This window comes from Agromyces cerinus subsp. cerinus (assembly GCF_900142065.1).
Classification (GTDB): Bacteria; Actinomycetota; Actinomycetes; order Actinomycetales; family Microbacteriaceae; genus Agromyces; species Agromyces cerinus.
In genome coordinates this window covers 223,634-279,753 of the sequence record NZ_FSRJ01000002.1, presented here as the reverse complement: position 1 = coordinate 279,753, position 56,120 = coordinate 223,634, and the positions used below count along the sequence as shown (strand labels likewise).

Here is a 56,120-nt window from a genome sequence, read left to right as displayed (position 1 = left end):
CGATGAGGTGCCGCTTGATGTTCTCGATGACGACGATGGAGTCGTCGACGACGCGGCCGATGGCGATGGTGAGCGCACCGAGCGTCAGGATGTTCAGCGTGTAGTCGGCGGCCTGCAGCCCGATGAAGGTGATGAGCACCGACGTCGGGATCGAGATCGCGGTGACGAGTGTCGCACGCACCGACATCAGGAAGACGAGGATCACGATGACCGCGAACAGGAGCCCGAGCAGGCCCTCGGTCGCGAGCGACTCGATCGACTGCTCGATGTAGGGCGCCTGGTCGAAGACGACCGTGAAGGTCGCGCCCGGGTTCGTCGTGTCGAGCGAGGACTCGAGGTCGGGCAGCAGCGCCGTCACGGCGTTCGACACCTCGACGGTGTTCGCGGCCGGGAGCTTCGTGACCGAGATGGTGAGGGCGGGCTCGCCGTTCACGCGCGAGATGCTCGAGACGGGGTTGTCGGTCAGTTCGACGGATGCCACGTCGGCGATCGTGATCGCCGCAGGCGCGCTCGTCGTGGCGCCGGCACCCTCGGGCAGTTCGGTTCCGTCGGGCAGGGTCGCGCCGTCGGGCGGCGTGGCGGCGTCGGTCGGCGTCTCCTCCGAGGCATCCGGCACCTGTTCGGTGGCACCGAGCACGGGGAGCTCGGCGATCTCGTCGACGCTGCCGATGCGGGTGCCCGTCTGCACGGCGAACGTCGAGTCGCCCTCGGTGATCGTGCCTGCGGGCACCAGCAGGCCGTTCTGCTGCAGCGCGTCGCGGATGGCCTGCTGGGTGATGCCGTACGCCGCGAGCTTCGCGGGGTCGGGCGTGATGGTGACGCGCTGGCCGATCTCGCCGACGAGGCTCGCCTCGCGCACGCCGTCGACATCGGTGATCTCGGGCAGGGTCGTGCGCTCGAGCTCGTCGGAGAGGGCGCTGATGTCGTCGGCGCCGGTCACCGCGATCTGCAGCACGGGGAAGTCGTCGAGGCTGAGGGCGATGACCTGCGGGTCGACGTCGTCGGGCAGCTGGCCGGCGATGCGATTCACGGCCGAGAGCATCTTCTGCTCGGCGAAGGCGAGGTCGGTGCCGTAGGTGAAGCTCGCGGTGACGCGCGACAGGCCCGTCGAGCTCGTCGTCGAGGTCGACTCGAGACCCGTGATGCCCTGGATCGCGGTCTCGATCGGGGTCGAGACGTCGGTGTTGACGATGTCGGGCGACGCACCCGGGTAGCTCGTCACGATCGACAGCTGCGGGAACTCGATCGACGGCGCCAGCTCCTGCTTCAGGCTCGTCAACGAGATGCCGCCGAAGATCGCGACGACGACGGTGATGAGCGCGATGAGGGCACGGTTCTTCATGCTGAGCGCGGCGAGCAGGTGCATTGCTCGATTCTCGCAGGCGCGGTCGCCTCGGATATCACATGCCGGTGAAATTCACGCGACATCTGCGTTCGGCATTTGGCGACCCGGTCCCAACTGTCCCCCATCCGGGGGGTATCTTCGCGAGAAGGACCCCCCGTAGGGTGGCCAGCAGGGGAACGAAGAGGGGTGGCGATGAGCTCCGCGGATGCTGCACGGCAGGTGCCGTGGCTCCGCTACGTCCTGCTCGCGGCGTCGCTGACCGCCGTCTGGCTCGTCATCTCGCTCTTCTCCAGCGCCCCGGGCGCCTCGGCCGACGAACGCGACTCCGGCAGCGGCCTGCTCGGCACGGTCGGCTCGCTGCTCGGCGGCGTGACCGAGGTCACGGGAGCCGTCGGCGGCGTCGTGGACGACGTCGTCGAGACGGTCGTCGCCCCGGTCGACCAGATCGTCGAACCCGTCGTCGAGGTGCTGCCCGAACCCGTGGCCGAACCCGTCGAAGCGGTCGTGCCCGATGCAGTCGACACCGTCACCGAGACCGCGAACACCGTGATCGGCGGCGGCAACACGGCCGTCGGCACCATCGTCAACGGCGTCACCGGCACCGTTTCGGGCATCGCCGGAGGCGACACCGTCAGCGGCATCACGACCCCGGTCGCGGGACTCGTCGACGGCATCGTCGATGAACTGCCGATCGTCGGAGCACTGCTCCCGAACGGAACGGTCGGCGGGGTGCTCGGCCCCGTGGCCGGCCTCGTCGACGACACGCTCGGCACCGTCGTCGGTACCGCGCCGGCCCTGCCCACCGACGGCAGCGGCGTGCTCCCCCAGCTTCCGTCGATCCCGCTGCTTCCGGGCGGAACCGACGGCACCGACCCCGGCGAGCCCGTCGGTCCCGGGGGCCAGGTTCCCGGCGAACCGGCGCCGCCCGGCCGCACCGGCGCACCGCCCGGCACCGCAGCAGGCGGGCAGAACGCCGTGCTCTCGAGCACCTCCGGAAGCACGGGCACCACGAACCTCGCACCGGCCATCGACTCCGCGATCGGCGCCATTGCGCCGTCGGACGGCGGCTCGCCGGGTGGCGACGGCTCGCCCGCCCTCGGGGCACCGGCGCTCGGCCTCGGCGGTTCGGGCACGGGCGCCGCGGGCAGCGGCGGCGGCGCGGCATCCGGAACTTCAGACGCGGCGTACGCCGCCCTCGAACTCGACGCGCTCGCGTCGCTGGCACTCCACTCGGTCGACGACGCGCTGCCGTCGTCGCCGGTCTACGACACCGACTCCACCCCTGACTGACGGGGGCCGTTCCGCCTGCACGTGAGGCGGAAGACGGTCATCGCTCCCTGCCCTGGGAGCGAGCTCACCCATCAGTTCAGGAGGACTGGATCATGAAGAAACTGCTCTTGAGGGCGCTGTACGCGACCCTGTTCGCGGGGGGCCTCTCGCTCCTCGGCGCCGGAGTCGCCCATGCGTCGGAGACGACGGGCGACGACGGCATCCTGTCGGGAACCCAGGCGGGCATCTCGATCGACCTGCCGATCACGCTCGGCGGCAACGCGATCTCGCTCATCGGGGACTCGTCGTCGCAGGACGCGGCGACCGAGGTCACCGGCGGCGACGCGGCCGAACCGGCCGCCGTCACCTCGGGTGACGACGGGATCGGCTCCGGAAGCCAGGCGCTCATCGACGTGTCGGTGCCGGTGACGATCGGCGGAAACGCCATCTCCGTCATCGGCGACTCGTCGACGGAGGACCCGGCGACCGAGGTCGCTCCGGCACCCTCGCCCGCTGCGGACGAGGGCGCAACGGCGCCGGTTGCGGCCGAGACGAGCGGGGTCGACTCCCTGCTCGGCGGCACGCAGGCACTCGTCGACGTGTCGATCCCCATCACCCTCGGCGGCAACGCCATCTCGCTCATCGGCGACAGCAGCAGCGCCGATGCCGGGACGGCGGTCGAGTCGGGAACCGGCTCGGAGTCCGGCTCGGGCACGGACGCCGCAACCAGCGGCGACGACGGGGTCCTGGGCGGCACGCAGGCGATCATCGGCGCAGCGGTGCCGATCACCGTCGGCGGCAACGCCGTCTCGCTCATCGGCGACTCGACGAGCGAGGGCGCGGCCACGAGCGTCGGTTCGGGCTCCGGCTCGAACGGCGGATCAGCCGAGACCAGCGGCGACGGCTCGATCCTCGGCGGCACGCAGGTGCTGCCGAGCCTCGGGCTGCCGGTGACGGTCGGAGGCAATGCGATCTCGGGCGTCGGCGACAGCACGTCGACCGGCGCCGAGACGGTCGTGACGCCAGGAACCGGGGGCGGTTCGGCGACGACGGATGGGAACGGCGGGCTGCTCGGGGGAACACAGCTGCTGCCGAACCTGTCCCTGCCCGTGACGATCGGCGGCAATGCCGTCTCGGTGATCGGCGACAGCGAGACCGACGGGTCGACGACCATCGTCGACCCCGTCGACCCGGTGGACCCGGTGGACCCGGTCGACCCGACGGATCCCACCGACCCGACGGATCCGACCGACCCGACGGATCCGACCGACCCGACGACGCCCACCACTCCGGGTGACGGCGGCGGCTCGACGGTCGCCTCGGGAAGCGGTTCGGGCGGATCGGGCGACGGCGCGGACGCGTCGACGCTCGCATCCACGGGCGCCGACGTGTCGGGCCTCGGGCTCGCGGCACTCGCGATGCTCGCGGGCCTCGTGCTCGTCGGGTTCCGCCGGTTCGCGCTGAAGCGCTAGCAACGGGATGGGCCCGGCGCCGCCCTACCGGCGCCGGGCTCGCACCCCTGGCAGATCACTGCCCCACAGACTCCGTGCCGCAGACCCGTGCGGCACGGCAGGCCGCGGTGTGCCCGTGCCGCGACCGGTCGGGGCGGCCCGACGAGCGCACTCGTCGAGCCGCCCCGCACTCCGCTACGCCGCGCGGCGCCGAGCGATCAGCACGGATGCCGCACCCGCGAGCAGCACGAGCACGGCCACCACGATCGCGGCGGTCGGGTCGATGCCGGTGCTCGCGAGATCGGCACCGCTCTCGGAACCTTCGGCGCCGTCGACGCCACCGGGCGCAGCGGTCACGGTGATCGCCGCCGTCACCGTGGTGCCGTCGGCCAGCACGGCGACGATCGTGTGCGCACCGGGCGCCGTCGCGGCGGGGATGCGCGCCGTGAAGGCGAGCGCACCGTCGGCCGAGGCCGTCGCCTCGCCGAGCACGACGGGGTCGGAGTGCAGTTCGAGCCGCACCGCGGAGCCGGCCGCGAAGTCCGCACCGCGTACCTCGAGGGAGCCGCCCGCGACGACCGATCCGGCGCCGAGCACGAGGCTCGGCGCATCGGGTCCGCCGGGCTCTCCCGGTCCTCCGTCGCCGCCGGGGAAGACCTCGTCGGCGGCGCCGAGGCGCAGGAACACGGTCTCGCCCGTGGCATCCTTCAACCCGTCGTTGTCGGTGACGCCGTAGAGCGCGCCATCGGCGGCGACCGCGAAGCCCTCGAGCTTCTCCTGCGTCCAGCCGCCGCTCGCGCGGAGCGCCGGGAGCACGTCGATCGCCGTGGTCTTCTCGAGCACCGGCAGCGTGCCCGGCGCCGGCACGGTCGCCGGGATCTCGACGCGGCTCACGCGCTTGACCGCGGCGGCGGGGCCGTTGAGCTTGTCGCGCTCGATCACGGCGAGGGTGTCGTCGTCGATCGCGGTGATCTCGGAGAGCCCCATCCAGTCGCCGGCGACCGCGGTGGTCTCGAGCGGGTAGCCGAACCACGACCAGGCACCGGATGCCACGTCGTAGCGGCCGAGCCGGGCGAGGTTCGCACCGTCGACGGTCGCGGCATCGGCGCCCGTGACCGCGGGGTCGCTCCACAGCGGGCGCTGCAGCGCCACCCAGAGCTGCTCGTCGGCACCGCTGCCGGTGGAGGTCACGCCCTCGAGACCCCACTTCGCGAGGTGCGCCGTGACGTCGGCCGGCAGCGCGACGGTCTCGACGACGGCTCCGGAGGCATCCGTTCGCAGCACGCGGTTCTCGGCGCCGGTGGCTCCCTCGATCGCGAGCCAGAACCCGCCGTCGGCGCGTGCCTGCAGTCCCTCGATGTCGAGCGCCACGGGCACTCCGCCATCGGTCACGGGCAGGGCGGAGGTGATGCGCGCCGGAGTCTGCGTGACATCGACGGTGTAGACGGTGCTGGGCGAGACGGCGACATCGCTCGCGGCGTAGACGACGCCGGCATCGCTCGGGTGACCGCTCAGCGCACCGAGCGCCGCCCAGCCGATCGGCGCGCCGCCGACGACGTCGGAGACGATGCTCGGCTGCGCGGGCTGCGACGACGTCTCGGCGCCGAAGGCGTACAGGTTCACCGCGGCGCGCACGCCGGTCGACGCGTCGTCGGTCTCGCTCGAGACGACGAGCAGGTCGCTGCCCGGCACCGGCAGGATGCCCTCGGGCCCGTTGGTCGCGAACAGCAGCTGACGGAACTCCGGGGATGCCGCGTCGCTCACGTCGTAGACGGCGACGAAGTTCGATCGCTCGCTCGCGACGAACACGTACGGCACGCCGTCGAACTCGGCGACGGCGAGGCCCTCGGGCTCGCTGCCCTTCTTGGCGGCGCGGTCGTCGTTGTACAGGCCGTGCTGCACGGCGAGGTGCTCGAACGAGTTGCCGGCGTCCCACACGACGTCGCCGGTTCCCGCATCGAAGACGGTCCAGCCGCGGGTGCCGCCCTTCCAGTCGCCCTCGTTCGCGGTCGCCAGCCGGTCGTCGCCGATCCACGCGATCGAGTCGGGTTCGCGCGGGGTCTGCCCGATCGATCCGGTCAGGTCGATGCGCTTGTCCTTCTTCGTGTCGATGCCGGTGACGGAGACCGATCCGGCCGAGAAGGCCCGCACGACCTCGCGCGTCGGCAGGTCGACGATCACGATGCCGTTGTTCTCCTGCAGCGTCACCGCGAGCTGGTTCTTCGCGTTGATCGTGACGTACTCGGGTTCGGGGTCGGTCGGGGTGTCGAGACCTGCCGCGGCGATCACCGCGATCGGCGAGCCGTCCTCCTCGAGGAACGGCACCGCGTCGATCGACCAGGCGGCGGGGTCGGCGCCGAGCCCGAGCACTTGCACGAAGCCCCCGGGCAGCTGCGGCAGGTCGCCCTTCTTGCCGCCGGGCGGCGTGGCATCCTCGTCGCGCTGGTTCTCGATCGCGATCGCCGCGTAGGCGCCGTCCTTCGAGATGGCGATCGAGTCGGGCTGCCCGTCGAGGTCGATGCTGCGGACCACGCTGCGGTCGTCGGCCCGGATCACGTCGAGCCGGCCGGCGGGCTCGGTGAACGCGCCGCCCGTCTCGTCGATGACGACGAGGAGGTACTCGCCGTAGGCCGCGACCGAGGTCGGCTGGTCGTCGGCGTGGCCGAGCGATGCGAGTTCGATGGTGCCGTCGCCGACCGGGTTCGACGGATCCGTCACGTCGAGGAACCCGATGCGCTTGCCGAGCGCGTCGGTGTAGACCACGGTCGAGCCGTCGGGAGTGATCGCCGAGATCTCGGCGACGGTCTCCGCCGCGGGGTCGACGCCCTCGGGCAGGTTCTGGAACACGGGGTACGTCGCCGTGCGATGGAAGGCGGAGGCGCCGGGCACGGCCACGGCGGGCACCGCGACTGCGGACCCGGCGAGCGCGCCGCCCGCGATGACGGATGCCACGGCGAGCGCGGCGACGGACAGGGGGCGTACGGACATGTCGGGCACACTCCAGCGGGTCGAGGCAGGGGAACGCCGTCAGGCTCGCCCAGCCGGGCGACCGGCCGGTGGGAGCGAGGTGGACGGCGGGTGCCCGGCACGTGAACAACCGGATGCGAGCGCCCGGCGCGTCAGACACTCGACGCCCGGCGCGTCAGTCGCCCGCCCGCCCCGCGGCTCAGATCACCGAGGCGAGCAGGCTCTGGTCGGGCACCGGGGCCGCCCCCGAGAGCGAGTGCCAGGCGCGGGCGAGCGCCTGCACCGCGGCATCCGTCGTCTCGGCCGGATAGCAGATGGGCAGCCGCAGGAAGCGCTCGAACGCCCCGTCGATGCCGAACCGCGGCCCCGCGGCGATGATGAGCCCCTGCGAGCGCGCGGCGAGCGCGAGCTGCGAGCTCACCGCCGCGCCGAGGCCGACCCAGGTCACGATGCCGCCGTCGACGTGCGGCACCTGCCACTCGGGGAAGGCCTGCGCGAGCAGCCCCTCGAGCCGGTCGCGCCCGGCGCGAAGCTGTTCGCGGCGGAGGTCGAGGATGTCGTCCATGTGCGGCAGCGCACGCGTCACCAGGAGCTGCTCGATGATGGGCGTGCCGAGGTCGCCCGGCGACCGCACGGCGAGCAGTCGGCGGATGAGCGGCCGATCGGCGCGGATCCAGCCGACGCGCACGCCGCCCCAGACGGTCTTGCCGACCGAGCCCACCATGATCGCCGGACCGTAGGCGGCCATCGGCAGCAGCGACTCGGGTCGATCGATGTCGAGTTCGCCCGTCGTCTCGTCGGCGACGATGACCGTGCCCTGCCGCGCGGCCGCGTCGAGCACGCGCGCTCGCGTCTCGGCGCTCATGGAACGGCCGGTGGGGTTCTGGAAGTCGGGCATCAGGTAAGCGGCGACGGGGTTCGAGTGCCCGATCGCGCGCACGAGGGCCTCGGACTCGGCACGGCCGTGCTGGTCGGCACCATCACGCGGCGCCACTCCGACAGGCACGAGCCGGGCGCCCGCCGCACGGAGCGCCTCATAGGCGTGCGGATAGGTCGGCGCCTCGATGATCGCCCGGTCGCCGCGACCGATGAGCGCCCGCGAGAGCAGGGCGATCGCGTGCTGCGCGCCGATCGTGACCATGATCTGCTCGGGCGTCGTCGGCAGCCCGCGCGCCGTGTAGCGATCGGCGATCGCCGCGCGCAGTGCCGGCGTGCCGATCGGGTCGAACCCCGCGTCGCCGAGATGCTCGGGCAGGTCCTCCACGGCCTGCCGTGCGAGGTCGGGCAGCCACGGCAGGGCGGTCGGGGCCGCCTTCGAGAAGTCGATGTAGTCGGCGGCCGGAGCGGGGGGCAGCACGGTCGGTGCGCCGGGCAGTCGTGCGACGCTGCCCGAGCCTCGCACGCTCAGCACGAGACCCTGTTCGCGCAGGTGCCGATAGGCGGCGGTCACGGTGGTGCGGCTCAGTCCGAGTCGCTCGGCGAGGTCGCGTTCGGCGGGCAGCCGGGTGTCGACGGGGATGCGCCCGTCGAGCACGAGCAGGCGGATGCGTTCGGCGAGCGCGTGGTACGCGCTGCCGGCGCCGCTGCGCCAGTCGCCGAGCAGGTTGTCGAGCGCTCGTGCGCTCAGGGTGGACTCCGCCATTCGAGCCACTTTAGACGAATTGGCTCTTTGCGAACAGGCCAATCATGCAATTGGATTGCAGAATGCCCCGCTCCATCCGCTTCGCCACCGCCGATTCGACGCCCGTGCTCGTGCGCCGCTTCGTCCAGCTCTTCGTCGGCCTCCTCCTCTACGGCATCGGCATCGCACTCATCGTGCGCGGCGAACTCGGCGTCGCCCCGTGGGACGTGCTGACCCAGGGCATCGCGAAGCAGACCGGCCTGCAGTTCGGGCTCATCACCGTCATCATCAGCGGGTTCGTGCTGCTGCTCTGGATCCCGCTCCGACAACGGCTCGGCTTCGGCACCATCATGAACGCGCTGCTCGTCGGGCCGTCCGCCGATCTCGGCCTCTGGCTCATCCCGCCGGGCCTCGACCTCTGGGTGCGCGTGCTGCTGCTGCCGGCCGGCATCGTCGTGCTCGCCATCGCCACGGGCCTCTACATCGGCGCGCATTTCGGGCCCGGCCCGCGCGACGGACTCATGACGGGCCTGCACCGCGTCACGGGCTGGAAGATCTGGATCGTGCGCACCGGCATCGAACTCGTCGTGCTCGCCGCCGGATGGCTGCTCGGCGGCAACGTCGGCATCGGCACCGTCGCGTTCGCGCTGCTCGTCGGCCCGCTGTGCGGGATCACCATCCCGATGTTCGCGATCAAGCGCCCCGCCACCACCACACCGGCGACCGAGCCGGACGTCGAGCCGGCGGATGCCGCGGCGCCCGCGAGGTCCGACGCGCCTGCGTCCGTGCCCGCACCCGCGTCCCTGCCATCCGCCGAGCCCGCGGCCTGACCGCGCCGAGACGGCAGTCGCCCCCGAGGTCGGGACACCTCGGGGGCCACTGCACCTCCGCGCCGAAGGCGACGAAGCGCTCGAGCTAGAGCTCGCGCTCCGCGTATGCGATCATCGCGTCGCGCACGAACTCGGCGCCCTCCCGGCCGCCGTAGTTCGCGCCGAAGCGCTCATCGGCCACGTACATCTCGGCGAGGCCGAGGAAGTACTCCTTGCTCGGGCCCGCGCCGCCGCCGCCGGGCGTGCCAGGAATGCCGCGCAGCCAGTCGAACTGCCGTTGCGCGAGCGCCTGACCCTCGTCGCCCGCGGGGTCGATGCCCCGCTCGAACGCCGAGATCCAGTCACGGCCCAGCTGCGACATCCGCTGCTGCCAGGCCGCCTTCTCGTCGGCGCTCATCGAGCGCCACCACGCGTCGCTCTTCGCGTACGCGTCCGTGCCCCACCGTTCCTCGACCTCCTCCCTGTACCGGGTGTGGTCGAAGCCGTCGAACATGTTCTCCGCCATGAGTCGTTCACCTCCTTCCAATGCATCGATGGTGTGCTCGACCGACGCGATCTGCCGCGCCAGCCGTAGCTGCTCGCCGCGCAGCCACTCGAGGTGGCTGCGCAGGGCGTGCGGGGCGCTCGCCTCACGGTCGAGCACCTCGCCGATCGCGGGGAGTCCGAGCCCGAGCTCCCGCAGCAGCAGGATGCGCTGCAGGCGCACGAGCGCGGCGTCGTCGTAGTGGCGATACCCGTTCGAGCCGATGCGCGTCGGGGCGAGCAGCCCGATGTCGTCGTAGTGACGCAACGTGCGGCTCGTCGTGCCGGCGAGCTTCGCGATCTCCTGGATCGACCAGTCCACGGCGTGCTCCTCTCTCGTGATCGGGGCGCCTCGCCCCACAACGACCACGGTAGATCTTGACGCTGCGTCAATGTCAAGCACGCGAGGTATCCGCTCACCCCGTCATTCCGGCGGATATACGATCCGCCACCCCGCGCCGATCGAGCCGCTCTCGGCGCGCCGGATCGTATATCCGCCGGAATGGTCGACTTGCGTCGAGCGCAAACGCGATATATCGTGTTCACATCACACACGCGATATATCGCGTCACAGGCTTCGAGGGCAGCGGATGCCGCGGCATCCGCACCTCGCACGCAGAACGCAACCGCGACAGAAGGAGCACCGCATGTCCATCGAGAAGTGGGTCATCAACCCCGGAGAGACCCGGGTCATCGACCTCGAACTGGTTCGCAAGCTCAAGGTCAGCCTCATCGGCGGCAAGGTCGACGTGATCGCCCACGACGAGCCCGGCGCCCGCATCGAGGTCTCCAACGTCACCGGCAAAGACCTGAAGATCGAGATCGACGGCGACTCCCTCGAGATCGACCACCCGCAACTGCGGTGGGACAACTTCATCGACGTCTTCAAGGGCTGGGCCGGCAATGCGAAGGCCGAGGTGTCCATCCTCGCGCCGCGGCACGTCGTCATGAAGCTCGGCATGGTCTCGGGCGACGCGCTCGTCTCGGGCTTCACGACCGATGCGAAACTCAGCACGGTCTCGGGCGACCTCGTGCTCGACAACCACGAGGGCGACGTCGAGCTCTCGACCGTCTCCGGCGAGGTCTCGGCCGGCAACCACACCGGCCGCATCACCGCGCACTCGGTGTCGGGCGAGGTCGTCGCAACTGGAGACATCCGCTCGTTCAACGCCGACACGGTCTCGGGCAACATGATCCTCGACGCGTTCGGCACACCCGACCGCATCGACACCAACACCGTCGCGGGCGACCTCACGGTGCGCTTCGCCCCCGGGTCCGGCGCCCGCTACCGCATCAACACGGTCGGCGGCACGGTGCTCATCGACGACACGACCATCAGGGGCATGCTCGGCAAGGGCTTCGAGCGCGTCACCGGCGAGCTCTCGGGCAAGTGGCTCGACCTCGGCGCGAACAGCGTCTCGGGATCGATCTCGGTCATGCGCCGCGAGAAGGCGAGCACGACAGCGGATGCCGCGGGCACGAGCCACGGCGACACCGCAACCGGTTCGGGCTCGAGCGGCGACGAGGCATCCGCATGACCCCGCCCGTCTTCGCCCACGGCAGTCTGCGCCTCTATCTGCTCGCACTGCTCGACGAGCAGCCGCGACACGGATACGAGCTGATCCAGGCGCTCTCCGACCGTTTCGGCGGCACCTACAGCCCGAGCGCCGGCACGATCTACCCGCGACTCTCGAAGCTCGAGGAAGAAGGCCTCGTCTCGAAGTCCGCCGACGGCCGCAAGACCGTCTACGAGATCACGGATGCCGGCCGCGCCGAACTCGAATCTCGCCGCGACGAGCTCGACGGCATCGAGAACGAGGTCACCGACTCGGTGCGCCGTCTCGCCGACGGCGTGCGGGCCGAGGTCAACGACGCGATGCGCTCGCTTCGCGCCGAACTCGCGAGCGCTGCCCGCGAGGCCAAGCGCTCATCGACGAAGACCTCGGCATCCGCCGCGAGCACGGCCGGTGGCGCCGGCGAATCGACGTCGTGGGGCGGCGACGCCCGAGCCGAGACGAGCCGCGCGGTGCACGAGGCCGACCTCGTGCTGAGCGAGTTCCGCCAGCAGTTGCGCACCGACCTGCGCACGCGGGCGAGCCGCGGACGGGTCACGCCCGAGACCGTCACCCTGCTGCGGGCGCGCCTCGCACAGGTGCGTGCCGACGTGCTCGCCACGCTCGGCGACCACTAGTCGCGAACTCCCCCCTGAACCGGGCGGCGCCTCCCCCGGGGCGCCGCCCTTCTGCATCGCATCGCACCCCCCTGGCACCACTCACCCCTCGCCCCTCACCACTCACCCCTCACCACTCACCACTCACCACTCACCACTCACCCCGTCTCCTCGCGCCTCGAGATGACGCGTGTTGTCGGAATACGCCGAGCGGATCCGACAACACGCGTCATCTCGACGGGCCGTGGCGCTCAGTATGAGCAGCTCGCGGGGTGGCGCGAGCGCGGCGGCGGTGCCGGCGAGGCGGCGGCGGTGCCGGCGGGTGGCTGCGCGAGCGCGGCGGCGGTGTCGGCGGGCGGTGGTGTGATGAGGGCATGCCCGATATCGAGCTGCGTCCGTGGTCGAACGACGACCTCGCGCTGCTGCACCGCGCGAACACGCACGAGCTCATGGACCAGCTCGGCGGCCCCGAGAACGACGAGCAGGTGCTCGCTCGGCACGAGCGCTACCTCCGCCTGCAGCGCGAGGGCACGGCGCACCAGTTCCGCATCGTGGTCCCGGGGCATCCCGAGGGCGTCGGCATCGTCGGGTACTGGCAGCACGACTGGCACGGCGAGCCCGCCCTCGAGGCGGGCTGGTCGGTCGAGGCCGAGTACCGCGGCCAGAGCATCGCCCCCGCCGCGGTCATCGCGATGCTCGACGCCGCGCGAGCCGCCGGCGAGGTGCTGCCGGTGCATGCCTACCCGCGGGTCGACAACCCGCCGTCGAACGCCGTCTGCCGCAAGGCGGGCTTCCGCCTGCTCGGCGAGGAGGCGTTCGAGGTGAGACCCGGTCTCGTGCTGCACACGAACGACTGGGTCGTCGACCTCGCACCGCCTCCTCGCCCCTAGCGAGACGAGCGAGCAGGCTCACACGAGCGTGTCGCCGATGTAGCCTCCCTCGGCGCAGCCCGGCGGAATCGCGAACACCGCCGACCCGACCGGGGTCGTCCACTCGTTCAGCAGGTCGAGCTCGTCGAGCCGCCGCTGGATCGGCACGAACTGCCGGTCGACGTCGGCCTGGAACGAGGCGAACAGCAGCCCCGCATCCGAGACGGATGCCCCGGCCGGCGCCTCGTCGTAGTTGTACCCGCGCCGGAAGATGCGCTCCCCCGGCACGTCGCTCCGCGATCGCCGCAGGTGCGAGAAGTCGGGGATCACCGGGAAGCCCACCGGGCCCAGTGCCTCGAAGTCGGGCTCGTCGTGCTCGCGCTTCCCCGTGAGCGGGGCGCCCGAGGCGAGCTTCCGCCCGACGGATGCCTCGCGCCCGGGTCGATCGACCCGATCCCACCCGTCGAGGTCCATCGCGATGCGCCGCAGCACCATCGAGGTGCCGCCGGCCATCCACGCGGGCTCCCCTGCTGACCAGACGAGCTCGTCGAAGTCCGCCGTGCCCGGCTTCGGGTTGACCGTGCCGTCGAGCTGGCCGAAGAGGTTCCGCATCGTGCGACCGTCGGGCTCCGAGCCCGCCGCGCGGCGGAACCCGCGCTGCGTCCAACGGACGGTCGCGAAGCTGCGCGCATCCTTCAGCAGCATGCGTGCCGCGTGCGAGACCGTGACCGCGTCGTCGGCGCCGATCTGCAGGAGCAGGTCGCCGTCGTTCCATCGCGGGTCGAGTCGGTCGATGCCGAACGGCGGCAGCGGACGCAACCAGCTCGGAGCCTCGGCACCGGCTCGGGCGACGAGCCCGGGGCCGAAGCCGAACGTCACGGTCAGCCGCGCCGGCACCTCGGCGAGCTCGGGCTCCGTGTCGGCGAGGGGCGCCCGCCCCTGCGTCACGCGAGCGACGTCGTCGCTCAGCACCCGCAGCATGCGACGCAGCGCCGCGGCATCGACCTCGGGCAGCAGGTCGAGCGCGATGAAGACCGCGTGCGACTGCGGCGGCGTCTCGATGCCGGCCTGGTGCACGCCGTGGAACGGCAAGATCGCCTCGCCGACGGCGGTCGCCGAGACGGCAGCGCCGGTCCCGTCGGCTGCAGACCCGCCGGCCGCGTCGACGCCCGCCCGGATCGCGGCCGACGCACCGAGCGCGACCGCAGCACCGGCTCCGGCCGCGGCGGCACCTCCGAACAGGAGATGCCGCCGCGAGAACCCGGAGCCGCCGGGTTCGCCGGTCATCAGTGCGCCTCGTGACCTTCGTCGTACTGTTCGTTCGCGCCCTGGTAGTCCTTCACCGGCGCGACCACGTCGAGCGTGGAGCCGTCGGAGAACGAGAGCGTGACGGTGACCTCGTCACCGGCCTGCAGCGGGCCGGTCAGGCCCATGAGCATGACGTGGTTCGCGCCGGGCTCGAGCATGAGGTGCCCGCCCGCGGCGATCTCGAAGCCGCCCTCCTTCTCGCGCATCGTCATGGCGCCGTCGGTCTCGACGGTCTCGTGCAGCTCGGCCGTCTCGGCTGCGTCGGTCTCGGCGCCCGAGAGCGTGATCGAGGCGGCTCCGCCGTTGTCGAGCATGCCGAAGAGCGCGGTCATGCCGTCGTCGCCGGCCTTCACCCAGGCATCGGTGACGGTGACGGATGCCGCGGCCTCGGCCTGGACCGACGCGGCGGGGGTCTCTGCGGGCTGGCCGCCGCCGGCGCACCCGGCGAGGGCGAGCACGGCCGCGAGCGCGGCGCCGAGGGCAGGGGTCATCGCAATGGAACGCATGTGTTCTGCTCCCCCGGGCTCAGGCGTCGTCGCCGGACGTGCCGGACGTGTCGCTGCCCGAGCCGTCGCCCGGACCCGCGCCGGGGCCCGCGCTCTTGCGCTTCGCGTTCACGATGACCGCGGCGATGAGCGCGAGGATGCCCAGTCCGCCGACGATGAAGCCGGCGACGGCCCATCCGTCGGGGCCGCTCTGCGCAGACTCGTCCGCCGATTCGTGGTCGCCCTCGGCGTGGTCGCCGTCAGCGGCATCCTCTTCGGTCGCCGCGTCGTCGTGGGCCGGCTCCTCGGTCCAGGTGCCGGTGGCGTCGGCGCCGACTCCGAAGTCGATCGTGCCCTCGATCGGGTGCCCGTCGCTCGAGACGGCGCGCCAGCGCACCTGGTAGTCGCCCTCGAGGTCTGCCGGAAGTGCGGCCGTGACGTGCGCGCCCGCGATCACGGGGTCGCCCACTTCGACGTCGCCGCCGTGGTGGTCGACCACGACGACCGCCGTGCCGACCTCGATGATGTCGTCCGAGAAGTCGAGCGCGACCTCGGTCGGGGCGACGTCGAAGACCTGGCCGGGCTCGGGGCTCGAGCCCACGAGCTCGTCGTGCGCGAAGGCGGGCGAGGCGCCGGCCAGGGTGATGCCTGCGGCGAAGGTGAGCGCCGTGGCGGCGAGCACGATGGCGCGGAGGTGAGTGGTGCGGTCGCCCGCGCCGGCGGTGGCTGCGGTCGTCTGGGTGTTCATTGCGATGGGAGTCTCTCTCCTCGGTCCGGGATCCGGCGGCGCAGGTGTGATGTGCACGGCCGCAGGGGCATCCGGAATCTCTGGTTTCCGCCGGTCGGCGGGATTACGCGGAGGCGAGGAGGAGCGGCGGGCCGCGCGAGCCCAGGGCGGTGAAGCGGAGTCGTGAACGCAGTCGCGGCACGCACGTCGCAAGGGCGCGGCGGACGACCGGAACGAGCAGCGCGAGTGGCGGCACCGGTGCGGTGAGCCGCAGCACGAACCGGCGCGCCGCCGCGGTGAGGGTTCGCCACGCGACCTGCTCGACGGCGAGCAGGTAGACGATGGTCGCGACCGCGGCGAGCGCGTGGCCGATGAGCATGGCGGTGTCGGCGTGCACATGGCCGACCGGTGCAGCAGCCCCGCCGTCGACGAACGCCACCGTCTGCTGGTGGTGGCCGCCGCCGTTGACGACGAACGATCCGCTCGACGCGCCCGCGCCGACGCCGAACAGCAGGTGGAACGCACCCTGGCTGACGATCACCGCGAGCGTCGTGCGCACCGCCGTCGTGCGGCGGCCGACGAGGGCGACGGATGCCCCGAGCGCCACGATGCCCGCGAGCACGAGCCCGACGCCGCCGGGCGCCTCGCCTGCGGCGACACCGTGCGAGAAAGCCGCGAGGAACAGGGCGACGAGCGCGGTGGCCGAGCCACGCGCGAGCTGCGCCGCACGGTTCACAACTGCCCCCGGAAATCGATGTATCGAAGAATCGCCACAACTCTACAATGCGCACTTGACACCGACCTCCGCGGGTGTAGTCTCAACCGCCGTGACGAATGAGGCGGACACACCACCGGCCGAGCTGAAGTCGCCGAAGCACTGGATCATCGGCGACCCACTCCCGACCGAGCATCTCGAGGGCCAGCTCCTTCCGAAGCGTTTCGCTCTGCCGATCTTCGCGAGCGACCCGCTCTCGTCGGTGGCGTACGCACCGCAGGAACTCCTGATGATCCTCATGGTCGGCGGGCTCGCCTTCCTGAGCTTCGCGCCGTGGGTCGCGCTCGCGGTCGTCGTGCTGCTCGTGACCGTCGTCGCGAGCTACCGGCAGCTCATCCGCGCCTACCCCTCGGGCGGCGGCGACTACGAGGTCGCGCACCGCAATCTCGGCGAGAAGGCGGGCCTCGTCGTCGCGTCGGCCCTGCTCGTCGACTACGTCATGACCGTCGTCGTGTCGGTCGCGTCGGGCGTCGACAACATCATCTCGGCGATCCCCGAACTGGACCCGTTCCGGGTCGAGCTCGCCATCGTGTTCGTCATCATCCTCGCGGCCATCAACCTGCGCGGGGTCTCGGAGTCGTCGAAGGCGTTCGCCGTGCCGACGTACCTCTTCATCGGCAGCGTCTTCGTGATGGTCGTCGTCGGCCTGACCCGCACCGTCATGGGCGATCCGCCGGTGGCGGAGTCGGCGGCCTTCGGCGTCGAGGCGGAGTCGCTGACGCAGGCGGGCATCATCCTGCTGCTGCTGCGCTCCTTCGCGAGCGGATGCTCCGCCCTCACGGGTGTCGAGGCGATCTCGAACGGCGTGCCGGCCTTCCGCCTCCCCAAGGTGAAGAACGCGCAGATGACGCTCGTGCTCATGGGCGGCATCGCGATCGTGCTCTTCGCGGGCCTCACCGCCGTCGCGCTCATCTCGCAGGTGCACTACGCCGAGAATCCATGCAGTCTGATCGGCTGGACGGAGTGCGCGACCGAGCCGCAACGCAGCCTCATCGCGCAGGTCGCCGCCGCCACCTTCGGCGACGCGACCATCGCCTTCTACGTGATCCAGGCCACCACGGCGCTCGTGCTGCTGCTCGCGGCGAACACCGCGTTCAACGGCTTCCCCCTGCTCGGCTCGGTGCTCGCCCGCGACGGCTACGCGCCGAAGTCGCTGTCGACCCGCGGCGACCGCCTGATCTACTCGAACGGCGTCGTGATCCTCGCGCTCGCGGCATCCCTGATCCTGCTGATCTTCCAGGCGAACCTGACCGTCTTGATCCAGCTCTACATCATCGGCGTCTTCGTCTCGTTCACGCTCGGCCAGACGGGCATGGTGCGGCACTGGCTGCGAGAGCTCTCACGCCTGCGGCATCCGGCCAAGGGCGCCCCGAAGCGCGCAGCGAAGGGCGCCGACGAGACCGCGCCGCTCACCCGCGGTGCGATCCTGCGCGCGCTCGTGATCAACGCGATCGGCGCCGCGATGACCGCGGTCGTGCTCATCGTGGTCACGGTCACGAAGTTCACCCATGGCGCGTGGATCGTGTTCCTGCTGATGCCGATCCTGTTCTTCCTGATGATGGGCGTGAACCGCTACTACCGCGACGTCGAGCGGGAGATCGAGGTCGACCCGACCACGACCTTCGGCGCCACCGGCGACCACGCGATCGTGCTCGTCGGCCGCATGCAGAAGCCCACCCTCAAGGCGCTCGACTACGCGATCGCTGCCCGCCATGACTCGCTCGAGGCCATTCACGTCTCCCTCGACGAGGAGCAGACGAAGCAGCTGAAGAAGGACTGGGTCAAGCAGAACATCCACGTGAAGCTGCGCATCCTGAACTCGCCCTACCGCGACCTCAGCTACCCGCTCATCACGTACATCAAGTCGCGTCGCGAGGAGCACGGCTCGGAGGTCGTGACCGTGTACATGCCGCAGTACATCGTGGGCCACTGGTGGGAGAACATCCTGCACAACCACAAGGCCCGGCGCATCCGCCAGAAGCTGCTGCTCGTGCACGGCGTCACGGTCGCGCTCGTGCCGTGGCTGCTCGACTCCTCCGACCTGCTCTACGGTCGTCGCTCGCGGCCGCTCCCCGGCCAGGACCGCCGCGGCGAGCCCGTGCGCCCCGTGCCGCGTCGCCCCCTCGCCGAGTCGAACCAGAAGCGCCCGCGTTAGGCCGCCGGCGTCCGGGCTGCGCGTAGGCTGCCGACATGGCCACTGAGTTCACGGATGCCTCGGTGCACGAGTTCATCGACCGGGTCGAGCACCCCGTGCGGCGCCGAGACGCCGAGACGCTGCTCGAGCTCTTCTCCCGCGTGACGGGTCAGCAGCCGCGCATGTGGGGACCGACGATCATCGGGTTCGGCGAGTACCACTACACCTACGACAGCGGTCGCGAGGGCGATGCCCCGGCCGCGGCGTTCTCGCCGCGCAAGGCCGCCACGACGGTCTACCTCGTCCCGGGACTCACCCGCGACCCCGAGCTGCTCGAACGGCTCGGCCCGCACACGACCGGCCTGACCTGCCTCTACCTCAAGGACCTCACGAAGGTCGACCTCGACGCGCTCACCGAACTCGTGCGCGAGTCGTACACGTCGGTCACCGAGGGGCCCGAGCAGCCCGACGCCGGCGAGGTCGGTTCGTGAGCAGGATGCGCCCCTCCTGAGCATGATGCAGGGCTCCGGCCGCCCGCGGGCGCGCAGCCTGAGCCCCGGTCAGCGGAGTGTCCCGCCGTCCGCCCAGACGTAGGGTTCGCGCGAGGCGACGCCTCCGACTGCAGCGCGGCCGGCGAGGCGCAGGGCACCGTCGAGCGGATCGCCGAGCGGCGCCACCGTCTCGACGTCGGGACGGAGCACCGCGACGGTCTCGGCGAATGTGCTCACGAGCAGGCCGCCGGCGCTGACGACGCCGCCGGTCAGGGCGAGCCTCGGCTCGAGCCCGGATGCGAGCGCGGCGAGACCGCTTCGAGCCGCCTCCGCGCCGGCTGCCGCGACGATCGTCGTCGCAGCTGCGTCGCCGTCGCTCGCGAGCGCGAACACGTCAGGGGCGAACCCGGCGAGCACTCCCGCGCGATCATCACGGGTGTACAACTGCGCCGGCCAGCCGAGCGGATCGCCGAAGCGGGCACGAGCGGCGGCGAGCAGCGCCGAGCCCGACGCGTCCACACCGTCGTGCGCACGGATCGCGGCCCGGAGCCCGCGGTTGCCGATCCACGCGCCGCTGCCGCGATCCCCCAGCAGGTGACCCCAGCCGTCGACGCGGCGCCAGATCTCGTGCCCGTCGGTGCCGAGCGCGACCGCGCCGGTGCCGAGGGCGACGATCGCACCCGATCCGCCGCCGAGCGCACCGAGGTGGGCCGTGACGGCGTCGATCGCGACCGCCGCGGGCGGGCGTCGATCGGACGGCGCCCGGCCGACCGCGAGTTCGGCCCCCATCGCCTGGAGGAGCGCCTCGGGCCGGGCGACGAGCGTGGCGAGCCCCGTCGCGCCGAGTGCCACGCCGTCGACCCCGGCGAACTCCTCGGGCCAGAGGTCGCGCGCCCGGCGCAGCAGGGCGATCGCCGTCTGGGGCACCGAGCTCCCGGCCGCGGTCACCCCGATGCGCTCGCCGGCGAATTCACGCCGCGGACCGGCCCCGGCGCGGATCGCGACCCGGCTGCCGGAACCGCCGATGTCGATGCCGAGCAGCAGGCTCACTTGCTCATGCCGGCCGTGAGTCCCGAGACGATCTGCTTCGTCGCGAGCAGGAAGAGCACGACGAGCGGGATCGTCGCGAGGGTGAGTCCGGCGAAGAGCGTCGCCCAGTCGGTCTGGTACTCGCCGAAGAACCGGGTGATCCCGACCGGCAGCGTGTAGGAGTCCTGATCGCGGATGAGGATGAGCGGGTAGAAGAAGTCGTTCCAGACCGGCACGAAGCGGAACACCACGACCGTCGCGATCGCGGGCTTCACGAGCGGCAGGTGCACCCGCCAGAAGGTCTGGAATGGGCCGGCGCCGTCGAGCCGTGCCGCTTCGTCGAGTTCGATCGGCAGCTGGCGGAAGAAGCTCGACAGCACGAAGGTCGAGAACGGGATTCCGAGTGCACCGTAGACGAGGATCAGGCCCCAGAGGTTCGAGATCATGCCGGCCGCGTCGAGCAGGAAGAACAGCGGCAGGATGGCGAGGTAGACCGGCAGCATGAGCCCCGACAGGAAGAGTCCCTCGAGCGCCGTGAACAGCTTCGACTTCGTCCGGGCGAAGGCGTAGGCCGCGAGCAGCGACACCACGGTCGACAACAGCACCGAGGCGACGGTGACGAAGATCGAGTTGAAGAAGTAGGTGTCGAACGAGGCCGTGATCCAGGCCTTCTGGTAGCTCGTGAAGTCGGGCGGCAGCGGCAGGCCGAGGGGCTTCGTCGCCATGTCCTGCGTGGTGCGCAACGAGTTCGAGACCATGAGCAGCAGCGGTGCGATCGAGATCGCGGCGTACAGCCAGAGGAAGACGCTCGAGGCCATGCCGCCGGCGGTCACCTTCGGGCGGCGGCGCGGTGCTCCGCCGTTCGGGCGACCGGTCTTGCGGCCGTCGCGGCCGTCGGATTGCGCGTCGGCGGTGCTGGGGGTGATCGTCGCGGTCATCAGAAGAGCTTCCGTTCGGCCCGGCGCAGGAGCATGGTGATCAGCATCGAGATGCCGAAGATGAAGATGAACAGCAGGGTGGCGATCGCCGAGCTCGTGCCTATCGCGTTCGAGGAGCCCGACTCGAAGGCGGTGCGGTAGAAGAGGAGGCTCAGCACGTCGGTGGCGCCGGCCGGATTGCCCTGGGAGCCGCCCAGCGCGTACGGGATCGGGAACGCCTCCATCGCGCCGATGAACGTGAGCACGCTCACCGTGCCGATCGCCGGCACGAGCATCGGCAGGGTGATCGAGCGGAAGCGCTGCCACGCACTCGCCCCATCGAGCGAAGCGGCCTCGTCGATCTCCTCGGGGATGCCGCCGAGGGCGGCGCCGTAGAGCAGCACCGGGAAGCCGATCCACTGCCAGGCCGTGACGAGCACGACGACCCAGATGGCCGTCTGCGGGTTGCCGAGCCAGGGCTGGGCGAGCTCGCCCAGCCCGATGCCGCGCAGGACGGCGTTCACCGGGCCGAAGAGCGGCGAGAGCATCAGGGACCACAGGTAGCCGATGACGAGCGGGGAGACGAGGTAGGGCAGCGTGTACATCGTCTGGAAGAAGCGCTTGAAGCGGCTGAGGCGATGCAGCAGGCTCGCGAGCCCGAGTCCGACCGTGTTCTGGAACACCATCGCGCCGAAGAACAGCAGGATGTTGTGCACGAACGCGTTCGGGATGTCCTCGCTGTATGGCAGTTTCGTGAACAGGGTGACGTAGTTCTCGATGCCGACGAAGTCGCCGCGCAGGATGCCGGTCCAGCCGAAGAACGAGTAGCTGAGTGCGGTGAACAGCGGATAGGCGATGAAGACGGCGAAGAGGATCAGCGCGGGGAGGACGAAGACCATGCCCGCCCGTCGGGACAGGGCGATGCCCGTGTTCCCGCGCCGGCGGGGCGCTGTGAGTGCAGGGGTGGCGGACATGGTCTTCGTTTCCTCGCTATGGGGTGGGGGTGGGCGTGCGGACTACTCGCCGGGGACGAACCACTGCGAGATGCCGGTCTGCAGCGCGGCCGCGGCTCCCGCGGCATCCGTCTCGCCCAGGAACATCTTCTGCACCTGCTGGCCGAGCACTGCGGTGCCGAGCGGCTCACCGTAGCGGAAGTCGACGAGCAGCAGGTACGGAGCCTGGCCGTCCTCGTAGTTGGACCACGCCTCCTGCATGGCGGCATCCTCGTACTCGACCCCGGGGATCGCCGAGAACTGGTTCAGCTCGTCGGCGACGAGCTGGCCGAACTCGGGGGTGGCGAGCCAATTGAGCAGCTCGACGGCCTCGTCCTGGTGGGTCGACTTCGAGTTGATGGCGAAGTTGCCGTCGGCGTAGGCCGGTGAGACCGGCGCGTCGAGCACGGCGTCGTCGGGCACGGGCACCTGATAGGAACCGAACTCGAGGTCGGGCGCCTGGTTGCGGAAGGTCGCGATCTCGAACGAGCCGCCCGGGAACTGCGCCGCCTGGCCCGAGGAGAACTGGATCTGGCTGTCGGTGTAGCTCACGCCGACGACGTCGGAGGTGAGGTACTTCTCCATCTCGGTGATGATGCCGAGCGAAGCGACGTAGTCCGGGTCGTTGAAGTCGGTCTCGCCCGAGAGCACCTGCTCCTCGAACTCCGAACCGCCGTAGCGGGCGCTGCCCACGATGTCGGCGAAGATCGGCAGGATCCAGTCGTCCTTGGCACCGAGCGCCATCGGCGTGATGCCGGCGGCGAGCAGCTTCTCCTGGACGTCGATGAACTCGTCCCACGTGGTCGGGACCTCGAGGCCCTGGTCCTCGAAGATCTGCTTGTTGTAGAACATCTGCAGGGTCTGGGTGGCCAGCGGCACGGCGTACGTCTTGCCGTCGGCCTTCCCCTTCGCACCGGCGATGACGCTGGGCGCGATGCCGTCAAGCCCCTCGACCTTGCCGTCGATCGGCTCGAGCTGACCGGCCTCGATGTTCGGCTGGAGCTGGCCGTAAGCGCGCACCATGGGCACGTCGGGGCCGTCGCTGCCCGCGAGGCCGGTGGTGAGGATCTGGTTGTACTCGGTGTTCTGGAACGCCTCGAACTCGACGGTGATGTTCGGGTGCTCCTCCTCGAAGACGTCGAAGATCTTGTTGTAGGCCTCGACGTCTTCGGTGCGCCACGACCAGACCTTCAAGGTGACCGCGTCACCGCTCGCCTGCTCGTCGCCACTGGAAGCGCTCGGCGCACAGGCGCTGAGCAGCAGGGCCGAGCCGGTCAGCAGCGCTGCGGCGGTGAGGATACGTCGCCTCATCATGTTTCTCTCCTTCATTGTGTGATGCAGAACGGGGACGGGGTCGAGCAGCTGGGCTAGGCGGATGCCGCGGCGAGCGCGCCGCGCACCGAGCCGTGATGACGGGAGAGGAGCGATCGGGCGTCGACGACGTCGATCGCGGCGATCGCGGCGACGATCGAGGTCTTCAGTTCGCCGTCGGCGGATGCGAGCAGCCCGACGGCGGCCCCGGCCTCGAGGCCGGTCGCCTCCTGCAGGATGCGGACGGTGCGCAGTCGCAGCTTGTCGTTGGTCGCGACCACCGAGACCATCAGGTTCGACCAGGTTCGGCCGACGGCCACCATGAGGGCCGTCGAGAAGCCGTTGAGCACGAGCTTCTCGGCGGTGGCCGCTTTGAGCCGGGTCGAGCCGGTGAGCACCTCGGCACCGGTCGCGAGCACGAGATCGATGTCGGCCAGTGGCGCGAGCGCAGCATCCGGGTTGCTCGAGACGAGGGCGGTGGTGGCGCCCGCCGCGCGCGCGGCGGCGAGAGCGCCGCCGACGTAGGGGGTGTTGCCGCTCGCGGCGAGGCCGATCGCGATGTCATCCGGTCCGATGCCGGCGGCGGCGGCGCGACCCTCGGCCTCGGAGTCCTCGGCGTCCTCGACGGCGTTCACGAGTGCCGCGGGCCCGCCGGCGATGTGGGCGACGACGCGACCCGGCTCGAGATTGAAGGTGGGGAGCAGCTCGGCGGCGTCGAGCACGCCGAGGCGGCCCGAAGTGCCCGCCCCGAAATAGTGCACCGCTCCGCCGCGGCGGAAACGCTCGGCGGCGAGATCGACGAGATCGGCGAGCTGCGGCAGGACCGCAGCGACGGCCTCCACCGCGACCCGGTCCTCAGCGTTCAGCAGTCGCAGCACCTCGAGGCTCGACTTCGAGTCGAGTTCCGCCGAGGCGTCGAGCCGGAGCTCGGTGGGCGGGAGGGGCTGCGCGCCGTCCTGGCGATCGAGCAGGAGGTCTTGGGTGCTCATCAGCGAGAGGTGATCCTTCACGTCAGCGGGCTGGGTCGGACCCAGTATGTACAAAAATGTCGCGCATGTGAAGTATCAGGGCTATTTTTTTCACATGCGTTCCGAGGGTGCTCCCATCGAAGAGATCGTCGACCGGGCGATCGGCTCCGCGCTCGGCTCCGCCGCCACGGTGCTCGTCGCCGTCGACGGCGAGGTCGTGCTCGAGCATCACGCCGGCACGACCCGGCTGTGGGATGCCCCGGGAGTCCCCGCGACCGTCGACGCCGCGCCGGCCACGGCGGCGACGCGCTTCGACCTCGCTTCGATCACCAAGCCGATCGTCGCCGCCGCACTCCTCGGCGAACTCCACGCGCAGGGTCTCGACACGACGCTGCCCGCGGCTGAACTGCTGCCCGAGTTCGGCGACCGCCGCGGGCGGACCACGACCCTGGCGCACCTGCTGGGACACACCGCCGGCCTCCCCGCCGAGTGGTTCGACCGCGATCCGGACCCGGATGCCCGGCGCTTCCGCGAGGGCGCACGGCCCGACACGGCCGCCGGGATCTCGCATCGCTACTCGTGCGTCGGCTACATCTGGGCGGGGCTCGCCACCGAGTCGCTCGCGGGCGCGCCACTGGACGACGTGGTGCACCGACAGGTGCTCGAGCCGCTCGGCATGCATTCGACGGGATTCCGTCCCGCCCCGGAACTGCGCGCCTCCATCGCCGCGACCGAGTTCCAACCCGGTCGCGGCCTCGTGCACGGCGAGGTGCACGACGAGACCGCCGCGGCACTCGGCGGGGTGAGCGGCAACGCCGGCCTCTTCGCGACCGGACGCGACCTGCTGCGCTTCGCCGAGGCGCTGCGCACCGGCGGTGAGATCGATGGCGCCAGAGTGCTTCCGGCCGCTGTCGCCGCCGCGCTCGCGACCCCCCTCCAGCTCCCTGACGACCCAGGCTACGGACAGGCGCTCGGGCCGCGGCTCAACGAGGACTGGATGCGGGGACTCGGCCCACGTGTCGCGGGGCACACGGGTTTCACCGGCACCGCCTTCGCCGCCGAGCCGGGCGGTCGACGCTCGGTCGTGCTGCTCGCGAACCGCGTGCATCCCGCACGATCGTCGAACGAGGTGCGCGAGGTGCGGGCTCGCGTCGTCTCCGCGGCATCGAGACGGTGAGCCGATCATGTCCGTCGACGTACGTTCTCCCGCCGTCGCTGCGACCGGGGCGCTCCGACCGCGCCCGATAGTATTCGACTCCAACCGGGTGCCTCCGCAACGAGCCTCGAATGAACTCCGTCCGATACGACGTCGGCCCGCCGACGTCGCGGCCGCACTGGGAGGCCCCCGATGACCGACGTATTCGTCGCCCTCCGACAGCGGATGCCATCGCTCTCGAAGTCCGAGTTCCACATCGCGGAACTCGTGCTGGACCGGCCCGCCGTCGTGGTGGAGTCGACCATCACCCGGCTCGCCGAGCTCGCCGGGACATCCCCCGCTTCAGTCGCCCGCTTCTGCCGAGCAGTGGGATATGCGGGCTACAAGGAGTTCCGCATCGCAATCGCGGGCGCGAACAGCCGTGAACAGGCCGCGCGCGAGCTGTTCCGTGTCGACGACGCGGAAATCGATGCCAACGACTCCGCGCTCGACGTGGTCACGAAAGTGGCCTACCAGGAGGCGCGCGCGATCGAGGAGACCGCGCGCAGCCTCGATCTCGCGGCGCTCGACGCCGTGGTCGCGGGGATCCGAACGGCGCCCCGCATCGACGTCTTCGGCGCGGGCTCGAGCGGACTCACCGCCCAAGACCTGCAACTGAAGCTGCACCGCATCGGCGTGCCGAGCTTCTGCTGGACGGACGCGCACCTCGCCCTGACCTCGTTCGCGCTGACCGGGCCCGGCAGCATCGCGATCGGGATCTCACATTCGGGCCAGACCCTCGAGACGCACCAGATGCTCACCCTCGCTCGCGGCCGCGGTGCCACGACGGTGGCGATCACGAACTACCCCGATTCCCCGCTCGCCGGGGTCGCCGATCAGCTGCTCGTGACGAGCGCGCGCGAGTCCCGGTACCGCACAGGTGCCATGTCGAGCCGCCTGGCGCAGATGGCGATCGTCGACTTCGTCGTCGTGCGCCTGCTGCAGGGCGAGATCGATCGAGCGGGCGAGCTGTTGCGGCTCACCTACGACGCGGTGCAGGCCCACAGACTCGACGGCTGACCTCGCCGATGCCCGGCGACGGCCGCTAGAGCATCGCCATGATCTGGCGCGCGATCATGCGGCCGGCTCGGCTCGCACCGATCGTGGAGGCCTGAGGCCCGTACCCGGCGAGGAAGATGCGGGGGTCGCTCCACGCCGCGCCCTGCCCGACCGTGATGCCGCCTGCCTTCTCGCGCAGCTTCAGCGGGGCGAGGTGACGCAGGTCGGGGCGGAACCCGGTGGCCCAGATGATGACGTCGGCCCGGGCCATGCCCGAGTTCTCGCCCTCCCAGACGACGCGGTCGCCCTCGATGCGGTCGAACATCGGACGCGCCACGAGCAGCCCCCGCTCGATGCCCGCGGCCATGCGACGGCTCTTCGGCACGCCGGTGCCGCTGACGATCGAGGGCAGTGCGCGACCCGAGCGGGCGGCTTCGTCTTGCATCGCGACGGCGGCGGATGCCCCTTCGAGGTCGAGCTCCTGCCGGTCGAGCCAGTCGATCGGGCGTCGCGAGACCCAGGTCAGCCCGGCGGCGACCTCTTCGAGTTCGAGCATGAAACCGATCGCCGAAGTGCCGCCGCCGACCACCACGACGTGCTTGTCGCGGAAGTCCTCGGCGTCGGTGAAGTCGGAGGTGTGCACGTGGCGCCCGGCGAACTCCGCCATGCCCGGGTAGTACGGCACGAACGGCGAACCCCAGGTGCCGGTCGCGTTCACGAGGAACTGGGTGCTGATCTCGTGCTGCGGGGCGGTGGGTTCCGCGGGCTCCTCGAAGGTCTTGCGGCGGCGCCCGAAGAGACCGCGAGCGGCCTTCTGCTCCTCGAGCGGCTGCGGGGTCAGGTCTTCGTAGCGCACCTGCAGGTCGACCCCGGCGTTCACGACCTGTCGCACGTTCATCGGGCGCCGCACGCGCAGGTCGAAGTGCTGCTCGAACCGGTCGTAGTAGTCGGCGACCACGGCCTTCGCGGGCAGGTTGCGGTCGGCGGTGTCGAAGCTCAGGCCGAGTTCGGACATGCCGGGCAGGTCGTTGACCTTGTGCGCGGTGCCGAGCCGGAGCGACGACCAGCGATGCTGCCACGCCCCGCCGGGACCGGGCGCACGGTCGAGCATGACGAAGTCCTGATCGGCCACGAGCTCGAACCGACGCAGATAGAAGGCGACCGACAGGCCGGCCTGTCCGGCGCCGATCACCACGACCTTCACGCGTTCGGGGCTCGTCATCACCTGACAATCTCAGCATGGCTTGCTGTGTGCTCGCAGCACGCGAGCCGAATGCCCACCATACGTCCTCGGGCATGCCTGTGCAGTACGCCGAACCGTGTCTGCGGCGGTGCTAAACTGGCGGTTGGACGAATTCATTTATCAGATGAGCGCCGGGTGAAGACCAAATCCCACCCGGCCAGATGCCGTAAGGGGGTCACGCATGGGGCGCGGCCGTCAGAAAGCCAAGCACACCAAAGTCGCTCGGGAGTTGAAGTACTTCAGCCCGAACACCGACTACAACGCGCTTGAGCGCGAGCTCACCAGCTCGCCGCATGACGAGTACAGCGAAGAGGCGTCGAAGTGGGCGGAGTATGCCGCCGACGATGACGACACCTATGTCGCGGAAGACGAACAGCGCGCGTAGGCGCACGTTCCTCTCCCAGCTCGCAACGACCTCGCACCACCGCGAGACACCCGGCCCTCGAGGCCCGGCGGAGCGGTGACCGATTTCGGATGCCGCGGCATCCGCTGCTCGGTGCGGCGAGTCGTTCCGCGGTGCACTCGACCTATTCGCGGTGCTCGACCCACGCGGCGGTCGTCTCGACGAACCGTTCGAGTTCGGCGAGCGACCCGCCCGGTGTGATCGCGCGCAGCACGATCTCGTCGGCCGCAGCGTCGTAGTCGGCGAGCCGTCGCGCGCCGTCGATCGTCGCGTCGGCCGGGCGGATTCCGAGGCGGGCGAAGTTCGCGGCGTACGTCGGCACCTCCTCGTAGCGCGCGATCTCGGCGTCGAGCGCGGCGCGGGCGGCGGCCTCGGCGATGGTGCGCACGTAGAGCACCGACCGCACCTGGCGGCCGTCTGCGGTCTCGTGCAGTTCGGCGGTCGTGGCGGTCGCCGTGCGCGGCGTCAGCCAGTTCAGCAGTGCGCCGTCGGCGCGCTCTGCGGCGAGCCGGCGCATGCGCGGCCCGAGGGCGCCCACGAAGATCTCGGCGTCGGTCGCCCCGCGGAGCACGGTGATGCCGTCGGCGACGAGCGCCAGCGGATGCTCGGCGCGACCCGAGCCGATGCCGAGCATCAACCGCTCGGCCGGGATCCCATCGAGGTCGAGCGTCGGGGCCGGCCGCCGATCGAGCGGGATCACTCCCGTCGCGAGCCGGAGACGGTCGGTCACGGCCGACGCGACGCGGAGTCCGGCGAGCGAGTCGCCGCCCGGCACGTCGTTCAGCCACAGCGCGTGGAACCCGAGCCGCTCGATGCGCGGCGCGAGCGCCGCCACGATCGAGGCATCCGTCGTTCCGATGAGCCCGATCGAGACCGGCGTGCGCACGACGAGTCCGATCAGCTCGCGTAGGAACCGACGAGTCGCACGGCGCCGCCGTCGACGCCCTTGGCGCCCTGCTCGAAGCCCGTGAGCTCGCGATCGCCGATGGTCACGGTGCCCGCCTGCCATGACGGCAGGCCGAGGGCGCCGAGCGCCGAGATGACGGATGCCGCGGCATCCGCTCGCACGACGGCGAAGAAGCCGATGCCGAGGTTCCAGGTGCCCTCGGTGGACTCGAGCGTGGTGCCGGCGAGCTCGTTCAGCACGCGGAACACCGGGGCGGGCGACCAGGTCGAGCGATCGAGCTCGACCCAGGAGCCGAGCGGCAGCACGCGGGCGAGGTTCGCGGCGATGCCGCCGCCCGTGACGTGCGAGAGCGAGTGCACGGCGTCGCCGTGCGGGCCGGCGAGCAGCTCGACGAGCTGGCCGCTGTACAGGCGCGTGGGCTCGAGCAGGGCCTCGCCCCACGTGGTGCCCAACTCCGCCGAGGCGTCGGTGTACCCGATGCCGGCGCTCGTCAGGATGTGGCGCACGAGCGAGAAGCCGTTGGAGTGCAGGCCGCTCGAGGAGATGGCGATGACGACGTCGCCCGACTCGACCTTGTCGGCGCCGAGCAGGCGGTCGGCCTCGACGATGCCGGTCGCGGCGCCCGCGACGTCGTAGTCGTCGACACCCATGAGGCCCGGGTGCTCGGCGGTCTCGCCGCCGACGAGGGCCGTGCCGGTCTCGGCGCAGGCACGGGCGATGCCCGTGACGATCGAGGCGATGCGCTCGGGCACGACCTTGCCGCACGCGATGTAGTCGGTCATGAAGAGCGGCTTCGCGCCGACCACGACGATGTCGTCGACGACCATGCCCACCAGGTCCTGCCCGATCGTGTCGTGCTTGTCGAGCGCCTGGGCGATCGCGATCTTCGTGCCGACGCCGTCGGTCGAGGTCGCGAGCAGGGGCCGCGTGTAGTCCTTGGCGAACGAGAGGTCGAAGAGCCCGGCGAATCCGCCGACGCCGCCGAGCACGTTCGGCCCGTGCGTGGCGGAGACCGACGCCTTCATGAGTTCGACGGCGAGGTCACCCGCCTGCGTGTCGACTCCGGCAGCGGCATAGGACGAGTTCGAGGTCACCCGTCCAGCGTACCCGCGCCACACACGGGTCCCGCGTGCCGATCCGTGCCGCAGGGCGAAACGCGGACTAAAATACAGCCATGCAGCCGGGGGGCACGCCATCGTGGGTGATCCGTGAGAACGCGAGTCGCCCGGTACTCCTCGCGCTCTACCTGCGCGAAGTGCTCGCCATCGCCTCCCCGCTCGAACTGCCGCGCCTGCGTGATGTCGGCGCCGTCGGCGACCGGCTCGAGATCGATCAGCACGACCAGCTCGAGCAGCAGTGGCGGGCCTGGTGGGCGATGACCGTCGAACCCGAGACGCATCCGTCGACCGTGCCACTCGAACTCGTCGACGCCTTCGAGACCGAGGTCGCGCTGCCGAGCTCGGGCGCCGAGGTGCTCGCCGCCGCGATCGTGCCGCACGCGGAGGCCGCACGGGCCTGGGCCGATTGGGCGCACGTGGGCTACCGCAACGCATCGGCCGCCCGACGCGGCGACTCGTACCGCGCCTACGCCGGCACGATCGCCGAACACGAACGCGAGGTCGGCCGCCGCGCCCACTCCTTCGAGCTCAACGTCGAGGTGGTGCCGCTCGCCGAGTCGGGCGTCTGGTGGATCGGCGACATGACCGTCGCGGTCACCGATTCGCTGCGGTCGGATGCCTCGGCGTTCGACGACGCCATGCACCCGATCATCGCCGAGCTCGCGTAGACACCCGTGCTTCTGCGGGTTGAGCCTGCCGAAACCCCCACTGCGGGTTGAGCCTGCCGAAACCCCCACTGCGGATTGAGCCCGCCGAAACCCCCACTGCGGTTGAGCCTGTCGAAACCCCCACTGCGGATTGAGCCCGTCGAAACCCAGTTGCCCGCACATGAGTTTCGACGGGCTCAACTCGCAGAGTGCGGCAGGCTCAACTCGCAGAAGGTGCCAGACTCGACGGCATGAGCATCTGGTTCGGCGAGCCCTCACTGGAGTGGGCGAACGCCCGTGACGACACGATGATCCGTGCGATCGGCATCGAGATCACCGAGACCACCGACCACTCCCTCAAGGGGCGGATGCCGGTCGACCACCGCACACGCCAGCCCGGCGGGGTGCTGCACGGCGGAGCATCCGTCGCCCTCGCCGAGACGCTCGCGAGCTGGGGCGCGACGCTCACTGTGGACTCGTCGAAGTTCTACTGCGTGGGCATGGAGATCAACGCGAACCACGTGCGACCGGTCGCCGACGGCTGGGTGTACGGGGAGGCGACGCCGCTCACTCGCGGCCGCACGACGCAGGTCTGGGACATCAGGATCACGGATGCCGCGGGCAAGCTCGTGTGCGTCTCGCGGTGCACCATGGCCGTGCTCGCGAAGCCCTCGGAGTACTGATTCCGCGCTCGCATCTGCTCAGCTGAGCAGCAGCCTGCGTTCAGCCGGCTCACCGGCGCGCGTATGCGAGGATTGAGGAGTCCTGCTCGGACACTTCCCCCACCTTCGAGGAGCCATCGCTCGCATGTGCGGCATCGTCGGAATCGTCTCCACTGAACCGGCCAACCAGCAGATCTACGACAGCCTGCTGCTGCTGCAGCACCGCGGCCAGGACTCCACCGGCATCGCGACGGCCGACGGCCCCATCTTCCACATGACGAAGGCGCGCGGGCAGGTGCGCGAGGCCTTCCGCACCCGCGACATGCGCTCGCTCATCGGCAACATGGGCCTGGGTCACGTGCGATACGCGACGAAGGGCGCCGCCGAGCGCGAAGAGGAGGCCCAGCCGTTCTACGTGAACGCGCCGTACGGCATCACCCTCGTGCACAACGGCAACCTCACGAACACGCGCGAGCTGTCGGAGGACCTCTTCCGCATCGACCGCCGTCACGTGAACTCGACGAGCGACACCGAGATGCTGCTGAACGTGCTCGCCACCGAGCTGCAGGGCCAGATCACGGGGCTCGACCTCGACCCCGACCAGGTCTTCACGGCCGTCGAGCAGGTGCACGAGCGCGTCGAGGGCTCCTACGCCGTCATCGCGCTGATCGCCGGCTACGGCCTCCTCGCGTTCCGCGACCCGTTCGGCATCCGCCCGCTCATCCTCGGCCGCCGCACCGCCGACAACGGCAGGGACGAGTGGATCGTGGCATCCGAGTCGCTCGTGCTCGAATCGGGCGGCTACGAGATCGTGCGCGACGTGCACCCGGGCGAGGCCATCTTCATCGGCCTCGACGGCCAGATGATCTCGCGCCAGTGCGCGAAGAACCCGGTACTCGTGCCGTGCTCGTTCGAGTACGTCTACCTCGCGCGCCCCGACTCGATCATGAACGGCATCTCGGTCTACGAGGCGCGCCTGCGCATGGGCGACCGGCTCGCGACGACGATCGAGACCCACATGGACAAGGGCGACATCGACGTCGTCATGCCCATCCCCGACTCCTCGCGGCCCGCCGCGATGCAGGTCGCGCAGAAGCTCGGCATCGAGTACCGCGAGGGCTTCTACAAGAACCGCTACGTCGGCCGCACGTTCATCATGCCCGGCCAGGCGGAGCGCAAGCGCTCGGTGCGGCAGAAGCTCAACGCCATGGGCACGGAGTTCAAGGGCAAGAACATCCTCATCGTCGACGACTCGATCGTGCGCGGCACGACCTCGAAGGAGATCGTCGAGATGGCCCGCGCGGCCGGCGCCAACAAGGTGACGTTCACCTCGGCGGCCCCGCCGGTGCGGTTCCCGCACGTGTACGGCATCAACATGCCGAGCCGACAGGAGCTCATCGCCTACGGCCGCAAGATCCCCGAGATCGCGTCGGAGCTCAGCGCCGACCACATGATCTACCAGGAGGTCGCCGACCTCCAGGCCGCGATCACCGAGGGCACCTCGATCGAGCAGCTCGACCTCTCGTGCTTCACGGGCGAGTACGTCACCGGCACCGTCACCGACGAGTACCTCGGTTGGGTGGAGCGCACGCAGCTCAGCTAGGACGCCAGCTCGAGAGGCGATAGCGAGTTCGGGTCAGGTCCGCTTGCGGCTCGCGATCTCGTCGGAGAGCTGCTGCACCTGGGCGGGGTCCGCATCCCGTGCAAGGGCGACGTAGTGGTCCATGACGGCCGGCCGGTAGCGCACGGGCATTGTCTGTCCTGGGGCGAGTCGGGTGAGCTCGGTGATCGTGAGGGTATCGTCTGCGATACCGCGGAACGAGATGCCGTCGGCGGTCTCCACGTCGAACATCAGGATCAGGCGGGGGTTGCTGTTGAGCTCCCGCCAGTCGACGAGGACGCCGAGCGCAAGCACCCCCGTACGCAGTTCCGCGTTGCGCTTGAATGCAGCACTGCTCATGAGCGGGTTCGGGGCAACTCCCGGGAAGTCGGGCCCGACACCGAGCGATTCCCGACTCAGGTCGGGCCTGAGCTGCTCCACCAGATCGCTGAGGCTGAGCTTCTGCTTCTTCTTCGAACCGAAACCGAACATCCAGATCCCTCCATCGCACCGGTGCCGGAATCTCGGCCCGGCGCTTCGCCTCACGGCGATTGTAGGGGGAGGCCATTCCCTTCCCGCCCGGGCGTCCCGTCGGTTTCGGGATCGTCCCCTCGATCGACGACCGCTGGGCATCCGAGAGCAACTGACAACGCGACACGGGACCAGAGTTCCGGCCAGAACGCGCGACCTTTGTCGACACGCTTCAGGCGCGCTCCCCGCGGCGGGGTGTCGCGGTTACTCGTCGACCGGGTGGATCGTCTCGTGCTCGGCGGTGACCGACTTCGCGCGGCGCGCGGTCGCGCGATCGATGACGAGCGCCACGAGGGCACCCAGCGCGAGACCGATGGCCGCGCATGCGAGCAGCAGGAACCCGAAGACCTGCCCCTTGTCGAAGTCGTCGTTGGCGGGGAAGCTCACCGTGAGGATGAGCGCCACCACGGCGCCGACGAGGGCACCCAGCGTCATGAACCGCGAGTAACGCGGGGCGCGACGCACCGTCACGATGTCTCGCTCGACCTCGGTCTCGAGCGGCACGGATGCTTCGGCGCCCTGCGGGGTGCTCTCGGGTTCGGGGGTGTTCACGGGGTCGGTCACCCCTCCATTGTCCCGCATTTCGCTGCGACGACGACGAGAGCGGCCCACCCCGGTCGGGGTGGGCCGCTCAGGCTCGGCCGGACTCAGCCCGCCGCGCGGCGGCTCCGGAGGATGAGGAACACCACGAGTGCGGCGATCGCGAGCATGACGACCGCCACGAGCAGCCAGATGATCCATGCTGCAGGCCCCTCGGAAGCCGTCGCCTCCACCTCGGAGTCGGCTGCCGCAGCGGGCTGCACCTCGGGCTTCGCGGCTTCGGCCTCGATGCCGCAGCCGGCCGGCAGCGTGATCGCGAACGAGACCGGGTCGAGCTCCTCACCGGCCGCGTAGGTGCCGAACGCGGCAGCACCTTCGGCGGTGAACTCGGCCGGCACGGCCGCGCCGACGAGCGAGTCGCCGGTGCGCTCGAGCGCGCCGTCGAGATCGAGCACGGCGAAGCGCACTCCGGTCGCGGTGACCGGTTCGCCCTCCTGGGTCGTGCCCGTCACGTCGAGCCGGAGGTAGGCCTCGTCACTGCCGACGAACTCGATCGACGGCTTCGCGACCGTCGTGTCGAGGGCGCCGTCGTGACCGGTGAACTCGATCGAACCGGGGAAGGCGATGAGGCCGCGCACGGTCTCGGCCTCGATCGAACCCGTGCCGCCGGTGAACCCGAACGCCCCGTCCTGCTCGCTCGCCCCGGTGACGATCCACTCGCCGTTCGCGATGCCGCTCTCGAGGTACTGCAGGAACGAGGCCTTGAAGCCCCAGTCGAGCATTGCCTCGGTCACGGTGCAGAGCCCCGCGGGCGCACTGACGGTGAAGCGGATGCCCTTCGCCGTCGACCCCTGGAACGTCAGCGTGTGGTCGCCCGCTGCGAGGCCTGCCGGGAGGCTTCCCGTCCACGTGACGACGCCGTTCGCATCGGCGACGAGGTCGCGTGCGATCACGGTCGGCGTCGAGTAGACGACCACCATGATGTCGGTCTCGTTCGGCTGGAAGCCGTCGACCGTGACCGTGACCTCCTTGCCCGCGGCGAAGGCGGCGAGGGTTGCGGGGTCGAGCGAGATGCCCGTCGTCGCCGGCGGAGTCGCCGGCACCGGCTTCGGAGCCGCGGTGGTCGCCGAGGTGGTGGCGACCGTGCCGGAGCTGCCCGACGGCGCGGCGCCCGGCGTGCCGATGACGACCGTCAGCGGGTCGAGCCGGGTACCGGCCGAGTAGTAGCCCTGGAAGGCGAGGGCTCCCGCGGGGGTCAGGGTGACCGGCGCGTTCGCGATGCGCGTCGCGCCGTTCACGAGCGACTTCGAACCCCGCGCGAGGTCGACCACCCCGAGGTCGACGCGCGAACCGTTGACCGAGACCTCGAGCATTCCGTTCGTGGTGCTCGTGGCGCGCAGGGTCGGGTTCGCGAACGTCAGGTCGAGCAGTCCCCCGTGGCCGGTGAACCGCACCGAGCCCGCGTAGGCGGCGGTGCCCGTGCCGGTCCTCTGGCTGTAGCTGCCGCCGGTCTGACCGAACTGGAAGAGCCCGTCCGACTGCGTCGCACCCGAGCCGACCGAGATCGAGCCCTTCGCGATGTCGCCGACGATGTACTCGCGGAACGCTCCGGCGACGCCCCAGGAGAGGGATCCGCTCGACGCGGTGCCGGGCCTGCCGGGTGCCGTCGGCTTGGTCGGGGTCGTCGGCTTGGTCGGGGTCGTCGGCTCGGTCGGTTCGGTCGGTTCGGTCGGCTTGCCGAAGCTGATCGGCGTGTACGTCTCGAACGCGGCGACCTTCGCGCCACTGCCGGCGTACGTGTAGACGCCGTAGTTGCCGTCGGCCAGGGCCTTCTCGAACTCGCGAACCGTCAGCTCGACCTCGAACGAGCCGTCGGCGCCGACCGCGACCGCACCCGCGGCAGCGCCGCCGATCGACGCGACATCCGCAGCGTCCACGACCCACTTCTGCGAGTCCACGACCCGCGTCGACGATGCGGCGCCCGCGCTCGGCTTCCAGGTCTCGGCGAACGAACCGAACACCACGTACGCGCCGGCGAACTTGCCCGCCAGCGGCGGACGCGCACCGTTCGTCGCGGGCGCGTTCGGCACGAACCCGGCGCCCTCGACCACGACCGTCTCGCCCGCGGCATCCAGCCCGCTCGTCTTCGACACCGTCACCGACGGCACCACCGGCTCGGGCTCGACGTGCGCGATCGTGATCGGCGCGAAGTCGTCGAGCGAGCGATCGGTGGCCGAGAGGCCGTGCGCCGCCGACGTCGCGACGACGTACTGCTTCGCCGGATCGAACGACCCGGCCGGCACCTTCAGCGTCGTCGTGAACGAACCATCGACGATCGACGCCGGCTGCACCCACGCGAGCTGCAACCAACCAGAGGCGACCAACGGGCCGCCACCACTCCAGATCGACGCATCGCCGAGCAGCACGTACGCACCGTACTTCGCACCCGCACCGACGTAGCCCGTGCCCGACACGGTGAACGTGTTCTCGACCGCGGGATCGACGTCGGCCGACGGGGTCACCGTCAGCACCGGATCGGCGACCGGCTCCGGCGGAGCCGGCTGCGCGATCGTGATCGGCGCGAAGTCGTCGAGCGAGCGATCGGTGGCCGAGAGGCCGTGCGCCGCCGACGTCGCGACGACGTACTGCTTCGCCGGATCGAACGACCCGGCCGGCACCTTCAGCGTCGTCGTGAACGAACCATCGACGATCGACGCCGGCTGCACCCACGCGAGCTGCAACCAACCAGAGGCGACCAACGGGCCGCCGCCACTCCAGATCGACGCATCGCCGAGCAGCACGTACGCACCGTACTTCGCACCCGCACCGACGTAGCCCGTGCCCGACACGGTGAACGTGTTCTCGACCGCGGGATCGACGTCGTCGGCGGGCGACACGGTGAGCGACGGCGCAGCGACCGCGGCCGGAGCGACCTCGTCGGCGAGCGCGGGCGCCGCCGTCAGGATCGAGCCGCCGAGAGCGAGCAGCGCCGCGAGCGCGCCGGCGACCCAGCGCCTCCCCGAGCGGGTGGATATCGGTGACGGTGTCTTCACGACGCGGTCCTCCAGGCATGGCGAAGCGACGGCGCGCACAGTGCGCCGGGAGCCTCGCGAGGGTGGGATGAGGGAAGGCCGAGTTAGGTAAGCCTCAGCTAACAATGACGCTAGAGTGAAGGCTGCCGCCCTGTCAACTTTAAGGTAAGGCTTACCTCACTTCATGGCTTCCCGTGTCTTTCCGCGCCCGTACTCGACCCGCGCGACCCGCTTCGCCTTCATCGCCGTGCTCGCCGCGACGGCAGTGCTCACCACCGGCTGCGTCGCCACCGCGAGCGGTTCGACCGCCGAGCCGCAGTGCGTCGCCAGCTCGACCCCGTTCGCCGAGCTCGCGGTCGACGGGTCGCCGCGCACGATCAAGGGTCCGTCGACGGCGTGCCTCGCCGACGCCGCGCTGCCGGCGATCGACTCCGATGAGCGTCCGCAGCTTCCGGTGACGATCACCGACGACGAGGGCACGAAGGTCACGGTGACGGATGCCTCGCGCATCCTGCCGATCGACGTCTCCGGCTCGCTCGCGGCCACGGTGTTCGGGCTGGGGCTCGGCGACCGCGTGGTCGGGCGCGACAGCTCGACCGGGTTCGCCGAGGCATCCGCTCTGCCCGTGGTGACGCAGGGCGGCCACAACCTGACCGCCGAGGCGATCCTCGCCCTCGACCCCACCGTCGTGATCACCGACACGACGCTCGGCCCGCTCGACGTGCTCGACCAGCTCCGCGACAGCGGCATCCCCGTGGTGATCACGACCTCCGAGCGCAGCCTCGACACGATCGACGACCTCATCGGCCAGGTCGCGTCCGCCCTCGGCGTGCCCGAGCGCGGCGAGCTGCTCTCGGCGCAGGTCGACGCCGACCTCGCCCGCGTCGTCGCCGAGATCGACGCGGCGATCCCGACGGATCCGGCCGTGCGACCGCGCATCGCGTTCCTCTACGTGCGCGGTTCGGCGAACGTGTACTACCTCTTCGGCGCCGAGTCGGGCGCGGACTCGCTCATCGAGTCGATCGGCGGGGTCGACATCGCGAGCGAGATCGGCTGGGAGGGCATGCGCCCCGTCACCGCCGAGGCCCTCGTCGCCGCGCAGCCCGACGTCGTGCTGCTCATGAGCGGCGGACTCGAGTCGGCCGGCGGCATCGACGGACTGCTCGAACGCCTGCCGGCGCTGGCCTCGACGCCCGCGGGCGTGCACCGCCGGTTCGTCGACATGGCCGACAGCGAGATCCTGAGCTTCGGGCCGCGCGCGCCGCAGGTCGTCGAGGCCCTCGCCCGGGCGGTGTGGGCGCCCGAGCAGTCGGGGTACCTCGATGACTGACACCCGCTCGAGTGCGCCGGCCGCCGGCACGGCTCCCGACCTGCCCAATGCAGCCGACGCTCCCACGGCGACCGACGCCGTGCTCCCGAGCCTTGCGAGCAACCCGGCCCGCGGCCTCGCCCCCCGCACGAGGAGCGCGCTGCTGTTCGGCGGCCTCGCCGTCGCGCTCGTCGTCGGCGTCGTCGTCTCGGCCGGTGCCGGCCAGCTGCCCGTACCGCCGCACGAGGTCTGGAACTCGCTCCTGCGCGGCCTCGGCCTGAGCGATGCGCCCGAGGCCCTGCCCAACACGGACTCGGCACTCTGGAACATCCGCTTCCCGCGCATCGCGATGGCGCTCCTCATCGGCGCGGCGCTCGCGATGGCGGGCACCGTCATGCAGGCGATCTTCGCCAACCCCCTCGCCGAACCCGGCGTGGTGGGCGTCTCCTCGGGCGCGGCGCTCGGCGCCGCCGCCGCCATCGTGCTCGGCTGGACGGCGTTCGGCGACTGGGTGACGGCCGTCGCCGCGTTCGTCGCCGGACTCGGCGCGACCCTCGTCGTCTACCTCGCGAGCCGCGCCGGCGGGCGCACCGAGGTCGTGACCCTCGTGCTCACGGGCATCGCGATCAACGCGTTCGCGGGCGGCGCCCTGGCGTTCCTCACGTTCATGGGCGATACCGGCTCCCGTGAGGAGATCGTGTTCTGGCAGCTCGGTTCGCTGAACGGCGCACGCTGGCCCGGGGTCGCGGTCATGCTGCCGCTCGTCGTCGTCGCGGGCGTCGCAGCCCTCCTCCTCGGCCGCACACTCGACCTCTTCTCGCTCGGCGAGCGCGGTGCCCGCCATCTCGGCGTGCGCGTCGAGACGGTGCGCATCGTCTCGATCGTCGTCGTCGCCGTGCTCGTGTGCTCGGCGGTCGCGTTCGCGGGCATCATCGCCTTCGTCGGCCTCATCGTGCCGCACCTCATGCGCATGGTGATCGGCCCGGCGCACCGGCCGCTGCTCGTCGCGAGCGCGCTCGGCGGCGCCCTGCTGCTCATCCTCGCCGATCTCGCCGCCCGCACCATGGTGCCGATGGCCGACCTGCCGATCGGCATGCTGACCTCGATCATCGGCGGACCGTTCTTCTTCTGGCTGCTGCGACGCACGCGCCGGCGGTCGGGAGGCTGGGGATGAGCCGCGCACGCACGGTCGCCCCGACACCGAAGACCGCCCCAACGGATGCCCCGGCGCCCCTCGCCCTCGCCGCAACGGGCCTCGCCGTCGAGATCGACGGCGTGCGCCTGCTCGACGCGGTCGACTTCTCGGCGACGCCCAGGCGCGTCCATGCGCTGATCGGCCCGAACGGCGCCGGCAAGTCGACGCTGCTCGCGGCGCTCGCGGGCGACCGCCCAGCGGCCGCGGGCACGGTGCACCTCGGCGACACCCCGGTCGCCAGCCGGTCGCCGAAGGCCCTCGCCCGACTCCGCGCGGTGCTGACCCAGGAGCACGCCGTCTCGTTCCCGTTCCCGGTGCGCGAGATCGTCGCGATGGGCCGGCACCCGTGGGCGGGCAGCGCCGCGGCCGACGATGACGACCACGAGATCGATGCGGCGATGGCCGCGACGGAGGTCGGGCATCTCGCCGCCCGCACGGTGCCATCGCTCTCGGGAGGCGAGCGCGCGCGCGTCGCCCTCGCACGCGTCATCGCGCAGCGCACGCCCGTGCTGCTCCTCGACGAGCCGACGGCCGCACTCGACCTGAAGCACCAGGAGGACGTGCTGCGACTCGCACGCGCGCACGCCGCGGCCGGCGCCACGGTCGTGGTCGTGCTGCACGACCTGAACCTGGCCGCCGCCTATGCCGATGACCTCACCCTGCTGCGGCTCGGCCGGGTCGTCGCGACAGGTGCGCCGGGGGCGGTCCTCACCGCCGAGCGCATCGAGGCGGTCTACGGCCAAGCGGTCGACGTCGTGCCGCACCCGCGCACGGGCGTTCCGCTCGTGCTGCCGGTGCGGTGAGCGAGGCGGGCACCCGAGGGCGCGCGGCGGCGGGTCAGCCGAGGATCGGCAGCACCGCGCTGAGGTCGGCGCGCTGACCCGAGGCGTGCACCCGCCCGGCGGCGCGCGCGTCGGCCCAGGAGAGACGACCGGTCGCGAGCGCGAGCCAGGTCGTGACATCGGTCTCGACGACGTTCGGCGGAGTGCCGCGCGTGTGCTTCGGGCCCTCGATGCACTGCACGGCGCCGAACGGGGGCACGCGCACCTCGACCGTGCCACCGGGCGCCTCCTCGGCGAGCACCTGCAGCGAGTAGCGCACCGCGAGTGCGAGGGTCGAACGGTCGACGGATGTCGCGGCATCCGCCCCCTCGGCCGTCACCGCCTGCACGACCGTCACGGCCGCCCTCCCGATGTCGTCGCCGATCCTCACGCGTGCCATGTCGGCCATTCTGCCACCGGCCGTCCGCCGCCGTCAGTGCCCGCGGTCAGCGGCCGCGGTCAGTCCTCGTCGCGTAGGCGCCCGCCCTTGGGCGCGATGCCCATGAAGGTCAGCACGAGGATCATCACGGCGCCCGCGAAGATCGCGATGTCGGCGACGTTTCCGATGAACCAGTTGCCGTAGCCGATGAAGTCGACGACGTGACCCCGGCCGAAGCCGGGCTCGCGGAAGAGGCGGTCGCCGAGATGGGTGATGGCGCCGCCGAGGATGAGGCCGAGGGCGATGGTCCAGCCGACGGACCCCACGCGCCAGGCGAACCACACGACTGCGATCGCGCCGGCTGCGGCGAGGATCGCGAAGATCCACGTGTACTCGGTGCCGATCGAGAACGCGGCGCCCGGGTTGTAGACGAGCACGAAGCGGATGAGGTCGCCGATCACCGGGATCGTGGTGCCGTCGCTCAACTCGGCCTCGGCCCACCACTTGCTGGCCTGGTCGATCAGCACGATGAACGCGGCGATGCCCAGCACCCACCAGAAGAGTCGGTGGCCGGATGCACCGCGCGCGGGTGCGTCGTCGGGGCCGGCCGGGGTCTGCGCGTCTTCGGCGCCGGTCGTGTCTGAGCTCACCCGCACCATTCTCGCAGCACCGGCCCGCGAGCGCGCCCGTCACCCCCATCCGCACGCGAGGTCACGAGGCGAGGCCGCGCGGCCCGAGGCGGTAGCCTGAACCGGTGAGAATCCTCGTCCTCGGCTCGGGCGCGCGCGAGCACGCCATCATCCTCGCGCTCCTCGATGAGGAGGCCGGCCACGAGATCATCGCGGCGCCGGGCAACGCGGGCATCGCGGCATCCCCCACATCCTCGGCTCGAGGCAGTGTCACGACCATCGCGCTCGACCCGACCGACCCGGTGCTCGTGACCGAGTACACGCTCGACAACGACATCGAGTTCGTCGTCATCGGCCCAGAGGCGCCCCTCGTCGCCGGCGTCGCCGACGCCCTGCGCACCCGCGGCATCGCCGTGTTCGGGCCGGGCAGGGCGGCCGCGGCCCTCGAGGGTTCGAAGACCTTCGCGAAGCGCATCATGCAGGACGCCGGCGTCCCGACCGGCCGCGCGAACCTCGCCGAGACCCTCGACGAGGTCGAGACCACGCTCGACGAGTTCGGCGCACCGTACGTCGTGAAGGCCGACGGCCTCGCCGCGGGCAAGGGCGTGCTCGTCACCGAGGACCGCGAGGCTGCGGTCGCGCATGCCGCCCACTACCTGCAGCAGGGACCCGTGCTGATCGAGGAGTTCCTCGACGGCCAGGAGGTCTCGCTCTTCCTGCTCTCCGACGGCACGCACGTGCTGCCGCTCTCGCCCGCGCAGGACTACAAGCGCCTGCTCGACGGCGACGCCGGCCCCAACACCGGCGGCATGGGCGCCTACTCGCCGCTGCCCTGGCTCGGCGACGCCGTCGACGGCCGAGGCGGCCGCTTCGGCAGCGAGCAGGCCTTCGTCGACGAGGTCATCGAGACGATCGCGCTGCCGACCGTGCGCAAGCTCGCTGAAGAGCAGACGCCGTTCATCGGCCTGCTCTACGCGGGCCTCATCCTCACCTCGCGCGGCATCCGCGTGATCGAGTTCAACGCCCGCTTCGGCGACCCCGAGACGCAGGTCGTGCTCCCCCGCCTCGAGACCCCGCTCTCGGGCCTGCTGCACGCGGCCGCGACCGGCGGGCTCGGTTCGCTGCCGCGCCCGGTCTTCCGAGCGGATGCCGCGGTCACGGTCGTGCTCGCGAGCGAGGGGTACCCCGAGGCGCCGCAGACCGGGCGTGCGATCGAGGGCATCGAGGCGGCGGCATCCGTGCCCGGTGTGCACCTCGCCCACGCCGCGACCGCGATCGGCGCTGCGACCGACGACGGGGCCGAAGCACTGCCGCTCATCGCGACCGGCGGCCGCGTGCTCAACGTCGTCGCGGTCGGCGACGGGTTCGCCGAAGCCCGCCGCCGTGCGTACGAGGCGCTCGGACACCTGCGACTCGAGGGCGGCCAGTACCGCACCGACATCGCGGCCCGCGTCACCGAATAGAGGGAACCATGAGCGAAACGCAGGAGCACGCCGGCTGGACCCACGTCTACTCGGGCAAGGTGCGCGATCTGTACGTGCCGACCAAGCTGCTCGTCGACGACGACTCCTGGACCGGCGACCCGCTGACCTTCTCGCCGGTCGTGCTCGTCGTCGCGACCGACCGGGTGAGTGCCTACGACCAGGTGCTCTCGCCCGCGATCCCGGGCAAGGGCGCGATGCTCACGAGCCTCACCCGCTGGTGGTTCGACCAGCTGCCCCAGGTGCCGAACCACCTGGCCCACCCGCTCGACGACCGCCTCGAGGTGCTCGGGCTGCCCGAGGTGCCGGCCGAGCTCGCCGAGCGCGGCACCCTCTGCCGAACGCTCGACATGTTCCCCGTCGAGTGCGTGGTGCGCGGCTACCTCACCGGTTCGGGCTTCAAGGAGTACCAGGCGACGGGTGCCATCGGCGGCCTCCCGCTGCCCGCGGGGCTCGCGAACGGCGACCGCCTGCCCGAACCGATCTACACGCCGGCGTGGAAGGCCCCGCTCGGCGAGCACGACGTCAACGTCTCCTACGATCGCACCGTCGAACTCGTCGGCGAGGTCGTCGCAGCCCAGCTGCGCGAGCTCTCGCTCGAGATCTTCGCGCTCGCCTCCGAGATCGCCGAGGCCCGCGGCGTCATCCTCGCCGACACGAAGTTCGAGTTCGGCGCCGACCGCGCGACCGGCATCGTCACGCTCGCCGATGAGGTGCTGACGAGCGACTCGAGCCGCTACTGGGATGCCGAGGCGTACGCCACGGCATCCACGCCCGAACTGCGCATGGCGAGCTTCGACAAGCAGATCGTGCGCGACTGGCTCGCCGCGAACTGGGACCAGGACGTCTCAGAGGAGCCGCCGACCCTCCCCCACGAGATCGTGGAGCAGACGGCGGCCCGCTACCGGGAGCTGCTCGGCCGACTGACCGGCGCCTGACCCCGGCGCCTGACCCCGGAGCCTGACCCCGGAGCCTGACCCCGGAGCCTGACCGCAGTGTCGCACCGGGTGGCGCCCAGTGCACGGGCTCCTGAGCTGATCCCGTCGACGGCCGTCACGTTCGCGGCAGGCCCGACGACCACGAGCTCCCGAAGGTGGTGAGGTCGAAACGCTGCGTACCCGGATCGACCTGGTGAAGTCGGTGACGGAGACCTCGACGTTGTCGATCCCCACCGTTCGATCACGTGCTCGCGCGATTCGGAGTACCTCGCTTGACCTTGACCCGAGGTCAAGGTGGAGGCTTCTCACGTCGGCAGGACGCCGACGGGAATCGAACGCTTCGAAGGAGCGAACCACCATGACCACCAGGACCACCACCCTCTCCAGCCAGACCGCCGACCACCTCCAACGGACGATCGACGCGCTCGTCGACACCGGCATCATCGGGCTGACGGTCCGCGTCGACGACGAGCAGGGCACGTGGGTCGGCAGCGCCGGCGCGGTCGAACTGGGCGGGGACATCAAGCCGCCCGTGGACGGGCACATCCGGATCGGCAGCAATACCAAGACCTTCACCGCGACCCTGGTGCTGCAACTCGTGGCCGAAGACAGGATCGCCTTGGACGACCCGGTCGCGGACCACCTGACCCAGTTCGGGCTCGACACGCGGATCACTGTGCGGATGCTGCTCCAGCACACCAGCGGCCTCTTCAACTTCACCGGCGAGGTCTACGACGACGGGTCGATCGCGCTCGGCATCCCGATGCCATACGGCCCCAACGGAACGGAGTGGCTGAACAACCGGTTCAAGACGTATCGGCCACAAGAGCTCGTCGAGCTCGCGCTGGCCAAGCCTCCTCGGTTCGAGCCCGGCTCGGGTTGGAGCTATTCCAACACCAACTACGTCCTCGCCCGCCTGCTCATCGAGCAGGTCACCGGCCGCACCGTCACCGAGGAGATGCAGCGGCTGATCCTGACTCCTCTCGGCATGTCGCACACCGTGGTCCCGGATGACGCGGAGATCGCCGAGCCGCACCCCCACGCCTACTACCGATACGACGAGGACGGCGAACCGCGCACGGTCGACATCACCCGCCAGAACCCCTCATGGATCTCCGCCGGTGGAGACATGATCTCGACGACCGAAGACCTTCACACGTTCATCGCCGCCCTCACTGGCGGCAAGCTCCTCCCAGACGAACTGCGCGAGGAGATGTTCACCCCGCGCGCGACGGGCATCCCGAATATGGACTATGGGCTGGGCGTGTTCGTGCTGACCACCGACGACGGCGCCACCGTCATCTCGCACAACGGCGCCTCGGTGGGCCACGCGGCGCTCATGTACGCCACTCCCGACGGGTCCAAGACCCTGACAGCTGCGTTGAACTGCGTGGACGATGCGAACCTCACCGTTGCCGCAGCGTTCCAGGGCGTCCAGCAGCGCCTCCTCAACGAGACGTTCGGGAGCGGCCCCGCGTGAGCCACGGGTAGACCGGCCGCGACTGGCGCGCCGCGAACTGGGACCAGGACGTCTCGGAGGAGCCGCCGACGCTCCCGGGAGCTGCTCGGCCGGCTGACCGGCGCCTGAGCGGATCCTGCTGATCGAGCCCGCTCCTGCTGATCGAGCCCGCTCCTGCTGATCGAGCCCGCTTCTGCTGATCGAGCCTGTCGAGATCCGTCACCGGGTTTCGACAGGCTCGACCCCGCAGCGGTTGAGCGCTAGGAGGCGATCGCCTTGGCGATCTTGTCGCCGCCCTCGCTGATCGCCTTCTCGAGGGCTTCGTAGTCCTCGCGATCGATCGCCTTGTCGACCTTCTTGGCGTACTTCGTCAGCACGGCGTCGATGCGGTCGAGGTACTTGTCGTCGAGCACTGCCACGATGGCCGACGATCCCTTCGGCAGGTACTCCTCGAGCTCGATGCCCACCTTCTTCTCGTCGTGCTTCTTCGCGATCGCTCCCGAGATGGCACCGACTCCCGCCCCGATGGCCGTCGCGGCGAGCAGCGGGGGCGCGAAGAGGCCGACGACGAGTCCGGCGGCACCGCCGATCCACGTGCCGGCGGCGACCTGGCCGGTGCCGTGCTCGTCGACGGCGACCCTGCCGTCGTCACCGCGACGCATCACGACCGAGGACACGACCTCGAGTTCGGATGATGCCTCGGCGTCTTTGAGCGAGCGGTACTCGTCGGTGGCGGTCGCACCGTCGTCGTAGGTCGCCACGTACAGCACCAGGTTGTCCATGCCCATGTCTTCGTCCCCTCAGGAGGGCTCCCCGTCGATTCCCCGGGAGCCGCGTAGCCTCCACGCTAGGGATCGCGGCCTCCGAGCGCCAGACCCGATTCCGGCAGCCACGGCCGGCGTCGACGCCCGAACGGTCGCCTCCACTCGGGAATGCCCGGCGCGATCACGGGGTTATCATTAGTTGTGATTACAACCAATGGAGCGCCGGAAGGCGCGGGCCTGCTCACCGCCGACACCGGAATGGGCGCGGTCACGCTGCGCGTCGGCGACCTCGACGCGATGATCCGCTACTACCGCGACGCCGTCACGCTCGAACTCCTGAGCCACGACGGCCCCGTCGCCGTGCTCGGCCGCGGCACCACGCAGATCGTGATCCTCGAGCACGCGCCCGAACTGCGCCACGCCTCTCCGCGCGACGCCGGGCTCTTCCACACCGCGATCCTCTTCGACACCCGGGAGGCGCTCGCGACCGCGATCTACTCGATCGCCTCGAAGCATCCGGGCACCTTCACCGGCAGCGCCGACCACCTCGTGAGCGAGGCCTTCTACTTCACCGACCCCGAAGGCAACGGCATCGAGCTCTACTTCGACCGCGACCGCTCGAAGTGGAGCTGGACGCACGGCACGATCGAGATGGCGACCCTGCACCTCGACCCCAACGAGTACCTGCGCCAACACCTCACCCAGGGCGGGGCGGATGCCGCGGCATCCGGTCTCGGCCTGGGCGACGCCGTCGTGGGTCACGTGCACCTCTCGGTCGGCGACGTCGCGAGCGCGCGCGAGTTCTACGTCGAACGACTCGGCTTCGAGACGACGGCCGAGATGGGCGACCAGGCGCTCTTCGTCTCCGCCGGCGGCTACCACCACCACATGGCGATGAACACGTGGAACAGCCGCGGCGCCGGCCGTCGCGGCCTCGCCCTCGGACTCGGCAAGGTCGAGATCGTCGTGCCCGGTGCCGACGACCTCGGCGAACTCGGCGAACGCATGGGGCACTATCGGGTCGCAACGCGCGACGACGGCCTCACCCTCGCATTCGACGACCCGTGGGCGAACCTCGTCGTGGTGCGCGCCGCCGACTGAGTCCGTGGGTCGAGCCGGTCGCGACCCGACCGCGACGCGGATCTCGACAGGCTCGATCGACTGAGCAGCACGAGGTCAGCCGTTCGGGGGCGTCGGCCCCTTCGCGTGCGACATGTCGTGGAACTCGTCGAAGGCCTGGCCCTCGCCGGGCAGCGGGGTGACGTCGGGCCGCGCGCGCAGCCCGTCGAGCATGACTGTGAGCTGGCGACGCCAGTACGGCAGGTACGCCTTGCCGTACTGGCCGAGCGAGCCGAGCATGTCGACCATCACGCTGAGGTCGACCGCGGTGACGTCTCGGCGCAGCGACCCCTCGGCCTGGGCGCGGGCGACCACCGCGTCCATCATCGGCACGAACTCGGTGGCGGGGCGGTGCTTCGGATCCAGTTCGGCGACGCGGCGCATCACCGCCGGGAGGTACGGCGAGTCGGCGAGCCATCCGCTGACCAGTTCGAGCCAGAGCTCGATCCCCAGCCAGCCCGTCTCCGCGCCGAGGAACTGCGGCGCGAAGTCGTGCAGGTCGGTGACCGCGGCATCGTAGAGCTCGCGCACGAGCGCGTCGCGGTTCGGAAAGTGGCGATACACGGTGCCGGCTCCGACTCCGGCGCGTGCCGCGAGCTCGTCGAGCGGCGCGTCGACGCCGCGCTCGGCGAAGAGCTGCTTCGCCTCGACGAGGAGTCGCTCGTGGTTGCGCCGCGCATCGCGGCGGGGCGACTGGGATGAGCTCACGCTTTCACTGTACGCGCGTCGATCGGCTATGATTCGGAGGGTCGCCTCCGTTTACCCGAATGAACGGGGCGGCGACCTCTCTGGGGGGAGGGGTTGCGGCGCGGCGGGCACCTGCCGGTGCGTCCGGCAAGGGGGATGCCCGCCGTGTCGGCTCCCGCGCGTGGTTAGGCTGGTGCCGTGACTACTGAGCCAACCGAACCCGAGGGCGCGATCGACGGCGTCGAAGCCAACACCCGCACGATCGAGGCGTCCGTCGTCACCGATTTCAGCGATCGCATGAGCTACGGCGGCTACCTCGACCTGCCGACCCTGCTCTCCGCGCAGCGGCCGATCTCGCGGCCCGAGCACCACGACGAGCTGCTGTTCATCATCCAGCACCAGACCACCGAGCTGTGGCTGAAGCTCGTGCTGCACGAGCTCGAGACCGCGCGCGACCTGCTGCGCTCCGACGAGCTCGCCCCGGCGCTCAAGTGCATCGCGCGCGTCAAGCACATCCAGAAGACGCTCACCGAGCAGTGGTCGGTGCTCGCGACGCTCACGCCCACCGAGTACGCGCAGTTCCGCGGCGTGCTCGGCAACGCGAGCGGGTTCCAGTCGTACCAGTACCGCGCCGTGGAGTTCGTGCTCGGCAACAAGAACGCGAAGATGATGCAGGTCTTCGAGTCGGATGCCGCGGCCACCGCCACCCTCCGCCACGCCCTCGACTCGCCGAGCCTCTACGACGAGTTCCTCCGCCTGCTCGCCCGCGCCGGCTACCCGATCCCCGCAGCGATCCTCGAACGCGACGTCACCCAGGCGTGGACGTACGCACCCGAGCTCGTGCCGGTGTTCGCATCGATCTACGCCGACACGTCGGAGCACTGGGCCGCCTACGAGACGTGCGAGGAGCTCGTCGACCTGGAGGACAACTTCCAGCTCTGGCGCTTCCGGCACCTGAAGACGGTCGAGCGCATCATCGGCAACAAGACGGGCACCGGCGGGTCGAGCGGCGCGAGCTTCCTGCGCCGCGCGCTCGACCTCACCTTCTTCCCCGAGCTGTACGCCGTGCGCACGGAGATCCCGGGCTGACGATGCCGAGCCCTCTCGATCCCGGACCGCCCGAACTCGGGCCCCGCGCCCGGCGCGTGCGGCGTTCGATGAGCGCGGAGCGCCCCGGCGAGACCGGCACGATGCTGCCGCCGCTGATCGACCACCACGTGCACCTCATGATCATCGGGCCCGACGCCCTGTGCGACACCGCGCTCGCGGGCGTCGTCGACCTCGGCGGCCCGCTCGACACGATCGCGAGCCACGCCCGTCGCGACGGTCTGCCCAAGGTGGCCTTCGCCGGCAGCTTCCTCACCGCGCCGGGCGGGTACCCGGTGGGCCGAGCGTGGGCGTCGCCCGGCAGCGCCCGCGAGATCGTCGTCGAGGCGGGCGACGAGCGCGCCGCACTGCCCACCGCTGCCGAGACGGCGGTCGCCGAGCAGCTGGCGTTCGGGGCATCCGTCATCAAGGTCGCGCTGAACCGGGAGGCCGGCCCGGTGCTCGACGCCGCCACGCTCGCCGCCGTGGTGGCGAGCGCGCACGCAGCAGGAGTCCCGGTGGTCGCCCACGTCGAGGGCGAGGGGATGTCGCGACTCGCGATCGATGCCGGCGTCGACGCCTTCGCGCACACGCCGTTCACCGAGCGGCTCGACGACGATCTCGTTGCACGGGCCGTCGCCGCCGGGCAGTGCTGGATCTCGACGCTCTTCGTCGCCGGCTACGGCGAGCCGACGCCCGAGACCGCGATCGCGCTCGACAACCTCGGCCGTTTCCACGCCGCCGGCGGACGCGTGCTCTACGGCACCGACCTCGGCAACGGCGAGCAGCCGCTCGGCGTGAACCCCGCCGAACTCGCGCTGCTCGTGCGCGCGGGCCTCGGGGCATCCGCCGTGCTCGACGCCCTCACCGACCCGTGGCCCGGCGGCCCCGACGAGGCCGGCGACGGCGCCGTGGCGACCTTCGTACCCGGCGAGCCGCCCGCGACCCTCGACGAGTTCCCCGCCTGGCTGGCCTCGGCCCGCCTCTCCCCCGCCGAAGACCTGGAGCAGCTATGAGCCACGACCCGCATCTCGCGTTCGCCCGCCGCATGGATCGCGCCGACGGGCTCGCGCACTACCGCAAGCGCTTCGCGGGCGCAGAGACCGACGTCGTCTACTTCGACGGCAACTCCCTCGGCCGCCCGCCGGTGTCGGCGATCGAGCGCGTCGAGCGGTTCCTGCGCGAGGACTGGGGCGGCCGACTCATCCGCGGCTGGGACGAGGCCTGGCTGCAACTGCCCACCGAGATCGGCGACCGCATCGGCCGCGCCGTCATCGAGGCGAAGGCCGGGCAGACGATCATCGGCGACTCGACCACCGTGCTGCTGTACAAGCTCGCCCGCGCGGCCGTCGACGCACAGGTCGCCCGCGACCCCGCGCGGCGCGAGATCGTCGTCGACACCGACAACTTCCCGACCGACCGCTACGTGCTCGAGGGCATCGCCCGCGAACGGGACATGCGCCTGCGCTGGATCGAGGTCGACACCTCCGCCGGCGTCTCGCCCGAACAGCTCGCCGAGGTGGCCGGCCCCGAGACCGCGCTCGTCGTCATCTCGCACGTCGCCTACCGCTCGGCCTATCTGGCGGATGCCCCCGAGCTCACCCGCATCGCGCACGACGCGGGCGCCCTCATCCTCTGGGACCTCTGCCACTCGGCCGGCTCGGTGCCCGTGAAGGCCGATCTCTGGGGCTTCGACCTCGCCGTCGGCTGCACCTACAAGTACTTGAACGGCGGCCCGGGCTCCCCCGCGTTCGCCTACGTGCGCGACGACCTGCAGGCGGCGATCGCGCAGCCGATCCAGGGCTGGTGGGGCACGACCGACATGTTCGCGATGGGCCCCGAGTACGAGCCCGTGCCCGACATCCGCCGCTTCCTCTCCGGCACGGCGCCCATCGTCGGCATGCTCGCCATGGAGGAGACGCTCGCGATGATCGAGGAGGCCGGCATGCCGGCGCTGCGCGAGAAGTCGATCGCGCTCACCGAGTTCGCGATCACCCTCGCCGACGACTGGCTCGCCCCGCTCGGCGTGACCCTCGCCTCCCCGGCCGACCCCGAGGAGCGCGGCGGGCACGTCACCCTGCACCACGACGCGATGCGCGAGGTCACCGCACGGCTCTGGCAGCAGGACGTGATCCCCGACTACCGCGATCCGGGCGGGCTCCGCATCGGCCTCTCGCCGCTGTCGACGAGCTTCGAGGAGGTGTACCGCGGGCTCGCCGCCACGCGCGACACCCTGGTCACGGTGCTCACGGAGCGCGCCGGGCTGGCCTGACGTCTACCCGGCGCGCTCGGGCGTCGAGGCCGGCGTCGGGGCCTCCGTCACAGCCGCAGTGCCCGTCGCGGCATCCGTCCGCGCCGCAGCGCCCTGCTGCTCCCAGTCGACCGTGACCTTGGGCTTGGCGAAGAACAGCACCAGCACGGCGCCGATCGCGAACCCGATGACGGGCAGCCACAGCGACTGGGACATCGCATCGGTGAATCCGCCGGCGATCTGCGGCGGCAGCGCCTGGCCCGCCGTGGTCGACTGCTCGCCGCCGGCCTCGACGAACCCGGGGAGGTTCGCCTCGAGCCGGCCGTTCATGAGCGCCGTGATCGCCGCGGCACCGAACACCGAGCCGAACTGCCGGGTCATGTTGTAGACGCCCGAGCCGGCACCCGCCTGCTGCGGCGGCAGGTTGCGCGTCGCGGTCGATGCGAGCGGCGCCCAGATACCCGACATGCCGAGGCCGAGGAACGCGGCCGGGATGAGCAGTACCCAGAGGTCGACATCCGGCGTGATGAGCAGCGACATGGCGGCGAGGCCGGCGGCGGTGATGGTGAAGCCGGCGAACGCGATCCACTTCGGGTCGACGTGGTCGGTCAAGCGACCGATGAACGGCGCCATGACGCCCGAGACGACCGCCATCGGCACGAGCATGAGCGCGGCCTGCGTCGGTTCGAGGCCACGGGCGACCTGGTAGTAGAACGCGAGCGGCAGCGGCATGGCGACGATGGCGAAGCCGACGAAGGTGATCGCGGCGTTCGACAGGGCGAAGTTGCGGTCTGTGAAGAGGTCGAGCGGCAGCAGCGGCTCCTTGCGGTTGAAGCGCTGCCAGACCACGAAGGCGACGAGCACCACGAGGCCAGTGATGATCAGGCCCCAGACGGTGATCGGTCCGGTGATGGTGCCCCAGTCGTAGGTCGCGCCCTCCTGGATGCCGAAGATCACGAGGAACATGCCGACCGCGCTCAGCACCACGCCGAGCCAGTCGAACGAGTGCTGGTGCGTCTCGAGCTTGGGCACGAGCCGCACCGCGAGGATGAACGCGACGACGCCGACGGGCACGTTGACGATGAAGATCCACTCCCAGCCGAGCGAGTCGACCAGGAGACCGCCGAGGATCGGGCCGACGAGCGTCGCGACACCGGCGACGGCTCCCCAGAGGCCCATCGCCGCCCCGCGCTGCTGCGGCGGGAAGATGCGCGTGATGACCGCCATCGTCTGCGGGGTCATCAGCGCGGCGCCGAGCCCCTGCACGACGCGGGCGACGATGAGCATGGTGATGTCGTCGGACAGGCCGCACCAGAGCGAGGAGAGCGTGAAGACGGCGAGGCCGACGAGGTACACGTTCTTCGGGCCGAAGCGGTCGCCGAGGCGGCCCGTGATGAGCAGCGGCACGGCGTACGCCAGCAGGTAGGCGGACGTCACCCACAGCACCGCGGTGAGGTCGGTGCCGAGGTCGCGCATGATGGCGGGGTTCGCGATCGAGACGATGGTCGAGTCGACCAGGATCATGAAGAAGCCGATGACGAGCGCCCAGAGGGCGGGCCATGGCTTGCGTTCGGTCTGCATGTGTTCCTCCGGAACGGGTCAGGTCTGGGGTGTGGCGCTCGGGCGGCCGGACGGCCACTCGAGTTCGCCGGAGCGGAGTTCGTCGATGGTCGCTGCGAGCCAGTCGGCCTCGGCTGCGAGCATCGCCCTGCTGTAGTAGACGTTCAGCACGACGTGCTTCGGCTTGCCCTTGGCGGCGATGCGCACCATCGCCGTGTCGTACCAGGCGATGTCGTCGCGGATGGCGTCGAGGCGGGCGCCGAGCAGTTCGACGACCCGCTCGGCCGGCAGGTTGTGCGCCTCGCCGATGGCGAGCGGGAATTCGGGGAACTCGTTGACGCTCCGGCTGAGCATCTCCTCGAGACTCTCGTCGAACGCATCGCGCCCGGCATCCGTCACGGTGTAGACGGTGCGCTCGGGCCGGTTGCCCATGCGCTCGGTCGCGCTCTCGACGATCAGCCCGTCGCGAGCGAGGCGCTCGACCGCGCGGTAGAGCGAGCCTGCGCTCACCTTGACGACCCGGTCCTCCCTGCGCACCAGCATGAGCTGGTACATCTCGTACGGATGCATGGGCGCGTCGATCAGCATGCCGAGCGCCGAGAAGGCGAGCGGGTTGAGCTGCGGCATCCGCGCTCCCATCGGATTCAGTCGAGTTATTCCGCCCGGAATAATACGCGTGGAATGCGTCCGGCGCAACTTCCCCTCGACGACCCCGATAGCACCCCGACGGGGCCGTGGCAAGCCCGACGGCCGATCCGGGCCCTTCACGGTCCGCGAGCGTACGATGACTCGATCATCCGATGAGATGACCCGATCACCCGGCGAAGGGAGCCAATGATGGCCGACACGGATCGCACTCAGAATGACGTCACGGCCGCCGTGAAGAACACGGCGAACCAAGCGACCGAGACCGCGCGCGACTACGCAGATCACGTCGCCGACGCAGTGAGCGACGGTGCGGCAGACGCGACGCGAGCAGTGAAGACGGGCGCCGATCGGCTCGGGGACGCCACGGCCCGAGCAGCCGGGCAGGCATCCGACACCGTGGCCGACGTGCTGAACGATGCCCGCGACACCGCAGCCGACACCGTCGACGCCGTCGCCGCGCAGGCGAGCGCCGCCGTCGCAGGCGCGCGGGAGGTCGCCGACGACGGCGTCGCATACGTGAAGGCACGGTATCGGGAGAATCCGGCCCTCGTCATCGCCGTGGGTGCCGCGGTGGTCGTCGCCGTCGGCCTGCTCGTCAAGGCCGTCACCCGGCGCTGACGCACGGCACGCGGACAGGGCCGACGAGGACCGGACGGTCCGGTCGCGCGCGACGCGACCGGACCGCCGCGGTGCGCTCCCGCACACCGAGGGGCGACGGATGCTTCGACACCTCCGCGCCCCGGTAGAATCGACGCATCCACATTTTCGACACCGGACGGAGAACCGCGGTGCCCACCATCGTCGTCGACGTGATGCCCAAAGCCGAACTGCTCGACCCCCAGGGGAAGGCCGTCGCCGGCGCCCTCGCCCGCACCGGACGCACCGGGTTCAGCGGCGTGCGCATCGGCAAGCGATTCGAACTGACCGTCGACGGACCCGTCGACGACGCGCTGCGCGCCCAGGTGCAGGAGATCGCCGAGGAGATCCTCTCGAACGGCGTGATCGAAGACGTCGTCGGCATCCACTACGAGGTGACGAACGCCGAGCTCGCCGAAGAGGCGTCCGACGCGGCATCCGTCACCGCCGACGGCTTCGGCGCCCCCGCCGGCGAAACGCACTGAGCGGGCTCGCCATGCGCATCGGTGTCATCACCTTCCCCGGCTCGCTCGACGACCGCGACGCGCAGCGCGCGGTGCGCCTCGCCGGGGCCGAGCCCGTCGCCCTCTGGCACGGCTCTCACGACCTCGAGGGCGTCGACGCGCTCATCCTGCCCGGCGGCTTCAGCTACGGCGACTACCTGCGCTGCGGCGCGATCGCCTCGCTCAGCCCGATCATGACCGAGGTCGTCTCCGCGGCGAACTCCGGCATGCCGGTGCTCGGCATCTGCAACGGCTTCCAGATGCTGACCGAGGCCGGTCTCCTCGAGGGCGGGCTCATCCGCAACGACCACGGCTCGTTCATCTGCCGCGACCAGGTGCTCACCGTCGAGAACTCGTCGACCGACTGGACCGCTGACTTCGAGGCCGGCCAGCAGATCACCATCCCGCTGAAGAACGGCGAGGGCGGCTTCATCGCCGACGACGACACGCTCGACCGGCTCGAGGGCGAGGGCCGCGTGGTCTTCCGCTACGTCGACGTGAACCCCAACGGCTCGCTCCGCGACATCGCGGGCATCTCGAACGCCCGCGGCAACGTCGTCGGTCTCATGCCGCACCCCGAGCACGCGGTCGAGCCCGGCTTCGGCCCCGACACCGCCGCCGCGATGCGTTCAGGTGTCGACGGGCTCGGCTTTTTCACGAGCATCGTCAAGCGCGCACTCGTCGACGCGTAGGCCGCGAGCAGTCGCCTGGTGATCGAAAACGGTGGCCGGCCCCGGAACTCGGGACCGGCCACCGCCATGTCATCGTGCCTCTGAGAGAACGGCGCCTCAGAAGGACGCGGGGATGACGCCCGTGTCGGTCTGGTAGCCGGTGACCGGCGCGTGCGGGATCTCGTCCCAACGGGCCGGGTCCTCCTGCTGCACCTCACCGGTCGCCATGCCGACGAGCAGTTCCTGCAGCGCGAGCACGTTCTGCTTGATCGACTTGCCGCGCGCCTTCTGGCCGAGGCTGCCGTCGCTCGTGTTGCCGCTCGTCTCGAAGAAGATCGCCGGGTTGCTGTGCCCCTCGGGGTTCAGCCCGTCGTGGTTGAGCCCGAGCATCATCGCCGAGACCACGCCCCCCTTGATGTCGATCTCGATGCCGCGGCCGACGTCGTAACGGTCGATGTTGATGTACCCGTACTTCGAGAGCTCGTCGTAGACGTGCACCTGCATCTGGCGTGTGAGCACGTCGTAGGCACCGCCCTGGACACCGGGGAGCGTCGGTCCACCCGGAGCCAGCGAGACACCGAGCGACAGGGTGACCTCGTCGCCGTCGCCGCGCTCGGTCTTGAGGCCCTGGTGGTGGACATCGATGGCGAACGCCGGGTCGACCATCGTCCAGTACTCGTAGTAGGCCTCCGACTCGACGGCCTCGAATTTGCCAACGCCCCAGTCGCGGTTGAGATCGATCCGCTTCGCGGTGCCGTCCTGCAGCACGGTGTGGCGGATGTTCAGCTCCGAGCCGTCGGGGTTGTACATCGGGATGACGTGGAAGGTGTAGCTCTCGCGCAGCAGCTTCCACTCGGGCGAGCCGTTGGTCCCGAGCTCCTTCAGCACGGCGAGGAGCGACTCGGTGCCGTAGGGCTCGTTGCCGT

General features: G+C 70.8%; 53 protein-coding genes (2 of these 53 running past the window's edge). 27 read left to right on the top strand and 26 right to left on the bottom strand.

All coding sequences use genetic code 11. The features are described from left to right. A protein-coding gene (locus tag BUR99_RS07370; RefSeq protein ID WP_074259739.1) for an efflux RND transporter permease subunit crosses the window boundary here: on the bottom strand, positions 1-1,366 show its 5' end (the start). 2,198 nt of this gene lie to the left of the window's left edge; only the first 1,366 of its 3,564 coding nucleotides appear in the window; the start codon lies at positions 1,364-1,366; its stop codon lies beyond the left edge, outside the window. 171 nt (positions 1,367-1,537) lie between these two features. On the opposite strand from BUR99_RS07370, the gene BUR99_RS07365 reads away from it, so the two are divergent. Both BUR99_RS07365 and BUR99_RS07360 read left to right on the top strand, forming a co-directional pair. Further along, positions 1,538-2,635, top strand: a complete 1,098-nt coding sequence (locus BUR99_RS07365; RefSeq protein ID WP_074259738.1) for a hypothetical protein — start codon at positions 1,538-1,540, stop codon at positions 2,633-2,635. A 92-nt stretch (positions 2,636-2,727) separates the two neighbouring features. Continuing rightward, positions 2,728-4,086 carry a hypothetical protein gene (locus BUR99_RS07360; protein WP_074259737.1) on the top strand — a complete coding sequence of 453 codons (1,359 nt, stop codon included), beginning with the start codon at positions 2,728-2,730 and terminating at the stop codon, positions 4,084-4,086. A 174-nt stretch (positions 4,087-4,260) separates the two neighbouring features. Here BUR99_RS07360 and BUR99_RS07355 read toward each other — a convergent pair whose 3' ends face one another. Together BUR99_RS07355 and yczR are read right to left on the bottom strand one after the other, a co-directional pair. Continuing rightward, positions 4,261-7,053 carry an esterase-like activity of phytase family protein gene (locus tag BUR99_RS07355; RefSeq protein WP_074259736.1) on the bottom strand — a complete coding sequence of 931 codons (2,793 nt, stop codon included), beginning with the start codon at positions 7,051-7,053 and terminating at the stop codon, positions 4,261-4,263. Positions 7,054-7,231: 178 nt separating this feature from the next. Then, positions 7,232-8,674, bottom strand: a complete 1,443-nt coding sequence (gene yczR / locus BUR99_RS07350) for a MocR-like transcription factor YczR (protein ID WP_074259735.1) — start codon at positions 8,672-8,674, stop codon at positions 7,232-7,234. A 62-nt stretch (positions 8,675-8,736) separates the two neighbouring features. Between yczR and yczE the strand changes: the two genes are divergently transcribed. After that, positions 8,737-9,483 (top strand): membrane protein YczE, encoded by a 747-nt coding sequence (gene yczE, locus BUR99_RS07345; RefSeq protein ID WP_074259734.1) that lies wholly within the window; start codon positions 8,737-8,739, stop codon positions 9,481-9,483. 85 nt (positions 9,484-9,568) lie between these two features. On the opposite strand, the gene BUR99_RS07340 is transcribed toward yczE, so the two are convergent. Beyond that, entirely contained in the window at positions 9,569-10,327 is a 759-nt protein-coding gene (locus BUR99_RS07340; protein WP_074259733.1) for a MerR family transcriptional regulator, read from the bottom strand. Positions 10,328-10,652: 325 nt separating this feature from the next. On the opposite strand from BUR99_RS07340, the gene BUR99_RS07335 reads away from it, so the two are divergent. The 3 genes from BUR99_RS07335 (at position 10,653) to BUR99_RS07325 (ending at position 13,065) form a co-directional block, all read left to right on the top strand. After that, complete coding sequence (locus BUR99_RS07335) at positions 10,653-11,543, top strand: DUF4097 family beta strand repeat-containing protein (RefSeq protein ID WP_074259732.1); 891 nt, start codon at positions 10,653-10,655, stop codon at positions 11,541-11,543. After that, positions 11,540-12,196 (top strand): PadR family transcriptional regulator, encoded by a 657-nt coding sequence (locus tag BUR99_RS07330; RefSeq protein WP_074259731.1) that lies wholly within the window; start codon positions 11,540-11,542, stop codon positions 12,194-12,196. The genes BUR99_RS07335 and BUR99_RS07330 overlap by 4 nt, the downstream gene beginning before the upstream one ends. A 353-nt stretch (positions 12,197-12,549) precedes the next feature. Further along, positions 12,550-13,065, top strand: coding sequence for a GNAT family N-acetyltransferase (locus tag BUR99_RS07325; RefSeq protein WP_074259730.1), 516 nt, complete (start codon positions 12,550-12,552; stop codon positions 13,063-13,065). Between the two features lie 18 nt (positions 13,066-13,083). Here the strand turns inward: BUR99_RS07325 and BUR99_RS07320 are convergent, their stop codons facing one another. The 4 genes from BUR99_RS07320 to BUR99_RS20230 all read right to left on the bottom strand — a co-directional run bounded on the left by BUR99_RS07320 (position 13,084) and on the right by BUR99_RS20230 (position 16,300). After that, positions 13,084-14,331 carry a Dyp-type peroxidase gene (locus tag BUR99_RS07320; protein ID WP_074259729.1) on the bottom strand — a complete coding sequence of 416 codons (1,248 nt, stop codon included), beginning with the start codon at positions 14,329-14,331 and terminating at the stop codon, positions 13,084-13,086. Beyond that, positions 14,331-14,858: a copper chaperone PCu(A)C gene (locus BUR99_RS07315; protein WP_074259728.1), complete on the bottom strand. Its 528-nt coding sequence runs from the start codon at positions 14,856-14,858 to the stop codon at positions 14,331-14,333. Before BUR99_RS07315 ends, BUR99_RS07320 begins: the two co-directional genes overlap by 1 nt. Before the next feature lie 19 nt (positions 14,859-14,877). After that, a complete protein-coding gene (locus BUR99_RS07310) occupies positions 14,878-15,585 on the bottom strand; it encodes a copper resistance CopC family protein (RefSeq protein WP_074259727.1) in 708 nt (235 codons plus the stop codon). A gap of 103 nt (positions 15,586-15,688) precedes the next feature. Beyond that, positions 15,689-16,300: a hypothetical protein gene (locus BUR99_RS20230; RefSeq protein WP_074259726.1), complete on the bottom strand. Its 612-nt coding sequence runs from the start codon at positions 16,298-16,300 to the stop codon at positions 15,689-15,691. Positions 16,301-16,391: 91 nt separating this feature from the next. Between BUR99_RS20230 and BUR99_RS07300 the strand changes: the two genes are divergently transcribed. After that, positions 16,392-18,494, top strand: coding sequence for an APC family permease (locus BUR99_RS07300; protein ID WP_234980783.1), 2,103 nt, complete (start codon positions 16,392-16,394; stop codon positions 18,492-18,494). Positions 18,495-18,529: 35 nt separating this feature from the next. Next, the gene (locus BUR99_RS07295) at positions 18,530-18,964 is read left to right on the top strand and encodes a DUF1801 domain-containing protein (RefSeq protein ID WP_074259725.1); all 435 of its coding nucleotides are present in this window, start codon (positions 18,530-18,532) and stop codon (positions 18,962-18,964) included. A 69-nt stretch (positions 18,965-19,033) separates the two neighbouring features. Here the strand turns inward: BUR99_RS07295 and BUR99_RS07290 are convergent, their stop codons facing one another. Genes BUR99_RS07290 through BUR99_RS07270 form a run of 5 tightly spaced genes read right to left on the bottom strand, consistent with a single transcriptional unit; the run spans position 19,034 to position 24,202 of the window. After that, positions 19,034-20,014 (bottom strand): BadF/BadG/BcrA/BcrD ATPase family protein, encoded by a 981-nt coding sequence (locus tag BUR99_RS07290; RefSeq protein WP_200802701.1) that lies wholly within the window; start codon positions 20,012-20,014, stop codon positions 19,034-19,036. Further along, positions 20,011-20,931, bottom strand: coding sequence for a carbohydrate ABC transporter permease (locus BUR99_RS07285; protein ID WP_084183781.1), 921 nt, complete (start codon positions 20,929-20,931; stop codon positions 20,011-20,013). The genes BUR99_RS07290 and BUR99_RS07285 overlap by 4 nt, the downstream gene beginning before the upstream one ends. After that, on the bottom strand, positions 20,931-21,884 hold the full coding sequence (locus BUR99_RS07280) for a carbohydrate ABC transporter permease (protein ID WP_084183779.1): 954 nt from the start codon (positions 21,882-21,884) through the stop codon (positions 20,931-20,933). Before BUR99_RS07280 ends, BUR99_RS07285 begins: the two co-directional genes overlap by 1 nt. 42 nt (positions 21,885-21,926) lie before the next feature. Continuing rightward, positions 21,927-23,216 (bottom strand): ABC transporter substrate-binding protein, encoded by a 1,290-nt coding sequence (locus tag BUR99_RS07275; protein WP_074259723.1) that lies wholly within the window; start codon positions 23,214-23,216, stop codon positions 21,927-21,929. 53 nt (positions 23,217-23,269) lie between these two features. Continuing rightward, positions 23,270-24,202, bottom strand: coding sequence for an N-acetylmuramic acid 6-phosphate etherase (locus BUR99_RS07270; protein ID WP_074260268.1), 933 nt, complete (start codon positions 24,200-24,202; stop codon positions 23,270-23,272). A 94-nt stretch (positions 24,203-24,296) separates the two neighbouring features. On the opposite strand from BUR99_RS07270, the gene BUR99_RS07265 reads away from it, so the two are divergent. Then, positions 24,297-25,358, top strand: a complete 1,062-nt coding sequence (locus BUR99_RS07265; protein ID WP_159440960.1) for a serine hydrolase domain-containing protein — start codon at positions 24,297-24,299, stop codon at positions 25,356-25,358. A gap of 171 nt (positions 25,359-25,529) precedes the next feature. Continuing rightward, positions 25,530-26,396, top strand: coding sequence for a MurR/RpiR family transcriptional regulator (locus BUR99_RS07260; RefSeq protein ID WP_074259722.1), 867 nt, complete (start codon positions 25,530-25,532; stop codon positions 26,394-26,396). 25 nt (positions 26,397-26,421) lie between these two features. On the opposite strand, the gene BUR99_RS07255 is transcribed toward BUR99_RS07260, so the two are convergent. Beyond that, positions 26,422-27,597, bottom strand: a complete 1,176-nt coding sequence (locus BUR99_RS07255; protein WP_074259721.1) for an NAD(P)-binding domain-containing protein — start codon at positions 27,595-27,597, stop codon at positions 26,422-26,424. A gap of 202 nt (positions 27,598-27,799) precedes the next feature. Between BUR99_RS07255 and BUR99_RS07250 the strand changes: the two genes are divergently transcribed. Continuing rightward, the gene (locus BUR99_RS07250; protein WP_074259720.1) at positions 27,800-28,003 is read left to right on the top strand and encodes a DUF3073 domain-containing protein; all 204 of its coding nucleotides are present in this window, start codon (positions 27,800-27,802) and stop codon (positions 28,001-28,003) included. Positions 28,004-28,145: 142 nt separating this feature from the next. Here BUR99_RS07250 and BUR99_RS07245 read toward each other — a convergent pair whose 3' ends face one another. Together BUR99_RS07245 and purM are read right to left on the bottom strand one after the other, a co-directional pair. After that, entirely contained in the window at positions 28,146-28,907 is a 762-nt protein-coding gene (locus BUR99_RS07245) for an LLM class flavin-dependent oxidoreductase (protein ID WP_074259719.1), read from the bottom strand. An 11-nt stretch (positions 28,908-28,918) separates the two neighbouring features. Further along, on the bottom strand, positions 28,919-30,022 hold the full coding sequence (purM, locus tag BUR99_RS07240) for a phosphoribosylformylglycinamidine cyclo-ligase (protein ID WP_074259718.1): 1,104 nt from the start codon (positions 30,020-30,022) through the stop codon (positions 28,919-28,921). Between the two features lie 80 nt (positions 30,023-30,102). On the opposite strand from purM, the gene BUR99_RS07235 reads away from it, so the two are divergent. The 3 genes from BUR99_RS07235 (at position 30,103) to purF (ending at position 32,958) form a co-directional block, all read left to right on the top strand. Then, the gene (locus tag BUR99_RS07235) at positions 30,103-30,714 is read left to right on the top strand and encodes a zinc-binding alcohol dehydrogenase (RefSeq protein ID WP_074259717.1); all 612 of its coding nucleotides are present in this window, start codon (positions 30,103-30,105) and stop codon (positions 30,712-30,714) included. A gap of 230 nt (positions 30,715-30,944) precedes the next feature. Beyond that, a complete protein-coding gene (locus BUR99_RS07230; protein WP_074259716.1) occupies positions 30,945-31,376 on the top strand; it encodes a hotdog fold thioesterase in 432 nt (143 codons plus the stop codon). Between the two features lie 124 nt (positions 31,377-31,500). Further along, the gene (gene purF / locus BUR99_RS07225) at positions 31,501-32,958 is read left to right on the top strand and encodes an amidophosphoribosyltransferase (protein WP_074259715.1); all 1,458 of its coding nucleotides are present in this window, start codon (positions 31,501-31,503) and stop codon (positions 32,956-32,958) included. A 33-nt stretch (positions 32,959-32,991) separates the two neighbouring features. Here the strand turns inward: purF and BUR99_RS07220 are convergent, their stop codons facing one another. The 3 genes from BUR99_RS07220 to BUR99_RS07210 all read right to left on the bottom strand — a co-directional run bounded on the left by BUR99_RS07220 (position 32,992) and on the right by BUR99_RS07210 (position 37,079). Continuing rightward, the gene (locus tag BUR99_RS07220; protein WP_074259714.1) at positions 32,992-33,447 is read right to left on the bottom strand and encodes a hypothetical protein; all 456 of its coding nucleotides are present in this window, start codon (positions 33,445-33,447) and stop codon (positions 32,992-32,994) included. 243 nt (positions 33,448-33,690) lie between these two features. After that, positions 33,691-34,050: a hypothetical protein gene (locus tag BUR99_RS07215; RefSeq protein ID WP_143231527.1), complete on the bottom strand. Its 360-nt coding sequence runs from the start codon at positions 34,048-34,050 to the stop codon at positions 33,691-33,693. Between the two features lie 83 nt (positions 34,051-34,133). Next, positions 34,134-37,079, bottom strand: a complete 2,946-nt coding sequence (locus tag BUR99_RS07210; protein WP_074259713.1) for an HtaA domain-containing protein — start codon at positions 37,077-37,079, stop codon at positions 34,134-34,136. 163 nt (positions 37,080-37,242) lie between these two features. Here BUR99_RS07210 and BUR99_RS07205 point away from each other — a divergent pair, with 163 nt between their 5' ends. Genes BUR99_RS07205 through BUR99_RS07195 form a run of 3 tightly spaced genes read left to right on the top strand, consistent with a single transcriptional unit; the run spans position 37,243 to position 40,365 of the window. Beyond that, positions 37,243-38,388 carry a heme/hemin ABC transporter substrate-binding protein gene (locus BUR99_RS07205; protein ID WP_074259712.1) on the top strand — a complete coding sequence of 382 codons (1,146 nt, stop codon included), beginning with the start codon at positions 37,243-37,245 and terminating at the stop codon, positions 38,386-38,388. Continuing rightward, positions 38,381-39,541, top strand: a complete 1,161-nt coding sequence (locus BUR99_RS07200; RefSeq protein ID WP_084183769.1) for a FecCD family ABC transporter permease — start codon at positions 38,381-38,383, stop codon at positions 39,539-39,541. The genes BUR99_RS07205 and BUR99_RS07200 overlap by 8 nt, the downstream gene beginning before the upstream one ends. Further along, entirely contained in the window at positions 39,538-40,365 is an 828-nt protein-coding gene (locus BUR99_RS07195) for a heme ABC transporter ATP-binding protein (RefSeq protein ID WP_074259711.1), read from the top strand. Before BUR99_RS07200 ends, BUR99_RS07195 begins: the two co-directional genes overlap by 4 nt. A 34-nt stretch (positions 40,366-40,399) precedes the next feature. Here the strand turns inward: BUR99_RS07195 and BUR99_RS07190 are convergent, their stop codons facing one another. Both BUR99_RS07190 and lspA read right to left on the bottom strand, forming a co-directional pair. Then, positions 40,400-40,783, bottom strand: coding sequence for a sterol carrier family protein (locus BUR99_RS07190; RefSeq protein WP_074260264.1), 384 nt, complete (start codon positions 40,781-40,783; stop codon positions 40,400-40,402). A 59-nt stretch (positions 40,784-40,842) separates the two neighbouring features. Then, on the bottom strand, positions 40,843-41,412 hold the full coding sequence (gene lspA, locus BUR99_RS07185) for a signal peptidase II (RefSeq protein ID WP_234980782.1): 570 nt from the start codon (positions 41,410-41,412) through the stop codon (positions 40,843-40,845). A gap of 104 nt (positions 41,413-41,516) precedes the next feature. On the opposite strand from lspA, the gene purD reads away from it, so the two are divergent. From purD to BUR99_RS07170, 3 genes are all read left to right on the top strand, one after another. Continuing rightward, a complete protein-coding gene (gene purD, locus BUR99_RS07180) occupies positions 41,517-42,854 on the top strand; it encodes a phosphoribosylamine--glycine ligase (RefSeq protein WP_074259710.1) in 1,338 nt (445 codons plus the stop codon). An 8-nt stretch (positions 42,855-42,862) separates the two neighbouring features. Continuing rightward, complete coding sequence (locus BUR99_RS07175; protein ID WP_074259709.1) at positions 42,863-43,810, top strand: phosphoribosylaminoimidazolesuccinocarboxamide synthase; 948 nt, start codon at positions 42,863-42,865, stop codon at positions 43,808-43,810. A 193-nt stretch (positions 43,811-44,003) separates the two neighbouring features. Next, positions 44,004-45,290, top strand: a complete 1,287-nt coding sequence (locus tag BUR99_RS07170; protein WP_234980781.1) for a serine hydrolase domain-containing protein — start codon at positions 44,004-44,006, stop codon at positions 45,288-45,290. 239 nt (positions 45,291-45,529) lie between these two features. On the opposite strand, the gene BUR99_RS07165 is transcribed toward BUR99_RS07170, so the two are convergent. Beyond that, complete coding sequence (locus BUR99_RS07165) at positions 45,530-46,057, bottom strand: DUF1269 domain-containing protein (RefSeq protein WP_074259707.1); 528 nt, start codon at positions 46,055-46,057, stop codon at positions 45,530-45,532. A gap of 234 nt (positions 46,058-46,291) precedes the next feature. Between BUR99_RS07165 and BUR99_RS07160 the strand changes: the two genes are divergently transcribed. After that, the gene (locus BUR99_RS07160) at positions 46,292-47,134 is read left to right on the top strand and encodes a VOC family protein (protein ID WP_074259706.1); all 843 of its coding nucleotides are present in this window, start codon (positions 46,292-46,294) and stop codon (positions 47,132-47,134) included. Positions 47,135-47,209: 75 nt separating this feature from the next. On the opposite strand, the gene BUR99_RS07155 is transcribed toward BUR99_RS07160, so the two are convergent. Further along, entirely contained in the window at positions 47,210-47,860 is a 651-nt protein-coding gene (locus BUR99_RS07155) for a TetR/AcrR family transcriptional regulator (protein ID WP_074259705.1), read from the bottom strand. A gap of 210 nt (positions 47,861-48,070) precedes the next feature. Between BUR99_RS07155 and kynA the strand changes: the two genes are divergently transcribed. The 3 genes from kynA to BUR99_RS07140 all read left to right on the top strand — a co-directional run bounded on the left by kynA (position 48,071) and on the right by BUR99_RS07140 (position 51,197). Then, entirely contained in the window at positions 48,071-48,928 is an 858-nt protein-coding gene (gene kynA / locus BUR99_RS07150) for a tryptophan 2,3-dioxygenase (RefSeq protein ID WP_074260262.1), read from the top strand. Positions 48,929-48,996: 68 nt separating this feature from the next. Further along, on the top strand, positions 48,997-49,941 hold the full coding sequence (locus BUR99_RS07145; protein ID WP_234980780.1) for an amidohydrolase family protein: 945 nt from the start codon (positions 48,997-48,999) through the stop codon (positions 49,939-49,941). Beyond that, positions 49,938-51,197 carry a kynureninase gene (locus BUR99_RS07140; RefSeq protein WP_074259703.1) on the top strand — a complete coding sequence of 420 codons (1,260 nt, stop codon included), beginning with the start codon at positions 49,938-49,940 and terminating at the stop codon, positions 51,195-51,197. The genes BUR99_RS07145 and BUR99_RS07140 overlap by 4 nt, the downstream gene beginning before the upstream one ends. Before the next feature lie 3 nt (positions 51,198-51,200). Here the strand turns inward: BUR99_RS07140 and BUR99_RS07135 are convergent, their stop codons facing one another. Together BUR99_RS07135 and BUR99_RS07130 are read right to left on the bottom strand one after the other, a co-directional pair. Further along, on the bottom strand, positions 51,201-52,757 hold the full coding sequence (locus BUR99_RS07135; RefSeq protein WP_074259702.1) for a DHA2 family efflux MFS transporter permease subunit: 1,557 nt from the start codon (positions 52,755-52,757) through the stop codon (positions 51,201-51,203). Positions 52,758-52,775: 18 nt separating this feature from the next. Further along, positions 52,776-53,363 (bottom strand): PadR family transcriptional regulator, encoded by a 588-nt coding sequence (locus tag BUR99_RS07130; protein ID WP_074259701.1) that lies wholly within the window; start codon positions 53,361-53,363, stop codon positions 52,776-52,778. Between the two features lie 210 nt (positions 53,364-53,573). On the opposite strand from BUR99_RS07130, the gene BUR99_RS07125 reads away from it, so the two are divergent. The 3 genes from BUR99_RS07125 to purQ all read left to right on the top strand — a co-directional run bounded on the left by BUR99_RS07125 (position 53,574) and on the right by purQ (position 55,215). After that, positions 53,574-54,002 carry a hypothetical protein gene (locus BUR99_RS07125; protein WP_143231526.1) on the top strand — a complete coding sequence of 143 codons (429 nt, stop codon included), beginning with the start codon at positions 53,574-53,576 and terminating at the stop codon, positions 54,000-54,002. A 170-nt stretch (positions 54,003-54,172) separates the two neighbouring features. Then, positions 54,173-54,505: a phosphoribosylformylglycinamidine synthase subunit PurS gene (purS, locus tag BUR99_RS07120; RefSeq protein WP_074259699.1), complete on the top strand. Its 333-nt coding sequence runs from the start codon at positions 54,173-54,175 to the stop codon at positions 54,503-54,505. A gap of 11 nt (positions 54,506-54,516) precedes the next feature. Then, positions 54,517-55,215: a phosphoribosylformylglycinamidine synthase subunit PurQ gene (purQ, locus tag BUR99_RS07115; protein ID WP_074259698.1), complete on the top strand. Its 699-nt coding sequence runs from the start codon at positions 54,517-54,519 to the stop codon at positions 55,213-55,215. Positions 55,216-55,311: 96 nt separating this feature from the next. Here purQ and BUR99_RS07110 read toward each other — a convergent pair whose 3' ends face one another. Continuing rightward, a protein-coding gene (locus BUR99_RS07110) for a M14 family zinc carboxypeptidase (protein WP_074259697.1) crosses the window boundary here: on the bottom strand, positions 55,312-56,120 show its 3' portion. The gene runs 340 nt beyond the window's last position; only the last 809 of its 1,149 coding nucleotides appear in the window; its start codon lies beyond the right edge, outside the window; its stop codon occupies positions 55,312-55,314.

Bases quoted from the DNA above. Each gene is read 5' to 3' on its own strand.
- BUR99_RS07135 (WP_074259702.1), bottom strand. From the start codon at position 52,757: ATGCAGACCGAACGCAAGCCATGGCCCGCCCTCTGGGCGCTCGTCATC.
- yczR (WP_074259735.1), bottom strand. From the start codon at position 8,674: ATGGCGGAGTCCACCCTGAGCGCACGAGCGCTCGACAACCTGCTCGGC.
- BUR99_RS07255 (WP_074259721.1), bottom strand. From the start codon at position 27,597: ATGACGAGCCCCGAACGCGTGAAGGTCGTGGTGATCGGCGCCGGACAG.
- BUR99_RS07125 (WP_143231526.1), top strand. From the start codon at position 53,574: ATGGCCGACACGGATCGCACTCAGAATGACGTCACGGCCGCCGTGAAG.
- purF (WP_074259715.1), top strand. From the start codon at position 31,501: ATGTGCGGCATCGTCGGAATCGTCTCCACTGAACCGGCCAACCAGCAG.
- BUR99_RS07325 (WP_074259730.1), top strand. From the start codon at position 12,550: ATGCCCGATATCGAGCTGCGTCCGTGGTCGAACGACGACCTCGCGCTG.
- BUR99_RS07250 (WP_074259720.1), top strand. From the start codon at position 27,800: ATGGGGCGCGGCCGTCAGAAAGCCAAGCACACCAAAGTCGCTCGGGAG.
- BUR99_RS07190 (WP_074260264.1), bottom strand. From the start codon at position 40,783: ATGGCACGCGTGAGGATCGGCGACGACATCGGGAGGGCGGCCGTGACG.
- BUR99_RS07335 (WP_074259732.1), top strand. From the start codon at position 10,653: ATGTCCATCGAGAAGTGGGTCATCAACCCCGGAGAGACCCGGGTCATC.
- BUR99_RS07295 (WP_074259725.1), top strand. From the start codon at position 18,530: ATGGCCACTGAGTTCACGGATGCCTCGGTGCACGAGTTCATCGACCGG.
- BUR99_RS07365 (WP_074259738.1), top strand. From the start codon at position 1,538: ATGAGCTCCGCGGATGCTGCACGGCAGGTGCCGTGGCTCCGCTACGTC.
- BUR99_RS07265 (WP_159440960.1), top strand. From the start codon at position 24,297: ATGCGTTCCGAGGGTGCTCCCATCGAAGAGATCGTCGACCGGGCGATC.
- BUR99_RS07220 (WP_074259714.1), bottom strand. From the start codon at position 33,447: ATGTTCGGTTTCGGTTCGAAGAAGAAGCAGAAGCTCAGCCTCAGCGAT.
- BUR99_RS07260 (WP_074259722.1), top strand. From the start codon at position 25,530: ATGACCGACGTATTCGTCGCCCTCCGACAGCGGATGCCATCGCTCTCG.
- BUR99_RS07315 (WP_074259728.1), bottom strand. From the start codon at position 14,858: ATGCGTTCCATTGCGATGACCCCTGCCCTCGGCGCCGCGCTCGCGGCC.
- BUR99_RS07200 (WP_084183769.1), top strand. From the start codon at position 38,381: ATGACTGACACCCGCTCGAGTGCGCCGGCCGCCGGCACGGCTCCCGAC.
- BUR99_RS07160 (WP_074259706.1), top strand. From the start codon at position 46,292: ATGGGCGCGGTCACGCTGCGCGTCGGCGACCTCGACGCGATGATCCGC.
- BUR99_RS07320 (WP_074259729.1), bottom strand. From the start codon at position 14,331: ATGACCGGCGAACCCGGCGGCTCCGGGTTCTCGCGGCGGCATCTCCTG.
- BUR99_RS07310 (WP_074259727.1), bottom strand. From the start codon at position 15,585: ATGAACACCCAGACGACCGCAGCCACCGCCGGCGCGGGCGACCGCACC.
- BUR99_RS07285 (WP_084183781.1), bottom strand. From the start codon at position 20,931: ATGACCGCGACGATCACCCCCAGCACCGCCGACGCGCAATCCGACGGC.
- BUR99_RS07280 (WP_084183779.1), bottom strand. From the start codon at position 21,884: ATGTCCGCCACCCCTGCACTCACAGCGCCCCGCCGGCGCGGGAACACG.
- BUR99_RS07130 (WP_074259701.1), bottom strand. From the start codon at position 53,363: ATGCCGCAGCTCAACCCGCTCGCCTTCTCGGCGCTCGGCATGCTGATC.
- BUR99_RS07275 (WP_074259723.1), bottom strand. From the start codon at position 23,216: ATGATGAGGCGACGTATCCTCACCGCCGCAGCGCTGCTGACCGGCTCG.
- BUR99_RS07175 (WP_074259709.1), top strand. From the start codon at position 42,863: ATGAGCGAAACGCAGGAGCACGCCGGCTGGACCCACGTCTACTCGGGC.
- BUR99_RS07360 (WP_074259737.1), top strand. From the start codon at position 2,728: ATGAAGAAACTGCTCTTGAGGGCGCTGTACGCGACCCTGTTCGCGGGG.
- BUR99_RS07145 (WP_234980780.1), top strand. From the start codon at position 48,997: ATGAGCGCGGAGCGCCCCGGCGAGACCGGCACGATGCTGCCGCCGCTG.
- BUR99_RS07195 (WP_074259711.1), top strand. From the start codon at position 39,538: ATGAGCCGCGCACGCACGGTCGCCCCGACACCGAAGACCGCCCCAACG.
- BUR99_RS07330 (WP_074259731.1), top strand. From the start codon at position 11,540: ATGACCCCGCCCGTCTTCGCCCACGGCAGTCTGCGCCTCTATCTGCTC.
- BUR99_RS07140 (WP_074259703.1), top strand. From the start codon at position 49,938: ATGAGCCACGACCCGCATCTCGCGTTCGCCCGCCGCATGGATCGCGCC.
- BUR99_RS07205 (WP_074259712.1), top strand. From the start codon at position 37,243: ATGGCTTCCCGTGTCTTTCCGCGCCCGTACTCGACCCGCGCGACCCGC.
- BUR99_RS07355 (WP_074259736.1), bottom strand. From the start codon at position 7,053: ATGTCCGTACGCCCCCTGTCCGTCGCCGCGCTCGCCGTGGCATCCGTC.
- BUR99_RS07230 (WP_074259716.1), top strand. From the start codon at position 30,945: ATGAGCATCTGGTTCGGCGAGCCCTCACTGGAGTGGGCGAACGCCCGT.
- yczE (WP_074259734.1), top strand. From the start codon at position 8,737: ATGCCCCGCTCCATCCGCTTCGCCACCGCCGATTCGACGCCCGTGCTC.
- BUR99_RS07235 (WP_074259717.1), top strand. From the start codon at position 30,103: ATGCAGCCGGGGGGCACGCCATCGTGGGTGATCCGTGAGAACGCGAGT.
- purQ (WP_074259698.1), top strand. From the start codon at position 54,517: ATGCGCATCGGTGTCATCACCTTCCCCGGCTCGCTCGACGACCGCGAC.
- BUR99_RS07270 (WP_074260268.1), bottom strand. From the start codon at position 24,202: ATGAGCACCCAAGACCTCCTGCTCGATCGCCAGGACGGCGCGCAGCCC.
- BUR99_RS07165 (WP_074259707.1), bottom strand. From the start codon at position 46,057: ATGGGCATGGACAACCTGGTGCTGTACGTGGCGACCTACGACGACGGT.